Source organism: Vibrio sp. AK197, assembly GCF_053903115.1.
Window position 1 is genome coordinate 921,343 of sequence record NZ_CP096430.1, and the last position, 57,671, is coordinate 979,013.

Consider the following 57,671-nt stretch of genomic DNA (forward strand, 5'->3'; position numbering starts at 1 on the left):
GAGCAAAATAAACGTAACTGCACCAATCGATAGCGCAATCCAGGTGATCAGTTTGAGTAATGCTTGGCTGCCTTTCGTCACTTCTTCAACGAAGGTTCCGCCAAGCAGTTTCCAGTTCCATCCTGGTACTTCAGCATAAATCAGGTACTTTTCACCAATATGACCCTGGTATTCATATGGATAACGAATCAAGCCACTTGGTTGTTCAAAGATAGAAGCGAACGGCTTATTCCCATCATGGTCTGGAACGTCTATGATCGAAGGGCCACTTTCTTTATGGGTCGGGTGAAGCAAATAGTGGCCGAGATTGTCTTTTTCGTTATCAACGATGATCGTATAACCACTATCGCCCCACTGAATTTCAGCGAGGGATTTGAACAGATCTTGAGTCGCCTTGTTCACGGATAAACCGATAAACGAGATAGCAAAGATCTCACCACGCGCATTTTTAATCGGGGCATAGTAGGTAATATAACGTTTACCAAACAGTTTTACTTGTGCATGGTAAGGCTGCCCAGCGCTAAGGGTATTATAGCCAGGGTGCTGGTTATCTAAATAGGTCCCCACCACGCGCTCTCCCGATGGGTTCTTCAGTGAGGTTGAGATACGCATAAAACGATCACCTTGACGAGCAAACAAGGTGGCAACAGCGCCAGTGTCACGCGTAAATTGGTCAACAATTTGAGTGCTGCCGATAAGGCTAGTGCCACCTTTGGTTAGGTCTGGAATCTCATGGCCGTGGAAAAAGCGTGAGTCATTACTTTCTTGAAGGCCTGACAGGTAGCTATGGCGGAACGTCGATTCGAGCTCATTGGCGTTATTCAGGTAGGCATCGTATTGGCCTGAAATCGCTTTGGCTAATGCATTGACCTTAGACTGGTGCTCTATAAAGGTGGAGTCAAGCAACTGCTGAGAAGCGCTTCGGTAGACGAGTGTGGCGATGCAAGTAAATGCAACAAGTAAACACAAGGTGATAACGAGCTTAAGTTGAAATCCTACGCTCTGATTTTTATATCTATTCATCATCTTTAGTCCTAGACGGCAGAGTTTATGCACTGTTATGCACTTTATTTATGTTTGAAGTTGCCGATGGTACAAAGATTTATAAATAGGAAACTTGATTCGTGTTAACGAAAGGGTGAATTTAAAATTTAACTATTGGCTTAATTGGTCGGCCGCACCCCAAACAGAAGCTGAAGTTTGAAGTGCGGTGTAAACTCAAGCAGTGATAGGCGTAATGGTCGTGATAAGCTGATGGCTTTCACCAGCAGCGACGAGTTGTCCGCTTTCTAAGCTAGGGCTAAATACGGTGGACTCAACACATAGCATCGTCTGGTAACCGTTGTCATTCATATCGGCCATAGCAGAAGCGCCTTCTTTCCAAGGGTTCCACATCACAGCAGCATTATGGCCTTGGTTTTCAACTTTCAACGTACGCTCATAGCCTTTATCTTCAACATGTATTGCAGCGCTCGGCTGAGTATAGATTCGGTCAATGGCATGGCTAAGTACAAGTTCAGAGTCGCCTTGGCAGGTTTTGCCATCTTGCAATTTATCGATGTAGTTTGGCCCCATTCCTGACGTTGTCACTGAGGTAATATCAGACACATTAAGATAAGTGTGCAGCGCTGCGGAGAATGGCCATGCGACTTCACTCGGGTTGTGCATATCTAGAGTGATCTTGAGTTGGTCACCCACTTCGACATATAGCTTGAGCTCAAATTGGTGTGGCCAGATATCTCGAGTCTGCTGTGAATCGTTTAAGCCCAGGCAAACGACGACACCATTTTCATTTTCTCGGTGCTCGATGAGTTGCCATTCGCTGGTACGAGCAAAACCATGAGAAGGGGAGGCAAGACCACCAAACCATGGCCAGCAGACGGGCACTCCGCCGCGAATAGCGGCTTTGCCGTCAAGGATTGCTGCCTCGCTCATCCAAATGACGTCAGGTTGGTCGCTTGGTTGGTAAGACATAACATGACCACCATGCAGAGCGATTGCCGCACGAGCTTTGCCACTGATGATACGGACTATCTTAAGTGCATCTTTTTCAATAATCGATACCGTATCGGAAAGTACCGATAGGGCAGGGAGAGAATATAAATCCATGATTGTCTCCTAGGCGGAGGTCCTAGGCACCGCCTTGCAACGCGGCAAAGCTTGTGTGTGTTCGGACCGTAATCCAAATGAATTCCAGTTATCCACGCGTGGGTTATATTGGAATACAAAAAAGGCGACTCGAGAGCCGCCTTTTACAAAAATCTTCGCTAAAAGCTTACATTATTTAGAGATGTGAGCAACTAGGTCTAGAACTTTGTTTGAGTAACCGATTTCGTTGTCGTACCAAGATACAACTTTAACGAATTTGTCAGTTAGTGCGATACCTGCTTTAGCATCAAATACTGAAGTGCAAGTTTCGCCGATGAAGTCTTGAGAAACAACTGCGTCTTCAGTGTAACCTAGAACGCCTTTTAGTTCGCCTTCAGAAGCTTCTTTCATTGCTTTACAGATGTCTTCGTAAGAAGCGCCGTTTACTAGGTTAACAGTTAGGTCAACAACAGAAACGTTAGCAGTTGGTACGCGGAAAGCCATACCAGTTAGTTTGCCGTTTACTTCTGGAAGTACAACGCCTACCGCTTTAGCAGCACCAGTTGAAGATGGGATGATGTTTTGAGAAGCACCACGACCACCACGCCAGTCTTTTGCAGAAGGACCATCTACAGTTTTTTGAGTTGCCGTAGTTGCGTGAACTGTTGTCATAAGACCAGATTCGATACCGAACTTGTCGTTAAGAACTTTAGCGATAGGTGCAAGACAGTTAGTAGTACAAGAAGCGTTAGAAACGATATCTTGGCCAGCGTAAGTGTCGAAGTTTACACCGTTAACGAACATTGGAGTTGCGTCTTTAGAAGGACCAGTAAGAACAACTTTCTTCGCACCTGCAGTGATGTGTTTACGTGCAGTTTCGTCAGTTAGGAAGATACCAGTTGCTTCAGCAACAACGTCAACACCGATTGCGTCCCATTTAAGGTCTTCAGGGTTGCGCTCTGCAGTAACACGTACAGTTTTACCGTTAACGATTAGGTTACCACCTTCAACTTCAACAGTACCGTTGAAACGGCCGTGAGTTGAATCGTACTTAAGCATGTACGCCATGTAATCTACGTCGATAAGGTCGTTGATACCTACAACTTCGATGTCGTTACGTTCTTGTGCTGCACGGAATACGAAACGGCCGATACGGCCAAAACCGTTAATACCTACTTTGATAGTCATTATAGTTGCTCCACAACTTAATTTCTGATTAAAGATAACTGGTAGTAAAATTACAGAACCCAGCAAAAATCTGCAACAGATAATCAGACTTAACTTGTTTAAAGTCAAAAAAAAGCGACGCTTTCTTTCACAATTGTTAGCAGTTGGTTATCTTTTGAGCTTAATGCGAGATAAACTGTACGCCAGTCTAAATAAGGGGCAGGTTGGCGTTACCCAACCAGGCAAAATCCACCCACCCTGTTATGGGGTGAAAGTATGTGCTACAAAGGGTAAGCTTAGCAAGTTTTTCCCTAAAAAAGTGAATATAAAAAGTGAGAATGAGGAGAATGTCCGCTGTGGAACATGACGAAAATAAAGTCGTAAAGTCAGACGCAGAGTGGCGTGAGCAGTTATCTGAAGAACAATATCGCGTGTGTCGTGAGCATGGTACAGAAGCGCCCTATAGTGGTACGTTGTTGCACAATAAAGAAACAGGTGTGTATTCATGCACTTGTTGTCATACGCCACTTTTCTCATCAAACGATAAATACGATTCAGGATGTGGTTGGCCGAGTTTTGACCAGCCGATTAACCCAGAAGCGATTCACTACCTAGAAGATCGAAGTCACGGAATGGTCAGAACTGAGATCCGATGCGCAGTTTGTGATAGCCACCTAGGTCACGTTTTTCCTGATGGTCCGCCAACAACCGGAGAACGGTTTTGTGTTAACTCAGTGTCGTTAACTTTCAACAATCCAACAAAAAACGGCGAATAATTCGCCGCTTGTTGTTTGTTCCTTTCATTCGTAGGTATGAGTTTAATACGGAACTAAACTACGCCTAAAGCGCCCGGATTTCAGGGCGCTTTCTACTTCTGCCGCCATATCATCAAGTTGATCATATTTTGCATCATTGAAGCCGTACAGTAGTTGGAGTTGGCGCTTGGGCACGAGGGGGACATCGTATTCACTTGCGACTTGCGTCCAGATATAGGCGGCTTCTTTGTTTTGAACATGATAATAGATGCTAGCCAGTGATTTCACTGCTTCGACGTTGACGTTATCGCCAGTGGAAAGTTCAAGAGAGCGGTTGAGCAGTTCAATGGTCTTTTGCTTGTCACGGTTGGTGTAATACGTGGCTAACGCGTATTGCATTTCAGCCGTATCAAGCTCTGGAGAACCTTCCATTTGTAGGAATGCACGTCTGGCGTGTTCGTCACCAAGTTGGCTCCACAAAAAGTACAATGTTTGAGGCTGCTGTGAACTGCGCAGCTCCATTACGATGCGTTCTTGTTCATTGCCGGAGTGAACGAGAGCATTGAAACGTTTTTGGCGTAACTCTGTTTGGTCAATGGTTTGGATTTGCGAGGCCAGTTCGAGGCACTTTCGGTATTCCATTAAGAATTTGTACTCATCGATTTTATTGGCTTCGCTTGGGTTTTTCATCACTTCAAAACGATGCCAAATGAGGTCGGTTCTTGGAATGCGGCATTGACCATCATTCATATTCAGTTTCTCGCAGCGCAGTGCCGGGTTATCGGTGCACAACTGCTCTGTATTCTTTCTACCTTCAAAACATCCGCCGAGCGCCAGAGCTGATGCGGCGATTAACACGATTTTTATATAGTTCATAATGAATGCTTGTGATCAGTTACACTTATTTTCTGGGCCAACCTTGACTCACTTCTTCAGCTGGTTATGTTTGAGCCAAAGTCAAAAGCAAGGAAACCATCATGGATGTTGAGCAGCTAATTAACTCCATTACTCCGGAAGTTTATGAGCGTTTAGTTTACGCTGTAGAAACAGGCACATGGCCTGAGGGTACTCCACTTTCCCAACAGCAGCGAGATTCCTGTATGCAAGCTGTGATGTTGTATCAATCTAAGCATAATTCACAAGCTCAACATATGACAATTGGCCAAGGTGGCGATGTTGTTTTTAAGTCTAAAGCCGAATTAAAAAAACAGTTCCAATCGGATCAAGGCGACATCATGCGGGTGAATCCTAATCTCGATTCGTAACTTTTGAGTGAAAAACAAAAAAACCAGCCCTATGGCTGGTTTTTTTTAACCGAATAGCAGAACAATCTCTGTAGGAATTTACTGTGAAAAATCGCGTTTTTACGGTTTCTTTGATGAGTTATAGGCTCATTTCACCGCGTAAGACTTGCTGCATCTGATCTTTAATCTGTTCATAGCTCAAGTTTTGGCTCAGCAAATAATGCAGTTTGGCTAACGCCGCCTCATGAGTCATGTCATAACCGCTAATCACCCCCGCTTCAGCGAGTGCACATCCGGTGGCGTAACCGCCCATGTTGACTTTACCCGCCAAACATTGAGTCAAATTGACCACGATGACGCCACGCTCAGACGCTTCTTTAAGGTGGCCGAGCAATTCAGGGTTCTGTGGTGCGTTACCAACCCCAAAGGTGAGTAAAATCATGGCATTGACGGGTTGTCGTAATGTATTTCGAATCACTTCGTGCGAAATGCCTGGATACATAGTGATGACACCAATGGGCTGCGGTGTAATGGTATGGACTTTAAAGTCACCCTGCGGCTTTTTATCTACTTCGATGTCTTTACTAACTTGAATATGAATTCCGGCTTCAAGCAAAGGCGACAAATTGGGTGAGGTGAACGCATTAAAACCGTCAGCATGAGATTTAGTACTGCGGTTGCCACGCATCAATTTATTATTGAAGAACAATGTGACTTCATTGATTGGGTAATTCGCAGCAATATGTAAAGCATTCAATAGATTGGCTTGACCATCTGACCGAAGTTCAGCAAGAGGGATCTGTGAACCCGTCACAATTACCGGCTTGCCGAGATTTTCCAGCATGAAAGACAATGCAGAAGCGGTATAGGCCATGGTATCGGTGCCGTGCAAAATCACGAAGCCATCATATTTGTCATAGTTGGCTCGAATGTCGTCAGCAATTTGCTGCCAATCCGCAGGCGTCATATCGGATGAGTCAATCAGGGGGTCATACTCATGGATGGTATAATCGGGCATCTCTTCGCGATGAAATTCGGGCATGCCCGCCAGTTGTTTGTCCATAAAGCCAGCAACGGGAATATAGCCGTTATTCGACTTTTGCATGCCAATAGTGCCGCCAGTGTAGGCGATATAAATATGTTTTTTTGCCATTGCTGCGAGTCATATTTGTTAGGGGGAACAGAAGCGGCGATTATAACTGATTCTTAGCCAAGAAAAAGGGGCAGCGTTGATTACGCTACCCCATATCATACCAGTTTGGATAATTCGCGTTGAACTACTCAACCTGACAAGGCAAACAAAACGCGTACTGTCCCTTAGGGTCGTTAAATTGAGCCAATAAACTTGAGTCTGCGACCAATTGCTTGGCTGCGGGTTGCCAAGCCCCTGGTAGCATTGACGTCATATCGATACCTAGGGCCGCGTTGGTTTCAGAGAAGAAGTCTTTAAAGAACTGTTCTGCGGGTGTTAGAGGCTCTTCTACCCAATACAGGTTGTAATCATCAAGCGAGGCTAGTTGTGCGGCAGCATCGATAGCGTCATCGAAGTCACCGATTTGATCAACTAAGCCATATTGCATGGCATCTTGGCCTGTCCATACTCGGCCTTGCGCGACACTATCGACTTTTTCAAGTGACATATCACGGTTCTGGCCGACCAAGCTGATAAAACGGTTGTAACCGTGTTCTATCGCTAACTGGATAGCTTGAGATGCGCCTTCGGTTAACCCTTGAGTGACACCAACGTTTGAAAATGGTGTGGTGCCGACGCCGTCAGTATAAATGCCCAGTTTATTCAGTCCTTTTTCAAATGTAGTAATCACACTAAAGATACCAATCGAACCGGTTAACGTTGTCGGCTGAGCGATGATTTTGTCTGCGCCCATTGAAATCCAGTACCCACCTGATGCCGCAAGGCTCGACATGGAGACAACTACCGGTTTTCCAGCGGCTTTTATTGCCTCAATTTCATTGCGAATGATTTCTGAGGCAAAGGCGCTACCACCTGGGCTATCAACTCGCAAGACGACAGCTTTGACTTTGTCGTCAGTGCGAGCTTGACGCAACAAGGAAGACAATGTGTCGCCACCAATGCGACCGCGAGGCTGTTCGCCGTCCATGATGGCACCACTTGCGACAACAACGGCCACATCATCTTCGCTCGAATCAAAGCTTGGATGCATTCGCGACTGATACTTGTAATAGCTGACAGCGTTATAACTGTCTTGCCCATCACTACCAAACGCTTCGATCATCGCTTGGCGCACCTCTTGACGGGTGGCTAATTGGTCAACCAGCCCCAATTGCTTCGACAAGGCGCCGACATCACCTTTGACCGATTTAAGCTGCTCCAGAAACTCGTCCATGCTCGGATTTAATACTTGGCTATCGATTTGACGATTGGTGGCCACATCATCGACATAGGCACTCCACATTTGACCAACCCAGCGAGAGGCTGATTGCTTTGCTGGCTCCGACATATCATCGCGGATAAAAGGTTCAATGGCCGATTTATAGGTACCAACTCGGAAGATGTGAGTACTAACATCAAGCTTTTCGAGCAGAGTTTTATAGTATAGGGAATAGGCTTTGTAGCCTTTGAGCATCACTGCGCCATCAGGGGCGAGGAAGATTTTGTCTGCGTAACTCGCCAAATAGTACTGACTTTGGTTATAAAAGTCGCCAGCGGCAAAGACAGGTTTTCCACTGGCTTTAAACTCATTAATCGCTTTAGCAATGTAACGCAGTTTGGTTAAGTTCGTTTCGGGCATATCCTGTAGCGATAAGACGAGACCGGTAATGGTTTTGTCATCTTTGGCTTGGCGAATGGTATTGACGACATCAAATAAGACATTCTCTTTTGGCATTTCTTGCCCAAATAGCGAGCCAGTTACTGAATCGAGCGGATTGACATAAGTAGATTGTTCAACAATAGGGCCAGATAAATTAAGCACTAACGCAGAAGAGGTGGTTGGAACCGCTGGGGTTGGGGATTCAGCAGAGGTATACAGGAAGTAAATCGCTGCAATGCTCGCAAGGAAAATCAGGTTTATTAAAGTAATACGTATAAATGAGATGACTTTCCAAATGCCCTTGAAAATCAGGCCAATTATTTTGAATATTTTTTTCATTCTATCTCCGCTGTAACCATTCCGGTACGCTGTCTTATAAATGGAGCTAAGACCAACTAATCGATGATATCCTACTTAAACAAGTATATTCGAACAATAGGGAGTTGATCGCTGTTACAGAAATGTAAACACTTGTTTGATTTTTGTTTAACCCGGCAATATTCTGGTCAGACCATAAATATAAAAATAGCGATGTCTGCCATGTACCCAAATCTACTTCAGCCTTTAGACCTCGGCTTTACCCAATTGAAAAACCGCGTTCTGATGGGCTCTATGCACACTGGTTTAGAAGAAGACAAAGCAGGTCTTCACAAGCTTGCCGCCTTTTATCAAGAACGAGTTAAAGGTGGTGTTGGCTTGATCGTTACCGGTGGGTTCTCGCCTAATCTGCGTGGACGATTACACCCATTTAGCGCCGAATTTAGTAAGCCTAAGCATGCACAAGCGCATCAAGTTGTGACTGATGCGGTTCATGAGCATGGGGGGAAAATCGCGTTACAACTTTTGCACGCAGGTCGCTATGCGATGCATCCGTTTTCACAAAGTGCATCCGCCATTAAGGCACCGATCGCCCGTTTTGCTCCTAGTGAAATGAGTGTGAGACAAATCAAAAGCACGATTTCTGATTTCGCAACCAGTGCAAAATTGGCGCAAAGTGCTGGTTATGATGGTGTTGAAGTGATGGGCTCTGAAGGGTACTTAATCAACCAGTTTATCTGTAAGCGAACCAACGTGCGTTATGATGAGTGGGGTGGCGAGTACCAAAATCGCATTCGTTTTCCGCTTGAAATTGTCAAAGCCATCCGAGCTGAGGTGGGTAAGCAGTTCATCATTATTTTTCGGTTATCCATGCTGGATCTGGTGGAAGAAGGTAGCAGTTTTCAAGAGGTGGTTGAGTTAGCCAAGGCATTAGAAAAGGCAGGAGTGACCATCATCAATACGGGGATAGGTTGGCACGAAGCACGTATCCCGACCATTGCAACCCAAGTTCCGCGTGGGGCGTTTAGTTGGGTTACCGAACAAGTCAAACCGCATGTGAATGTTCCTATTGTGACCTGCAACCGTATCAATACACCGGAGGACGCAGAACGTATCTTGGCTTCTGGCCAAGCAGACATGGTTTCCATGGCGCGCCCGTTACTGGCTGATCCTCATTTCGTGTTAAAAGCAGAACAGCAGCAGCCGAAGCTGATTAATACTTGTATTGGCTGTAATCAAGCGTGTTTAGATAACGTGTTTAAAGGTCAGCGCGCCACTTGTATGGTGAACCCGTACGCATGTTACGAAACTGAGCTAACTCTTGAAGCGGCAAGCCAGTCACAGGTTGTCGCTGTCGTTGGTGCGGGACCTGCTGGTCTAGCTTGTGCGACCACATTAGCTGAGCGCGGTTATCAAGTTGATTTATTTGATCGGGCAGATAGGATTGGCGGCCAATTTCGTTTAGCAATGCAAATTCCGGGTAAAGAAGAGTTTCGTGAGACGATTCGTTATTTTGCTAATCGCATCGAGCAAACCGGTGTACGTTTGCATCTCGACACGGAAGTGAATGCTGACATGTTGCGTGATTATGACCACATCGTCATGGCAACAGGCGTGACACCTCGTGAGATTCAAATCGACGGGCTTGAAAACTCACCCAAAGTGATTGATTACCAAACCTTAATCAAGGAGAAAACCCCCGTCGGCGACAAAATTGCGATCATTGGCGCTGGTGGAATTGGCGTGGATGTTGCCAGTATGATCACCGAACCCAACGAGCATCAACTCGATGATTGGTTGTATGAGTGGGGAATAGATAAAACGCTCACTCATCCAGGCGGTTTGTATCCATACCCAGATGAAGCCAGTGATAAGCAAGTATGGTTACTACAACGTCGCAAAGGGCGTGTGGGGAAAGGGCCAGGTAAAACCACAGGCTGGATTCATAAGCGCACGTTAGAAAAGCGGGGTGTGCATCTATTGGGAGGTGTGGAGTATCAAAAAATCGACCAGCACGGATTGCACCTTGTTCAAAATGGTAAGGCTCAATGCTTAGACGTTGACACTATAGTGATTTGTGCAGGGCAAGAGTCGGTGCGCAGTTTTGAACATCGCTGGGATGAATTTGGCGAGAAGCTACACGTGATTGGCGGTGCGGATTACGCTGGTGAGCTTGACGCAGTGCGTGCTATACGTCAAGGCGTGGAACTTGCGTTGAATTTGTAATTAAAAAGGCCGCTACCTTTCAGGCGCGGCCTTTCTTTTGTCTCATGATGTCAGATTACAAAATAACGGTTTTGTTGCCTGAAACGAATACATGATCATCAACAACCTTGCTTAACGCTTTGCTTAACACACTTTTTTCTACATCTCGTCCGGCTTGAGCCATGTCAGAGGCACTAAAGTTATGGTCCACAGGGATGACGTCTTGCTTAATGATTGGGCCTTCATCGAGATCGTTGGTCACGAAGTGAGCAGTCGCGCCGATGATTTTTACACCGCGATCGTAAGCTTGCTGATACGGTCTCGCACCGATGAAAGCGGGTAAGAAACTGTGGTGAATATTAATGATTTTGTGGGGATATTGACCAACGAAATCAGCGGTGAGAACACGCATGTATTTTGCGAGCACCAAATAGTCAGCTTGATATTGGTTGATGACATCCAGCATTTTTGCTTCATGTTCTTGGCGGTTTAAGCCTTCATGAGACACAAAGTGGTAGGGAATATCAAAACGTTCGGTTAACTGGCGTAAATTATCGTAATTACCAACTACCGCCGCTACGTCTACATCTAAGCTGCCATCGTATGTCTTCATCAAAATATCGCCAAGGCAATGGGCTTCCTTGGTGACTAAGATAACAATTTTTTTGCGAGCTGAGTCTACCAAGCGGCGTGTGGTGCAGGCTGGAAGCGCGTCATCAAGATCGGCGAGAAAGGCGTGATCATTGAATTCACCCTCCAGCTCAGTGCGCATAAAAAACTGGCCAGTCGGGTTGTCTACGAACTCATTGTTATGAATGATGTTGAGTTTGTGTTGGTAACAGATGCTGGTAATTTTTGAAATCAATCCTGGGGCGTCTGTGCAATGAGTGAGTAGTGTTTTCTTTTCCATGGATACGATACTTCCGTGCGCGGTTCTTATTATAAGCTTGGGCTGTATAAGGGTTATTTAGAGTAGCCTTAACAATTAAACTAATATTGCTAAGGTTTCAAGACATAATCACAGGTAATCGTTTGCCTGCTTGGTTGTGAGGCAGTCATCCGTTGTTAGATGAGTATGATAGCGTATGTTATCGGGTCAAGTTATCGGGTCATGGTTGACAATTGGCATCGCGACTTGTGGCTAAACCTGACATAATTGCCGCTCTGTTTTTCATGGTTTGAGTTTGATGATCGAAAAAGTATTCTCTGCGCAGGGGGCATTGGGTAACGCCATTCCGGGCTTTCAGCCTCGCCAAGCGCAAGTTGATATGGCAACCGCCGTCGCTGACGCTATTAAAAACCAAGGCCAAGTTGTGGTAGAAGCGGGGACGGGTACAGGCAAAACGTTTGCGTATCTGGTGCCGGCTTTACTCAGTGGAAAAAAAGTCATCATCAGTACTGGCTCGAAAAACCTTCAAGAGCAGCTTTATCATCGTGATCTTCCTCTGATGACTGACGCTTTAGGTTTTCATGGAAAAGTCTCGCTATTAAAGGGGCGGTCCAATTATCTGTGTCTGGACCGTCTCAGTCGTCAGATGGTTGAGAGTCATAATAACAGTGCAGACCCTACGTTACTCAGCCAGTTAGTCAAAGTTCGCGCTTGGACTTCCGAAACCAAAACTGGCGATTTGGGCGAATGTGATGCGATAGCCGAAGACAGCCCGATCATCCCAACCATAACCTCAACCAATGATAATTGCTTAGGAAAAGAGTGTCCGAGTTACACCGATTGCTATGTACTCAAAGCTCGTAAAAAGGCGATGGACGCGGAAGTGGTGGTGGTCAACCACCATCTGTTTTTAGCAGATTTGGCGATCAAGGAAACCGGGTTTGGTGAGCTAATTCCCGAAGCAGATGTGTTCATTTTTGATGAAGCTCATCAGTTACCTGATATTGCGAGTCAATACTTCGGACAATCGGTTTCAAGTCGGCAAATTCAAGAATTGGCCAAAGACATCGAGATCAGCTACCGCACCGAAGCCAAGGACATGCGTCAGCTGCAAAAGATTGCTGAGAAGTTGGTACAGTCGGCCATGGATTTACGCATTATTCTTGGTGATACCGGTTTTCGAGGCAATTGGCGTGATGCGATAGCTTCCCCAACGATTGCTCGGGAGATGGAGCGGCTAACTGAAGCCTTGGATTTTGCCATTGATGTGCTCAAATTAGCGCTAGGTCGTAGCCAACTACTTGATGCGGCTTTTGAACGGGCCAATTTGATTAAGTCGCGGATTGATCGAGTTTGCGATGTCTCCATCACTGGGTATTCGTATTGGTTTGATACGACACCGCGTCACTTTAGCTTACACATTACGCCGCTATCGGTATCGGATAAATTCCACGAGCAAATGGAGATCAAGCAAGGCGCTTGGATATTTACCTCAGCAACCTTAGCGGTCAATGATGACTTTGGGCATTTCACTTCGCGTTTGGGCATTAAACCTGCGAGTCAAATGTCTCTGCCAAGCCCATTTGATTATCAAAACCAAGCTCGGTTGTGTGTCCCACGTTACCTACCTGAACCGAATAGTCAGGGGCTTGCAGACAAATTAGTGCGTATGTTGGCGCCAATTATTGAGCAAAACCAAGGGCGCTGCTTCTTTTTGTGTACGTCACACAGTATGATGCGCGACCTTGGTGAGCGTTTTCGAGAGCAGCTAACTATTCCAGTGTTAATGCAAGGTGAAACCAGCAAACAAAAGACCCTGTCTGAATTTATGGAATTGGGTAATGCGCTGCTGGTGGCAACGGGTGCATTTTGGGAAGGCATCGATGTTAGAGGTGACGCGCTGAGCTGTGTTATTATCGATAAATTGCCCTTTACCGCACCGGATGACCCGCTGCTTAAAGCTCGTATTGAAGATTGTCGTCTGCGTGGCGGTGATCCGTTTGCCCAAGTGCAGCTTCCGGATGCAGTCATCACATTGAAGCAAGGCGTAGGACGCCTAATTCGAGATAAAAAGGATTCTGGCGCATTGATTATTTGCGATAACCGATTGGTCACTCGTGAATACGGAGGCATTTTTCTCGCGAGTTTGCCGCCGATTCCGCGAACTCGAGACTTAGAGAACATTAAACAGTTCTTACATACAATTTCACAACCATCAACACAAGAATATTGAGAGTGGCATGAGCGTAAAAATCCTAGCCTTAGATACATCAACAGAGAACTGTTCAGTTGCGCTGTTGATTGATGATCGTATTTATAGTCGTAGTGAGGTTGCTCCTCGAGACCATACAAAAAAAGTATTACCTATGGTCGATGAAGTGCTTAAAGAAGCCGATATCCAACTTAATGATCTTGACGCTTTGGCTTTTGGTCGCGGTCCTGGCAGTTTTACCGGTGTCCGCATTGGTATCGGTATTGCACAAGGTTTAGCGTTTGGTGCCGACTTACCCATGATTGGCGTTTCAACGCTTAAAGCGATGGCGCAAGCCTGCTACCGCGTTTCTGGAGCGACGGATGTCGTGAGCGCGATTGATGCGCGAATGGGTGAGGTATATTGGGGGCGATTTGCTCGTCAAGCGGATGGTCATTGGCAAGAGGTTGACGGCGAAGCCGTGGTTGCCCCGCAAACATTAGTTGACGCAAGCAGTAGTGATGACAAAAACTGGGTCAGCGCGGGTACAGGTTGGCAGACCTATGCCAACGAATTGGCTGCACTCCCGTATACCGTTACTGCGGGAGAGATTGAGTTTCCCGATGCGCAAGATATTGTGCAATTGGCTAAACTTGAATGGGAACAAGGTCATACTGTTTCTGTCGAAGAGTCCAGCCCGGTTTATCTTCGTGATAATGTGACATGGAAAAAATTGCCTGGGCGTGAGTAATTTCCAGCTGAGGTGAGCAATGGGCGTTAATGCGATACTTGGAGTGATATGGTTTCTTTAAATGGATTACCACCGGCGGCGATACCGGGTTCAAATAAAGCCCAGAAATCCACGAATAAGCGTAAATCGCCTGCAAAGACGCCTATTGGTGAACCGAGTAAAGTTGCGAACGCCGTTGCGAACACGATTCGTCATGTGCAAGAGAGCGACATCCACCGAGCTCAAGTCGAATATGATCTGCCAGAAGGCAGTGGTCGCAGAGCGATGGAAAAGTACATGGATGTGATGAATCAAGCACGCCGGGAGGAACTTACTCAACTTCTCGGCGTCGATATCTATATCTAGATAAATTTTAGAGAGGCGATATGTCGATTCGTGGTATTAGTCGTTATCTGTTGATGATGAGCTCTCTGTTGATGATTTCAGCTTGCGCATCGTTACCCCAAGAGCTTGAAACTCAAAACCCTGCGGTTGTCACTGATTTCCAAACCTGGCAAGCCAACCCGAATGACCAACAAGAAGTTCGTCTTGGTGGCGTCATTGCAAACATTTCTAACCTTAGTGATAAGACACGCCTTGAAATCGTCAATATGCCAATAGGAAACGCGGGTAAGCCTATGCTCAGCCATGAACCCAAAGGGCGTTTTGTGGCTTACGTTCAAGGGTTTCTCGATCCGGTTACCTACAGCGAAGGGCGTTTAATTACGGTACTGGGTGATTCTGCGGGAACGGAGGAGGGGAGTGTTGATAAATACCAGCATCAGTTTCCTGTTGTGAATGCACGCGCTTATCATTTATGGCGGGTTGAGGAACGCGTCATTATTAATGACATCGACCCTTTCTATCCTTGCTATGGCTTTAATTGCCGTGTTTGGCGTCATCCCATTTCCGGGAACAGTGGTCGAGTGATACAAGAAGTCAAATAAATGCTCGTCGAAAAGCAATACTCTATCGCTTCTGGTCAACTGGCGACGATAGAGTTTGGTGATTGTCAGTCAGCTGAAGTCTCGGTGGTTTTTTTGCACGGCTGGTTGGACAACGCGGCAAGCTTTTTCTCTGTAATGGAGGCGTTGTCAGCGCAGAGTGCCTCAATTTATGGGTGTGCCGTGGATTTCCCCGGGCATGGTCTATCTAGCCCCAAAACCCCCCATTCCTATTACCCTTTTCACGACTATATCGACGATATTTTCCAACTTCTGTCCAAAATATCGCCAAATAAGCTGATTTTAGTCGGTCATTCTCTTGGTGCTTTAGTAGCAAGTTGCTATAGTGCCGCCTTTCCTGACCAAGTTGCGGGTTTGGTGCAAATTGAAGGCGCAGGACCACTGTCTGAATCTGCGGAGCATGGTGTGACGCGATTACGGCAAGGTGTGATGAGTCGTCAACGGCTACGACGGAAACCAGTACGCTATTTTTCATCGTTAGAGCACATGATTGAACGTCGTGCGCAAATTAATGATCTGCCCAAGCCGCTTATTGAACCGATTGTCGCTCGAGGCGCTCTGCAGGAAGAATCAGGTTGGCGTTGGCGCCACGATATTGCACTGCAAGCGGACTCTTTGTATCGCATGTCCGATGCGCAGGCGGCCGAAATTAATTCGGCCATCTCCTGCCCAAATTTAATTATTCTCGGCGATCAAGGCTATCCGCATCTGAGAAAAAAAGCTCAGGCGAAGGAATGTTTTGGTGAAGTGATGACGGTCAAAGGTGGCCATCATTGCCATTTACAGCAGCCATTTAGAGTTTCTAGTCTAATCTTTGGCTTGGTTAACAAAATTTAAACAAGTGTTTGAGTGTTTCGTGCTCATGCACTCGGGCTATGGTGTAATTAGCCTGTTAATAATAAGCGCGCAAAGCGCAATATGGCGAACCCTTTGCCTATGACGAGGAGTATTACTGTGGAGAAACCTTGGTTATCACGTTATCCAAGTGACGTACCTGAAATGATCGATCCCGATCAGTACCCATCTTTAGTCGAGATGTTTGAACAGTCGGTACATAAGTTTGCTGACCAGCCGGCGTTCATCAATATGGGCACGGTAATGACTTATCGTAAGCTAGAAGAGCGCAGCCGCGCTTTTGCCGCCTATCTGCAGAATGAACTTAAACTTAAAAAGGGTGATCGTGTTGCCCTGATGATGCCGAATTTACTTCAATACCCTGTGGCGCTATTTGGGGTATTGCGTGCAGGCTTGATTGCCGTCAATGTTAACCCGCTTTACACACCGCGTGAGCTCGAGCACCAACTTAATGACGCCAGTGCAACCGCGATCGTCATTGTTTCAAATTTTGCCAATACACTTGAGCAAATTGTCGAAAATACGCAAGTTAAACATGTTGTATTAACGAGTCTTGGGCAAATGCTGCCGCGGGCGAAAGGTACGGTGGTCGACTTTGTCGTCAAATACATTAAAGGCATGGTCCCTAAATATGATTTGCCTGGGGCTATTTCAATGCGAAAAGCGATTCGCAAAGGGCGCAGGCTACAATATGTGAAGCCCTTTATGTCGGGTGAAGACATTGCCTTTTTGCAATACACCGGAGGCACGACTGGCGTAGCGAAAGGCGCTATTCTCACTCACCGCAATATGATTGCTAACGTGCTCCAAGCGAAAGGTGCATACGGGCCGGTGCTCTCTGAGGGACGTGAAATGGTGGTTACTGCGCTGCCGCTGTATCATGTGTTTGCATTGACCGTAAACTGCTTGCTGTTTATTGAAATGGGCGCTCGCAACTTATTGATTACCAACCCTCGTGATATTCCTGGGTTTGTCAAAGAGCTACAAAATAACGACTTCACCGCAATCACTGGGGTGAACACATTGTTCAATGCTCTCGTCCATAATGAAGATTTCCATGAGTTAGATTTCAGTAATCTCAAACTGTCAGTCGGTGGGGGGATGGCTGTGCAACGTGGTGTTGCTGAACAATGGAAAAAGGTGACGGGCATTCATCTATTGGAAGGCTATGGTCTAACCGAGTGTGCGCCTTTAGTGACTGGCAACCCGTATGATTTAACCGATTATACAGGAGCGATTGGCTTGCCTGTGCCTTCTACCGAGGTTCGTATTGTCGATGACGAAGGTCAGGTGTTACCGAATAGCGAAATCGGGGAGCTTCAAGTTCGAGGACCACAAGTGATGCAGGGGTATTGGCAGCGTCCCGAAGCGACGCGTGAAGTTATCGATCACGATGGCTGGCTGTCAACCGGTGACATCGTTAAGTTTGATGATCAAGGTCTATTGCATATCGTTGACCGCAAGAAAGACATGATTTTAGTCTCAGGGTTTAATGTTTATCCTAATGAAATCGAAGACGTTGTAGCGCTACATGGTAAAGTTCTGGAAGTGGCTGCCATTGGCCAGCCGCACGATGTTTCAGGTGAAGTGGTCAAAATTTACGTGGTGAAACGCGACCCAAGTTTGACGAAAGATGAGATCATTACTCACTGTCGTCAACACTTAACGGGTTACAAAGTACCTAAACTTATCGAATTTAAAGAAGAACTGCCCAAAACTAATGTGGGTAAAATCTTGCGCCGTGTATTGCGTGAAGAAAACGATGAGAAACTTAAACAGGCAAGTTGAAGCACGAGAAAGCCTGATTGAATAGTGTTAAGATGCCGACATAACTCGTCGGCATCTTTGTTTTTGCTGACTCAGAAACAGAGAGAGATAAGTGAACTATCAAATTATTACTCAAGAGTCCGACCTGCAACGCGTATGCCACGCGGCGCGTGGTAAAAATGCCATCGCTCTGGATACCGAGTTTGTACGCACACGTACTTTTTATCCGCAACTCGGCCTGATTCAGCTCTATGATGGCGAAAATGTGTCGTTGATCGATCCTTTAGAGATTGCCGACATGTCACCCTTTGTTGAACTACTTGAAGACACGAATGTGATCAAAGTACTGCATGCATGCGGTGAAGATTTGGAAGTGTTTAAACACAGTTTCAGCGCAGTTCCTAAGCCCATGCTCGACACGCAAATTATGGCGGCATTTCTTGGTCAAGGGTTATCAACGGGGTTTGCCAGTTTAGTGAACAGTTATCTTGATATTGAATTAGATAAAAGTGAGTCACGAACGGATTGGCTTGCTCGTCCACTAAGTGTAAAACAGCTTGAGTACGCAGCAGCGGATGTTTATTACTTGCTACCCATCTTTGGGTTTTTGTTCAAACAGGTGAGTGAGGCGGGTTGGTTAGAGGCGTCAATGCAAGAAAGCCAGCGCATGATTGATAAACGCGATGTTCAGCCTGAGCCAGAAAAAGCGTATCTTGATATAAAAGGGGCTTGGCAGTTAAAACCGAAACAACTTGCTGTGCTTAAGCCATTAGCGGAATGGCGTTATCGAGAAGCGGTGCGCCGTGATTTGGCGTTGAACTTTGTATTTCGTGAGAATGAGCTACTGACCATTGCTCGCCATGGATTGCAAACAAAACAGGCCATGGAGCAAGAGGGGTTAGATGGACGAGCCATTAACCGCCATAGTGCGAAACTCATCAGTCTGGTTAAGCAGGCGAAACAAACACCTGAATCAGACTACCCAGAGAAGATAGAGCGTTTAATGGACCTGCCAGGCTATAAGCAGATGATGGCTAAGCTCAAAGAGCAAGTGGTTGCAGTTTCGAAAGAGACAGGATTAGCCACAGAGTTTTTGGCGTCGAAAAAGCAATTGAATCAATTTATTCAGTGGAGCTGGAAGCTTGACCAAAACACTCAACAGATGCCGGACGTGATGCAAGGCTGGCGGGCATCATTGCTTGGCCCTAAACTGATGAGTTGCATTGCTTAGTTATTGAAACCAATAAAAAAGGCTTCCCAGTGGAAGCCTTTTTTTTGCACTAAACGTTATTTAGCCAGCAAGAATATCGGTTGCCACTTTGTAGCTTGGATCTTCTTTTACGTTAATTTCAACTAAGCTACCTGCTTTATCGAGTAACGCACGGCAATCTTGGCTTAGGTGACGAAGATGAAGTGTTTTACCTAGTGCGGTATAACGCTCAGCCAAGGTCTCAATCGCTTCGATGGCCGAGTGATCAGCAACACGTGAGTTTGCGAAATCCACGATCACATCTTGTGGATCGTTTTGAGCATCAAACAGCTCCAAGAAGTTAGCGGCAGAGCCAAAGAAAATTGGGCCGTTAATCTTGTAGACTTTGCTACCTTCTTCATCCAAATTGCTGCTCGCATAAATATGTTTTGCATGTTCCCAAGCAAACATCAGGGCGGAGACAATCACGCCGACGGCGACCGCAATCGCGAGATCCGTCATGACGGTAACCACGGTCACTAACACAATGACGAAAAAGTCTTGCTTTGGTACGCGGCGTGCCAGTTTAAAGGTGGCCCATTCAAAGGTACCAATCACCACCATGAACATTACGCCAACGAGTGCCGCGAGTGGAATCATTTCAATCAGCGCTGAAGCAAATAAGATGAATACCAGCAGCATCACGGCTGCCACAACACCTGATAAGCGTCCACGACCACCAGAGTTCACGTTGATCATAGACTGGCCAATCATCGCACAGCCACCCATGGCACCAAACATTGAACAGGTGACGTTTGCTAAACCTTGGCCAACACATTCACGGTTCGATTGACCACGAGTGTTCGTCATTTCATCCAACACCGTCAACGTTAACAGAGACTCAATCAAACCGATCGCAGCGAGAATCACAGCATAAGGCAGCACGATTTGCAGTGTTTCCCAGCTAAAAGGAACGTCAGGCATAGCAAATGTCGGCAAGGTACCCGCAAGGGTTGCGTTCATATCACCTGACATTGTACGCAGGAAATCGACCACCGTACGCGTTTCCAGATTAAGACCTTGAACTAATAGGGTGACGAAGACAATAGCAACCAAGGAGGATGGCACCGCAGTGGTTAGCTTGGGTAAAAAGTGAATAATCGCCATGGTCAGCGCAACTAAACCAAGCATTAGCATCATTTGATCTTGTGGTAGCCATGCCAATGTGCCATCTAAAGTTGGTACTTTAAACTGACCGAGTTGGGCTAGGAAAATCACAATGGCTAAGCCATTTACAAAGCCTATCATCACAGGATGTGGCACCATGCGAATAAATTTACCGAGCTTGAATAGACCGGCGGTGATTTGCAGTAAACCAGCGAGCAAAATCGTTGCAAACAGGTATTGGATCCCATGTTCTGCGACCAAGCTAACCATCACAACGGCCATTGCGCCAGTTGCACCAGAAATCATGCCTGGACGTCCACCAAAAATAGCGGTCACCAAACCAACGATAAATGCTGCGTAAAGCCCCACCATAGGGTCGACGCCAGCAACAAAAGCAAAAGCAACGGCCTCAGGAACCAGCGCAAGCGCGACAGTCAGACCTGAAAGCACGTCGTTTTTGACTGAATGTTTAGAAAATTGAGGGAATTCAAACATAGGTGTTTAGTATCAGCCTTATAAGTAAAAAGGGTCTGAATAGGAGTTTGGACCATTACCGAAAAATGTTGTACCCACTTGTGCTATTTAGTGCAAAAACGCGATAACAACAAAAGGATAGAAGGGGACGGTAATTTAAAAACTCACTCTCAGAGCGAGAGGCGGATGCTACAGAAAAGTGTGATTGAGTTCAATGTTGAACTAAATTTCATCAGCTTTTTGTGAGCAAAGTGTTACTAGAGAATAAAAAAACAGCCCCCGAAGGAGCTGCTTTTAATCCGAGACTGTTTAGTCGCTGGTTTTGGCCATCACCGCGCCTGCTTGGCTAGTCGCAAACTGACTGCCTGCGCCACGAGAGGCATAGCGCTCTGAACGGAACTCGGCGGCAACAATTGTAATCTCTTTGAGTTCATTGTTGCCTGGTGCTTTGGCCATTGGTGCAGCAGCGTGCCCCTTGAAGGCTGGTTTGCTTACTACCGCAGGTTCAGGCTGATTGCTCGCGACCACGTCCTCTTGCTTCGATTCTGTTGTCTCGACCACGTCCGCTTGAGTTTCAATCGCTTGTACGATTGGCGCTGGTTCACCATCTGCTAATAAAGCAGGCTCAGCTTCCTGACCTTGAGGTTCTGCCTGTTCAGCAACACTCACTTCAGCTGGAATCGGAGTATCGTTAACCTGAACTTCTGTCGTTACCGGCTCTTTAGACACCACTTGTTGTTGAGCCGTGTCCAATGTTTGTGGCTCAGTCACCGGTGCTTCAATCACTTTTTGGCTTGGGATAATCACTTTACCCATCGCCATTTCTGGACAAGCAACACCACCAACCACGGTTACGGGTGTTTCGTTTTGCGACGCTTTCTTCTCAGGCTTTTTCGCTAGGTCGTAACGCGGCATCACTTTACCCATTGCCATTTCTGGAGAGGCAACACCGCCTTTACGCAGACGGAAAGGATTTGGACGGCGGTCGCGACCACGACGACGACGTTGACCACTTGCTCGTAAATGGCGAGGGGAGCGGCGGTTGCGACGTTGTTTGCTTGTTTCTTGGGTAGCCTCTTCTGTCGCTTGCTCAGTCGTTTGAGCTTGTTCAACAACGGCTTCAGCTTGAACTTCCTGCTGAGCTGCTTGCTCTTGGCTCTGTATACGCACTTGTTTGGTCAGTTTACGCTGTTGACGGCGTTCTTTGACTTTAACGGTTTTCTCTTCCGCTTTTGCTGGCTTATCTGCAGCTTTCGGTTTGTCTTTAACCTGAGCTTCAGCCGCAAGTTTTAGACCTTCCTCAGCTACTTTGCTCGCTTTTGCATCATCATTGCGTTTGTTGCGACGATCTTGCTGTTTCTTGCGATTTTGCGGTTTATTGCTGTTGGCTTTCTCCGCAACATTTTTCTCATCTTGAGCGTTTTCATTACGTGCTTTTTGCGGCTTATCACGATTGTTATCGCGCTTGCTGTTGTCACGGTTATTACGACGCTGTTGATTATTGTTGCGACGATTGCGGTTGTTATTGCGGTTGTTGCGATTTTGACTGTCTGTTGATTTCTCTTCAGTTGTCGTTTCTTTGCTGACTTCCGCTTTCTCTGCTTCAGCAGGATCCGCAAACATTTTTCCAAGTGCTTTAAATAAGCGGCCAAACAATCCTGGCTTGGTCTCGGTTGCTTGTGTTTGTTCTGCTGCAGGCGTGCTTGCTTCTGCTTTGACTGGTGCAGACGGCGCTGGTGCCGACTGTGCTGGCGCAGCAAAGCCTTTTAAAACGGGTTCTTCAAGACGCTTTGGACGACCTTCGTTGTCTGAGCTGTCTTTACCTTCGACCTCTTTCATTTCCTCAATACGTTGTGGTAGGAGGTAAGAAAGGAGATCAAACTCTTCGCCCTCACGAATACGGATCACATCGAAATGTGGTGTTTCCATATCGGAATTTGGAACGACTGTAATCTTCACATCTTGAATACGTTCGATGTGATTAACCGAGCGGCGTTTCTCATTGAGCAGGTATGAGGCAATGGGCACCGGCACAACCGCTAAAACTTGAGCTGTGTTGTCTTTCAGCGCTTCTTCTTCGATGAGACGTAAAACTGACAGCGCAAGTGATTCGTTGTCACGAACAACCCCAGTGCCTGTACAACGAGGACAAATATGATGGCTTGCTTCTGCCAATGATGGACTTAAGCGTTGGCGAGACATTTCGAGCAGGCCAAAGCGAGAAATTCGCCCAATTTGAACGCGAGCACGGTCTAAACGAACGGCTTCACGTAAGCGGTTTTCGACTTCACGTTGATGGCGTACTGGTGTCATATCGATAAAGTCGATCACAACCAAGCCACCTAGGTCACGTAGACGTAATTGGCGTGCAATTTCATCTGCTGCTTCAAGGTTGGTATTAAGGGCTGTTTCCTCGATGTCCCCGCCTTTTGTTGCACGTGCCGAGTTGATATCGATTGATGTCAATGCTTCGGTTGGGTCGATAACAATCGAACCACCAGAAGGCAGACGCACTTCGCGTTGGAAAGCGGATTCAATTTGACTTTCAATTTGATAATGACTGAACAGTGGGACTTCACCATCGTACTTTTTGACTCGATTAACAAAGTCAGGGCGAACTAAGCTGATGTGCTCAAGTGCGCGCTCATAGATGGTATTACTGTCGATAAGAATCTCACCGATATCGCGACGCAAGTAGTCACGAATAGCTCGCACGATGACATTGCTTTCTTGGTGAATCAGGAATGGCGCCGGATTTGAGTCGGCAGCTTCTTTGATCGCACCCCAGTGGTTAAGCAGAACGTTTAAATCCCACTCAAGCTCTTCAGCACTCTTACCCACGCCCGCAGTACGAACGATTAAGCCCATACCTTGTGGCAATTCTAGTGTGCTTAGTGCTGCTTTAAGTTGAGTGCGTTCATCACCTTCGATACGGCGTGAAATGCCGCCCGCACGAGGATTGTTTGGCATAAGGACTAAGTAACTGCCCGCTAAAGAGATGAACGTCGTTAGTGCAGCGCCTTTGCTGCCACGTTCTTCTTTTTCAACTTGAACAATGACTTCTTGACCTTCGCTCAACACCTCTTTGATGCTAGGACGACCTTGATATGTATAACCTTGAGGGAAGTATTCACGGGCAATTTCTTTAAGAGGAAGGAAACCGTGTCTTTCTGCGCCGTAATCGACAAATGCCGCTTCTAGACTTGGTTCAATGCGAGTGATACGTCCTTTGTAAATATTCGCTTTCTTTGATTCGTGACCAGGGCTTTCGATATCTAGATCGAAAAGCTTTTGGCCGTCGACCAAAGCAACACGCAACTCTTCTTTTTGAGTTGCGTTTATCAACATTCTTTTCATTTAAAATCTCGTTATATTTCTTCGTTTTATGTTTTTGCTGCTTGTGTCGCGTTCACGGTGCCAGATCCCATGGCTTTATCGGTACAGCCTCCCGGCTGGAGGGATGCTCTTGGGGCACTTCAGTCTTCACAAGCGTAACGTTTGCTTGTGAACCGCAATCGGCGGAAAATACTCTTAATCATGAATACGCGATGAGTAGGGCAACAAACAACCAACAACTGAAATGTCTTACGCCATATGCGGCATTCAAAGTTATCAGTAAAAATACTCATTATTTTGCTCAAAAACGCTTCACTTTTTATTAAATGCAAGTAAAGCATCCATTGCAGGTGTGAACTATAGCAGTACCCGTTACAGTCAGCAATCTGCATTGTTCTCTATCTTAAAAAAAAGTCAATTTCATGTTTTTTAAGTTTCTGTTTTAAAATTAATTTTAGTGGAAAATTCGAGTTTTAAATCTAAGTTGGTGAAAATGTGTTCGTATTAATTGTCAGTTCACATCAAACTGAGAAAACAACAGCCCTTAAAACGATAAAATGTGAAATCACGCAGCGGTGGATGGTAGAATAGCGTCATGAGTGAAATTAGAACCCAAGTCCAGTTCGTCGATATTGACGCTGATATGGCTGGCCAGCGAGTTGACAACTTTTTGCGCAACCAGTTGAAAAGTATACCCAAGAGCATGATTTATCGAATCTTGCGCAAGGGGGAAGTGCGGGTGAATAAAAAGCGCGTCAAGGCAGAATATAAGCTTCAGTCTGGTGACGTGGTAAGAATTCCCCCGGTAACCGTAACCGAAAAATCCCAAGAGGACGTCGCGCCGAGCACAAAGCTGAACAAGGTGGCGGAACTTGAGAGTAAAATCATTTATGAAGATGAGCATTTATTGATTTTAAATAAACCGTCGGGCACTGCGGTGCATGGCGGAAGTGGTTTAAAATTTGGCGCTATTGAAGCCCTAAGAGCTCTAAGGCCTGAGGCTCGCTTCTTGGAACTGGTACATCGTATTGATCGGGATACTTCAGGTATTTTGTTGGTCGCTAAAAAACGCTCCGCGCTGCGTCACTTACAAGCACAATTTCGTGATAAGACGGTCAATAAATACTACTTCGCTTTGGTGATGGGGAAGTGGAAGCCGAGTTGCAAAGTGATTAATGCACCGCTGCTGAAAAACGAAGTGAACAGTATTGTTCGAGTGAACCCCAAAGGTAAGCCTTCTGAAACTCGGTTTAAGATTCTTGAGTCATTTGAGCAAGCGACATTTATCCAAGCAAGTCCTATTACTGGGCGGACACACCAAATTCGTGTACACACTCAGTATGCCGGGCATCCGATTGCTTGGGATGATCGTTATGGTGATAGACGCTTTGATGCTTACACCGGAAAAGTAGGACTTGATCGGCTATTTCTTCACGCGGCGAATATTCGATTTGTTCACCCTAAGAGTGAACAATCGATGGAAATTAATGCGCCTATGGAGCCGAAACTTGAGCAAGTGCTCGCTGGTTTGAGAGATGCTTAAACTAGGTTGTCGGTGGTGAGTACCTCGACGCCTTGCTTTTCCAAAAGATGGATTAAATCGATCAAAGGTAAGCCAATCAAGGTGTTGGGGTCTTTACCCTCTAAGCGTTCAAATAAGGCAATGCCGAGTCCTTCACTTTTAAAGCTGCCTGCACAATAAAATGGCTGTTCTTTGTCAACATAATGTTCAATAGCTTGCTGACTGAGGGTTTTGAAGTGTACAACAAACGTGTCTAGGCAAACGTCGGTTTCACCTGTTGTGGTGTTGTGCAGCGCGAGGCCAGTGTAGAAAGTGATGGATTGACCACTTTGCTCTGAGAGCTGTTTTATTGCGTTCTCGCGCGTCAACGGTTTACCGATAATTTGACCATTAATGACACACACTTGATCACTGCCAATGACTAAGCAGCCTGTTGGTTGCTGACAAGACTGAGCTTTGGTTTGTGCCAAACGCATCACCAGTTGTTGTGGTGTTTCATTCATCAATGGCGTTTCATCGCAATCGGGCTTAGCGCAACTAAAAGGCAGCGTTAATTTCTCTAGTAAGCTTTTACGAAATGGCGATGTTGAGGCTAAAACAAGTTGGTATTGAGGCATTTTTAGTTACAATCGTCTTAAATTTGGCTAAGCATAAACGATCACTTTTTGATTACGCCAGACATGGTTGGCAAAAGGAAAAAAACTCTAAGTTTTTCACCTTTTTCTTTGACTCAAATAGAATTGGAAGATAGAATTCGCGCCCTATGCAAAAGGTAAAAATACCGCGAACGGTTGATCCCGGCCGCGCTGCGCAAAAGCGACTTGATTATGATGGTATCATTCAAGCTAGCTTGCTGAAGCGCTTACAGGACTCGGTCGAAGGCGTTAAACGCGACGCTCAAGTGCAATTGTCATTTGGGTTAGATGAACAGCAGCTCGTTGTTATCTCTGGTAAAGCTAACATCGAAGTTGATTTAGAGTGTCAACGCTGTAATGAAACTTTCGCACATGAGTGCGACGTCCAATTTACTTACACACCAAATAAAGGTGCAAAGAGTGAAGAGGAAGCCCCGGAAGAGTACGATTTGGTAGATCTGAACGAGTACGGTGAAGTGGATTTAATACAGTTGATTGAAGACGAGTTCATTCTAAACTTACCCCAAATCCCAATGCATGATGAAGCGGATTGTAGCGTTGATTCAGATAATATGGTGTTTGGCGAACTTCCTGAAGAAGTTGTAGAAGAGAAGCCAAATCCATTTGATGTTTTAAAAAGCTTGAAGAAGTAATTTTTTAAGTTCTTACATAGGAGTAGGGTCCATGGCCGTACAAAAAAACCGTAAAACCCGTTCTAAGCGTGGTATGCGTCGTTCACACGATGCGTTAACTACAGCAGCTCTATCTGTTGATGCAACGTCAGGTGAAACTCACCTACGTCACAACGTGACTGCTGAAGGTTACTACCGCGGCAAGAAGGTTATCAACAAGTAAGGTTGACCTTTGCAAAATATAACCGTTGCACTTGATGCAATGGGCGGGGATTTCGGTCCTCGCGTTACAGTGCCTGCCGCCGTGCAGGCACTGTCGCATTTCCCAGAGCTCAAAGTGAACCTCATAGGTGATCGGAACTCGATCACATCTCAATTGTCCTACCTTGGTCATCAGCCGAATGCTCGTTTGAGTATTACCCACACTGACCGAGTGATTTCAAATACAGAAAAACCTTCCCTCGCGTTAAGAAATAGTGCTGGTAGTTCAATGGGGACCGCCATTGAATTGGTCGCCGATGGCAAAGCGGATGCTTGTGTCAGTGGTGGAAATACGGGCGCTTTAATGGCACTGTCACGTTTCCGACTAAAATTACTTCCAGGTATTGAACGTCCTGCTTTGGTTTCGGCATTGCCGACCGCCAGTGGCAAAAAAACATGGATGCTAGATCTTGGGGCCAATGTCTCAAGTGATTCAGATTCTTTGTTTCAATTTGCTGTGATGGGCAGTGCTTTAGTGGAAGAATTGATCGGCAGGGCACCGCGAGTCGCCATTTTAAATATTGGCGCAGAAGAGATAAAAGGTAACGATCTTGTGAAGCGCTGTGCAGAGATGCTAAGCCAAACACACGAAGTGAACTTTATCGGGTATATAGAGGGGAATCAGTTACTTCACGATGCTGCTGACGTTGTCGTGTGCGACGGTTTTGTTGGTAATGTCTGCTTAAAGACCTGTGAAGGGACTGCCCAACTATTTATCGAAAAGTTGAAAGAGAGGATGATGGCCTCGTCGATAAAGGGCTGGATTGCAAGAAAATTGTTTTCTGGGTTATTTAATGAACTAAAAACACTGAACCCCGACCAGTATAACGGCGCAAGTTTGCTAGGATTGCGCGGCATCGTCATAAAAAGCCACGGAAGTGCTGATGTAGAGGCTATCGTCAATGCTATTGGCGAAGCCATACACGAGGTCAAACGACAAGTACCCAGCCGTATAAGCGATCGTTTGGAAGCGGTTTTACTCGAGAGGCATTATTAGTCTTCATGTATAGCAAAATTTTAGGTACTGGCAGCTACCTGCCATCTCAAGTGCGTACGAATGCAGACTTAGAGAAAATGGTAGATACGAGCGATGAGTGGATCGTAACCCGCACTGGTATCAAAGAGCGTCGTATTGCTGCTGAAAACGAAACAGTGGCGGATATGGGCGCTTTAGCGGCTGAAAATGCGATTGAAATGGCCGGTATCAATAAAGAAGACATCGACCTCATCATTGTTGCTACGACCAGTAGCAGCCACTCATTTCCTTCTTCCGCATGTCAAGTTCAAGCCAAACTTGACATCAAAGGCTGTCCCGCATTCGATTTAGCAGCAGCGTGCTCTGGTTTCATTTACGGTTTATCCGTCGCTGACCAACACATAAAATCGGGGATGTGCAAACACGTACTTGTCATTGGTTCAGATTCTTTATCAAAAACTTGTGACCCGACAGATCGCTCTACTATCATCTTGTTCGGTGATGGCGCAGGTGCGGTTGTCTTAGGCCCAAGTGAAGAACCCGGCATTTTGTCGACCCACGTGTATGCAGATGGTCGATTTGGCGAACTTTTAAGTCTGGAGCAACCAGCACGCGGCGAACACGCGGATCAATGGCTGCACATGGCCGGTAATGAAGTGTTTAAAGTCGCGGTGACACAATTGTCTAAGCTGGTGAAAGACACGTTAGATGCCAACGGTATGCATAAGTCTGAACTGGATTGGCTGGTACCCCACCAAGCTAATTATCGTATTATTTCCGCGACAGCGAAGAAATTGTCGATGTCTCTAGACCAAGTTGTTATTACGCTTGATAAGCATGGTAATACGTCTGCAGCCACCGTTCCAACGGCGTTGGATGAAGCGGTTCGCGATGGTCGAATTAAGCGCGGACAGACACTATTGCTTGAAGCATTTGGTGGCGGCTTCACTTGGGGCTCGGCACTGGTTAAGTTCTAAGCTGTCTAAAGAATTCATAACTTAAGATGCACAACGAGGTGCATCTTATTCTTTCTGACTTTGTCTAAAGGAAAAACACATGAGCAAGTTTGCTATCGTATTTCCCGGTCAAGGTTCTCAAGCAGTAGGTATGCTTGCTGAACTTGGCGAACAGTATGATGTAGTGAAACAAACCTTCGCAGAAGCGTCTGATGCATTAGGTTATGATCTATGGGCTTTGGTTCAAAATGGCCCAGCAGAAGATCTTAATCAGACATTCCGCACTCAGCCAGCATTGCTCGCATCTTCGGTGGCGATCTGGCGCGTATGGCAATCATTAGGGCTAGCACAACCCGAGAACCTAGCAGGTCATAGCCTAGGTGAGTATTCAGCTCTGGTATGTGCGGGTGTGATTGACTTTAAACAAGCGATTAAACTGGTTGAACTTCGTGGTCAACTGATGCAAGAAGCCGTACCTGCGGGGACGGGCGCTATGTACGCAATTATTGGTCTTGCTGATGATGCGATCGTCAAAGCATGTGAAGAAGCTGCGCAAGGCGATGTTGTGTCTCCGGTTAACTTTAACTCTCCGGGTCAAGTTGTGATTGCTGGCAGCAAAGATGCGGTTGAACGCGCGGGTGCGTTATGTAAAGAAGCGGGTGCAAAACGAGCACTTCCGCTACCTGTTTCTGTGCCTTCGCATTGTGCCTTGATGAAACCTGCTGCGGATAAACTTGCTGTTGCGCTAGATGATATTGAATTCAATACGCCTGCGCTTCCTGTGATCAACAACGTCGATGTGGCGGCAGAAACGGATCCTGCAAAAATTAAAGATGCGCTTGTTCGTCAACTTTACAATCCAGTACGCTGGACAGAGAGCGTTGAGAAAATGGGCGAGCAAGGTGTCGAGTCGTTGCTTGAATTCGGCCCAGGTAAAGTACTGACCGGTTTAACCAAGCGTATCGTGAAAACATTAAGCGGTGCAGCTGTAAACGACGTGGCTTCTTTAGAAGCGGCGAAGTAAAGAAAGGAAAACAAGATAATGATGAACCTAGAAGGCAAAGTTGCTTTAGTCACTGGTGCTAGTCGTGGTATCGGTCGTTCGATCGCTGAGTTGCTGGTTGAACGTGGTGCAACGGTTATTGGTACAGCAACCTCTGAAAACGGTGCCAATGCAATCAGTGAATATCTTGGTAGCAACGGTAAAGGCCTTGCCTTAAACGTGACTGAGATCGATTCTGTGGAATCAGTGTTGAAAACTATCAACGATGAGTTTGGTTCAATCGACATTCTCGTGAATAATGCAGGTATCACTCGCGATAACCTATTGATGCGAATGAAAGACGATGAATGGACAGACATCATAGACACGAATTTGACGTCTATCTTCCGTTTATCAAAAGCCGTATTACGCGGCATGATGAAAAAACGTAGCGGTCGCATTATCAATGTTGGTTCTGTGGTCGGTACTATGGGGAACGCGGGTCAAACTAACTACGCTGCGGCGAAAGCGGGTGTAATTGGTTTTACTAAGTCAATGGCACGAGAAGTTGCTTCTCGTGGGGTAACTGTCAACACTGTTGCTCCTGGCTTTATCGAGACAGACATGACGAAAGCGTTGAACGACGAGCAGCGTGCTGCTACGTTGTCTCAAGTCCCTGCGGGTCGTTTAGGCGATCCTCGCGAAATCGCATCAGCTGTTGCGTTTTTAGCATCACCAGAGGCGGCATACATCACTGGTGAAACTCTGCATGTCAATGGCGGCATGTACATGGTTTAGTGCTCAACGTTACCGCAGAGGGCTTAGTTTTTTCACATTGGCAAAATATCGCCTATAGTGTGAGAGTAAAAAACAACTTCTGCGCAACATTTGTGCATGATTTAAGTCAAAAATGTATTGAATTTCGGTAAAAATCGCGAAATTGTGGTTTGACCAGCAAGGACCCCCTTGCAACTTTCAATAGTTCGAATAAACTACGGAAACATCGCATTGAGCGAAATCTGTAAAGGAAAAGAAAATGAGCAACATCGAAGAACGCGTAAAGAAAATCATTGTTGAACAGCTAGGTGTAGACGAAGCAGAAGTTAAAAACGAAGCTTCATTTGTTGATGATCTAGGTGCTGATTCTCTAGACACTGTTGAACTAGTAATGGCTCTAGAAGAAGAATTCGACACTGAGATTCCAGACGAAGAAGCTGAGAAAATCACTACTGTTCAAGCTGCAATTGATTACGTAAACAGCGCTCAGTAATCTCTCTCCCAGGCGGCCTTCTGGCCGCCTGTGTTTTATCTTCTCTACCTCTCATAAAACAACTTCAATTCCGGAGAATAGAATCGTGTCCAAGCGTCGTGTTGTTGTCACTGGCATGGGTATGTTGTCACCGGTAGGCAACACTGTAGAATCATCTTGGAAAGCCCTGCTAGCTGGTCAAAGTGGTATCGTGAATATCGATCATTTTGACACTACTAATTTTTCAACTCGCTTTGCAGGTTTAGTCAAAGACTTTAACTGCGAAGAGTACATGTCTAAAAAAGACGCCCGCAAGATGGATTTGTTTATCCAATACGGTATTGCGGCGGGTCTTCAAGCTCTTGATGACTCTGGCTTAGAAGTGACTGAAGAAAATGCAGCCCGCATCGGTGTTGCAATTGGTTCAGGCATTGGTGGCTTAGATCTTATCGAAAACGGTCACAAGGCATTAGTCGAGAAGGGTCCACGTAAAGTCAGCCCATTTTTCGTACCTTCAACCATCGTAAACATGGTTGCTGGTAATCTCTCTATTATGCGTGGACTTCGCGGTCCAAACATTGCTATCTCTACTGCGTGTACCACGGGTCTTCATAACATTGGTCATGCAGCGCGAATGATCGCTTACGGCGATTGTGAAGCGATGGTAGCTGGCGGTGCTGAAAAAGCATCAACGCCTCTTGGTATGGCAGGATTTGGCGCAGCGAAAGCACTATCGACTCGTAACGATGAGCCAACCAAAGCCTCTCGCCCTTGGGATAAAGACCGTGATGGTTTTGTGCTTGGTGATGGCGCTGGCGTTATCGTATTAGAAGAATACGAACATGCGAAAGCGCGTGGTGCGAAAATTTACGCTGAATTGGTTGGTTTTGGTATGTCAGGTGATGCTTATCATATGACGTCTCCAAGTGAAGACGGTTCAGGTGGAGCACTAGCGATGGAAGCGGCGATGCGTGATGCGGGCCTTTCTGGCGAACAGATCGGTTATGTCAATGCGCATGGTACATCAACGCCAGCAGGAGATGTGGCGGAAATCAAAGGCATCAAACGTGCTCTTGGTGAAGCTGGTTCGAAGCAGGTATTGGTGTCTTCAACAAAATCAATGACGGGCCACCTATTGGGTGCGGCAGGTTCTGTTGAATCGATCATCACGATTATGTCTCTGGTTGATCAAGTGGTTCCACCAACCATCAACTTAGATAACCCAGAAGAAGGGTTAGAGATTGACTTAGTGCCAAATCAAGCACGTAAGGTAGAAGGCATGGAGTACGCTCTATGTAACTCTTTCGGCTTTGGCGGCACCAACGGTTCATTGATCTTTAAAAAGATTTAACCGGGTCATCGAGTTTGTATGTTAAAAACGGCTTAGTGCTTCACTGCATTGAGCCGTTTTTTTATCGAAAGGAGTCAGTAGTGTTTTGGGTTAATGGTGTTGAAAGCGATTTAGTGGCGAGAACTGACCGTTCATTTCAATACGGTGATGGGTGCTTTACCACAATTCTGATGCGTGATGGCAAGCCTGAGTTTTGGCAGCATCATGTGGAACGCATGGATCGCAGCCTCAATCAATTATCGATTCCCTCACCAAACTGGACTCAAGTGGCCGATTGGGTTCGTATGGCAGCAATGCCTGAATCTGTCGCAGGGATCAAAATTCATATTAGTCGAGGTGAGGGTGGAAGAGGCTATAGCCCTACTCAAGTTCACTCTCCTAGTGTTACAATCAGCGCTTTTGCATTTCCGGATCATTATAAAGTATTACGTCATCAGGGTATGCATCTTGGCGTTTGTCGCCAGCGACTTGGGCTCAACCCAATGCTTGCTGGGCTAAAACACAATAATCGCTTGGAACAGGTTCTTCTCAAGGGAGAAATTGACCAGCAAGGGCTTGTGGACGGCGTTGCTCTCGATATAGAAGGGTATGTGGTTGAAACCACGATGGCCAACTTGTTTTGGCGCCACGCGGATAAATGGTTCACCCCAGCTTTGGATTTTGCCGGTGTTGCTGGTGTAATGAGGCGTAATGTGCTCGATCAATTGAGAGCAGAACAACAATGCGTGGAACAGGGCCGATACCCACTCTCTCACCTTGAGCAAAGTGATGAGATCTTTATGACGAATGCGATCTTAGGTATTGCCCCCGTGCTTTCTTTGGGAGAGATACACTATACCGCCGGAAATCAAACTAGACGTCTTCAGGAGCATTTTAAGTCGTGCTAAAAAAGCTATTTATAATTGGGTTGGCTACTCTCATTCTAGTCATTGGCGCTTATGTTTACGTTACCCAAAAAGTAACGCAATACGTTTCACAGCCTGTTCAAGTTCAACAGCCACAACTGTTTACTGTAAAGCAAGGAACGAGCTTAAATTTGGTGCTCAATCAACTTGAAAATAGTCAACTTATTGAGCATCAGTTTTACGCCAAGCTGTTACGCTTTCAATATCCGCAGCTAACCGCAATTAAAGCGGGTACTTATCAGTTAAAGCCTAGTATGGATCTTCAGCAGGCACTTGAACTGTTTATTTCAGGAAAAGAGCATCAGTTCGCGATCACCTTTGTTGAAGGTAGCCAGTTTAAAGAATGGCAACAGGGGCTAGAGTCTGCGGAGCATCTAAAACACGTGACGGATGGCATGTCTCAGCAAGAGATAGCCAAGGCGCTCGGCATCGAGCACGGGAATCTTGAAGGTTTATTTTTAGCCGAAACGTATCACTACACCGTTGGAACATCGGATCTGGATATTCTTAAACGTGCGCACCAAAAATTGCAAACTATCTTAGATAGTTCTTGGCAGAGCAAGCAACAGGATTTACCGTTAGAATCGCCATACGAGGCATTGATTCTCGCATCAATCATTGAAAAAGAAACGGCGATTGAATCTGAGCGCCACCGTGTTGCCTCCGTGTTTATTAATCGTTTGAAACGTAGAATGCGCTTGCAAACAGACCCAACGGTGATTTACGGGATGGGCGATAAATACACAGGCAATATTCGAAAAAAAGATTTACGGACACCGACGCCATATAACACCTATGTGATTTCTGGTTTACCGCCGACGCCAATTGCGATGCCAGGAAAAGCATCAATAGAAGCTGCGTTGAACCCAGAGCAGAGCGACTATCTGTATTTTGTCGCTAGCGGTAATGGAGGGCATGTTTTTTCCAAAACACTGACCCAGCACAACCGAGCAGTTCGTGCTTATCTGAAAGTATTAAGAAGTCAAAAATGAAATCAGCAAAGTTTATCGTTGTAGAAGGCTTAGAAGGCGCAGGCAAAAGCACTGCGATTGAAGCTATCGTAGCAACCCTAAAACAACACAAGATTGAAAATATCACTAATACCCGTGAACCTGGCGGCACCGTGCTGGCTGAAAAGATGCGTGCATTAGTGAAAGAAGAGCATGCCGGAGAAGCATTGCAGGATATGAGCGAGTTGCTACTGATGTATGCAGCGCGCGTGCAATTGGTCGAAACAGTGATTAAGCCAGCGCTGGCAAGTGGAACTTGGGTAGTGGGAGATCGCCACGATATGTCATCTCAAGCCTATCAGGGGGGCGGTCGGCAGATTTCACCACAAACCATGCAAGCACTTAAAAACACCATTCTCGGTGAGTTTAAGCCTGACTTTACATTGTATCTCGATATTGACCCTCGTATTGGGCTTGAGCGAGCGCGTGGACGCGGAGAACTCGATCGTATCGAGAAAATGGATATCAGCTTTTTTGAACGTACTCGAACACGTTATTTGGAGCTTGCAGAGCAAGATAGCAGTGTTGTCGTAGTGAATGCTGGGTTGTCGATTGGCGAAGTGACAGAGCAGATTCACAACGCGTTGAACAATTGGTTGGAGCAACTCTAACATGGAGATGTGGTACCCTTGGCTCGATCCTGTTTGGCATCAGTGGCAAAAAAACTTGGAGTCTGGACGTTTTTCCAATGCCAGTTTATTGATCGCAGAATCCGGTATGGGCGCAGAGTGGGTCATCGAGCGCGTCAGCCAAGCGTTGATGTGCAGCAACTATAATTCCGAGCCATGCGGGTTTTGCCACAGTTGCCAATTGATGAAGTCCAATACTCATCCAGATTTTCATCGTATCGAGCCAGAAAAAGAAGGGAAATCAATTTCTGTCGACCAAATTCGCCAATGTAACCGCTTTGCTCAAGAGTCATCGCAACTTTCCGGGACTCGGGTGATCGTCATTTCTCCCGCCGACGCGATGAATGAATCGGCGGCCAACGCATTACTAAAAACCTTAGAAACGCCCAGCGAGCATTGTGTGTTCTTACTGTTGGCACATCAGTCACAGCGTTTATTGCCAACAATCATCAGTCGATGTCAACAATGGCATATTGCGCCTCCTTCTGCCAATGAGCTCGGAGGATGGTTATCAGCAACATTAGGGCATACGGTTGGCGAACATGTGCCGCATATTAATGGCTTATCCCCGTTAAAAACTCGGCAATTTATCGAGCAAAAACGCGAGAGTGAGTATCAGGCAATCTGCGCAATGCTGATAAATCTAGTGGCAGGAGATTCTTCACAACTCATTGAATTGGCGAAAAAAATTTCCTCTGAGGGGACAGAAAGCTTAGCATGGCTTTGGTACTTATTAGTCGACGCGCAAAAAGTCCTGTTTTCTATTCATGAAGCGCATTGTTCACCGCAAGCTTCTGAATTGGCAAATCAAGCCTCTTATGATCTGCTCTATACTCAAAGCAAAGCACTAGAAGCGTTGATAAAACAACTCAATATACATACAGGGCTGAATAAGGAGCTGATGATTATCAATTGGTTAACAAAATTTGAAGGGGAAGCATGTTTGTAGATTCACACTGCCATCTTGATAAGCTCGACTATCAAGATATCCATAATGATATAGCCGATGTCGTGGCGAAAGCGAAAGCGGCGAATGTCACGGAACTTTTATCTGTGGGCGTGACGTTAGATAGTTTTCCCAGCATGTTGGCGATGATCGAGCCATTTGATAACATTTATGCCTCGTGTGGCGTGCATCCTCTTGATGTTAAAAGTGATTTTGCGCTTGATACACTGCATCAGTATGCCAAACATCCACGCGTGGTGGCAATTGGTGAGACGGGGTTAGATTATCATTACGAACCAGAAACAGCTGATTTACAGAAGCTACGTTTTCAGCAACAAGTGGAACTCGCCGTCGAGCTTAATAAGCCATTGATCATTCACACACGAAATGCGCGTCAGGATACGTTGGATATCCTCAAGCAAGGTGGCGCAGAGAAGTGTGGCGGGGTTATTCACTGTTTTACCGAGGATCTTGCCTTTGCTAAGGCTGCGATGGAGCTTGGTTTTTATATTTCTATATCTGGCATCGTCACGTTTAAGCAGGCGACGGAGCTAAAAGATGTGGTGAAATCTCTGCCGTTAGATCGCTTACTCATTGAAACGGATTCACCCTATTTGGCACCGGTGCCTCATCGTGGAAAACAGAATCAACCGGCCTATGTTGTCGAGGTTGCTGCTTATATTGCTCAGTTGAAATCGGTTTCTATGAATGAAGTTGCTGAAAAGACGACACAAAACTTCAGAAATCTTTTTTTACGGTAAAAAATAAATTAAGCACAAAAAGGAGACAATTCGTCTCCTTTTTTTAATTTCCATGAACTTAAGCACATTGTTTGTTCAAGTGGTAGGGCGGTTTTGGTATCAGTGGCTAAAATTAGCACAAATGATAATTTTGTTAAAAAAATAACAAAGTCGTCTATTTTGTTTACCCATCGAAATTAATCGATGAAGATAAAAAATCTTTTAAAAACAATAGACTGTATTGTTGAAATCCATTTCACAATCGCTGAGGGACTGTGATCTGTCACTTAGTTTGAAACTTATTTTTCTAAGTCGCTAGAAAGTTTGTCGAGCATCAAGATATATTTAGAGCCGGAAAATATACTCTTACAAGTAGTTACATTTTCTGTGGGTGCTAACCTAAAGGCCATGGGGGTGTGCCGTTAGTTACCCATACAATTCTAATAACTTTATCAGGAGCATAAATCTATGAAAGGTTTCTTTAGTAAACTTTCACAATCTATCATGCTACCGATAGCTCTGTTGCCAGCTGCCGGTATTATGCTAGGTATCGGGGGTAGTTTTACTAACCCCGCAATGATCGAAGCGTACAATGTTGGTGTGCTACAAGATGGTACAGCGCTAAATAGCTTCCTACAAATTATGACTGCCGCTGGTGGTATCGTATTCGCTAACCTTCCTGTTATGTTCGCATTGGCGATTGCAGTTGGTTTTGCTCGTGCGGAAAAAGGTGCTGCTGCTCTGGCTGCGCTAATTTCTTACCTAGTAATGAACGTTGCGATTGCTAAGACACTGGTTGTTGGTGGCATGATTGATGCCGATACAAACACTGTTGTGCTCATGGGCAGCCACTACTCAGGTATCCTGTCTTCTGCTCTAGGTATCGATAACACACTAAGTATGGGTGTATTTGGTGGCCTAATTGCTGGTGCAATCACTGTTATCCTTCACAACAAATACCATGATGCAAAACTACCTGACTACCTAGGTTTCTTTGGTGGTTCTCGTTTCGTTCCAATCATCAGCGCATTTGCAGCATTGTTCTACGGCATCGTTCTAACCTTTATCTGGCCTTTCTTTGGTGCTGCATTTGGCGCAATCGGTATGGCTCTAGGTGAACTACGTGCTTCTGGCCTAGGCTACATTGCTTCATTTATTTTTGGTATTATTGAACGTTCATTGATTCCTGTAGGTCTTCACCACGTGTTCTACTTGCCACTATGGCAAACAGAGATCGGTGGTACTGCTGAGATCGCAGGTGAAGTTGTGAAAGGAACTCAAAACATCTTCTTCGCTTCTCTAGCGACAGGTGATTTCTCACAATTTACTGCAACTAACTTTATGACTGGTAAGTTCCCATTCATGATGTTCGGTCTACCAGCTGCCGCTTACGCAATGTACTCTCTAGCTGACACTGAAAACAAAAAAGCCGCTGGTGGTCTATTGTTCTCAGTTGCGCTAACTGCGTTCCTAACCGGTATCACTGAACCAATTGAGTTCACCTTCCTATTCTTGTCTCCAGCACTTTACTACGCACTACACGTGCCTCTAGCAGGTCTATCATTCTTGCTGATGGACGTACTGGGTGTAAAAGTGGGTATGACATTCAGTGGCGGCTTCATCGACTTTAGCTTGTTTGGTGTGCTACCAGGTGTGACCGGTGCAAATAACCACTGGTACTTTATCCCACTTGTTGGTATCGCATACGCATTTATTTACTTCTTCCTATTCCGTTGGTACATCCTGAAATTTGATGTTAAGACTCCAGGTCGTAAAGGCAGTGCTGTAGCGGTTGTATCTAAACAAGATTACCGTAATGCTAAATCTGGTTCAGCGGGTGGTGATGACTCTAAAGCCGTTGCTATGATCGAAGCACTCGGTGGCGAAGAGAACATCGTTGACGTTGACGCATGTATTACACGTCTACGTATCACTGTAAAAGACGGTAACCTAGTTAAGGACAACGATTACTGGACTCAAGAGCTAGGTGCTCGTGGTCTTGTGAAAGTGGGTGACACTGGTATCCAAGCTATCTACGGTGCTGAAGCTGCAGGCTACAAAGCTCAGATTAACTCTAAACTTGGTAAGTAATGAGTATCGGAGAAAAATTTAAACGTACAGGAGCATTTGTTATCGACTTATCGATAGCCAAAATGTTTACCCAAGTGCTGGTCGGCGCCGTGATGGCTATCATGAGCGTCGGCGTTAAAAGTGGGGGCTTAGTTGAATCCCTCAATTTAAACGACCCAGCGGCGCTGCCATTACTTTTAGCGCTATACGTTTTTATTTTGATGCTCTTTATTGGCATTTATGTTGGTTATCATTGGGTGTGTTATCGATTCCTTAGCAACTCTTTAGCGCGTTATTTCTTACGTTTAAAAGTCGTGGCTCTAGAAGACGAAACCCAACCCGTAACGATCAATACCTATTTAACACGAGAGTTCTACAAAATTTGTTTGAGCATTTGTACTTTAGGTATTTATCCCGCGTATAGCGCAGCGCAGTACTACACATTTTCTCGTTTGCCATACCATGACAAGAAAATGCAAGCGACAGTAACGCTAAACTAAACGCTCGAGAAACCAGCACTAAATGAATAAAAGCCGACGTAATAATACGTCGGCTTTTTTATGTCTGGTGATTTCATGATGTTTTTATCGGTTACTTACATAAGACTGACATTAATCGCGTCAATGAGTTTTAGAGTTTAGTGGTTTCGATTATTGAGTAATAAAAAAGGTAAGGAGCAAAATGAGAAGTTTAAAAAGTGCAGGGATTTTATTCGCATGCTTTAGTTCATTCTCTGTGGCGACCCAAGCGCAGACTCAAGATTCATCACTTGCTGTGGGCCTCGCTGTAGATCAGCAGCTAAGCGCGGTTGTAGAGCTCAATAGAACCATGCGGTTCATTGTGGGTAATGACGGTGTCGCTTTTGACTATCTCTTCGCTCAAGGCGATTTAGACACTCAATACCCACTGACCTGGTATGTGGGTGGTGGTGCTTGGGCTGAATGGGATGATGACTTCGGTGCTCGTCTTCCTATCGGCATCAACTGGAGCTTACCGCATAACTGGGAAGTGTACGGTCAAGTGCAGCCTGAGTTGGACCTACATAGTGATGTCGAACTGCAAATTGGCGCTGCTGCGGGTATCAAGTATCGCTTCTAATTTTCTTTTCACTATTTTTTATTCAAATAAAAAGCCGACCTTTAAGGTCGGCTTTTTGCTAGGTAATGATAAGCCTTGTATTACTTTTTCATTGCACGGCGAATACAAACTGCAGCGCCGCCCCAAGTAATACCAAGTCCGATAATCATCATAATGATTGCGCTTGTTGTCATCGTTAGTACTCCTTACGACTCGTTACATTGACTAGAACACTACCGACGAACAAGATAGCGATGATGGCCCAACCGAGGGTAAGGTCATAGCCACCGTAGCCTTCAGTAAGCAGAGTATGGACTTTAGTCGATAGAATCACAGCAAGAATGATTGGTGTTACCACAAGAAGGCATACATCAAACCAGTAGCTCACACGAAAGTCTGAAATCGCGTTTACGTATTCACGGACTTCAGGGATTTTACGCAGTAGCCATGCCATAAGTAGAATTTCAATCAATCCGCCAGCCACGATGCCAATGTTATTTGCAAAGTGGTCAACAAGGTCGAGCAGCAATAATCCGCCGTTAGTGGCAAACGCCATGGAAATAACAAAGCCAACACCAATCACGATATTCGCGGCTTTCTTACGGCTCCACTTTGTCTTATCGATGACTGCCGATGTGACCGCTTCCATAATAGAAATATGGGAGCTCAAACCCGCAACGACAAGTGCAAAGAAGAACAGTGGACCAAGGATGTACGGCGCAGGTAGCAAGTTGATTGCTGCAGGTAGCGTAACGAAGGCCAAGCCAACACCAGCAGAAACGACGTCTGTCAGTTCTTTACCTTGTTCTTGAGCCATATAACCCAAGACAGAGAAGATCATAATGCCTGAAAGGATAGAGAAACCACAGTTTAGCAACACGGTCATAAATGCGTTGTTGGTGATGTCTGATTTCTCTGGCAAGTAGCTTGAGTATGCGAGCATGATGGCAAAGCCAATACTCAGGGTGAAGAAAATTTGCCCATAAGCTGCAGCCCACACTTTAACGTCCCAGATTTTGCTGAAATCAGGTTCGAACATGTAGTTGACGCCATCCAATGCTCCTGGCAAAAAGGCCATGCGTGCAATCAGCAGGATTACCATAACAAATAGCACAGGCATCATGACTTTTGAGGCACGCTCAATGCCTGCTTTTACACCACCAACGATCGCAAGATAGGTGATCGCCCAAGCAATCAACATGGTGCCGGCAATTTTCCATTGAATGTCACCAAGGTTGGTTGGTGAGTTATCACCGAGTTTTAAATACTCGCTAAAGAAGAATCCGTTAGTATCGGTTCCCCAATCTTGAGTAAATGACATCGAAAAATACGAAATTGCCCAGCCGATAACAGCAACATAGTAGACGGCAATAATCGCAGCAATGCCAACCTGGAACCAGCCAAGCCATTCAAATTTTTGGTGGATTCGACTAAGAGTTTTTGGTGCTGAGCCACGGTACTTTTGGCCCATGCTAAACTCAAGAATCATAAAAGGTATGCCGGCTGTGATCATGGCAAATAGATAAGGGATGAAGAACGCTCCGCCCCCATTTTCATAGGCCATATATGGGAAACGCCAAATGTTTCCTAAACCAATTGCAGATCCTACGGCAGCTAGGATAAATCCAGCACGGGATCCCCATTGTTCTCGCTTCATTGTTAACTCCTTACAACTCCCTGAGGTATGAAGCTTCTTTAATCATCGTGACCTTTAATGCTCGCTAAGATCCATCAATTTCTTAGCTTAGCTAGATAGCACCCAAGTGCTATATCTTCTAATTAATGAGCAGTATGTGGTTTATTATTTTGATTGATTAATGAAAACTCAGAATTTTATTCTTAATTGTGCAATGTGTGTCTGCGAATACTGAAATATTCAGCTACGCATAAGCGGGAAGACTACCGATTAATCACTTTGAAAGCAATAGAATCTAAAATGGATAACATCATGACTTTGAAGGGTAGTGTGTTGATTTTTAGCCGTCATATGGATAATTGAACTGATATTTTTGATGTTTGTAGTTTATGGTTTTATCTATTCTTTTATTACTAGAGATATATTTATTAGATAAAAGTAAGAGACAAACACTGATTAATCTCTGCATACTAGTATATTGAAATGTAAAGTTGTTTATTTTTCAAACATTTCATTCTGTAAAATGACAGGCGGATTATTAGTTCTTTCGTTTCATACTAGGTGCTTGAAGTTCATTATTTATCCTCATAATCTGTGATGATTACTCCAGACTTATACGGGTAATCAAAGTATAAATTGAACAATGTTTTCGAGTCTGTTATTACTTTGTTACATCTGATTGGAGGTATTTATGCAAAATAATCTAAAGTTTGCTTTAGCAATCGTCGCCGTTGCCTATCTGGTTATTTTTGGTTTTGGTTTAACTGCCATCGGCTCCTAAGCATGGTGGTAGCAAAATGAACAATAGTGGTGTTATTACTCACACTGCTACCACGTTAGATATCGACAAATTTCAAAAATACACTGGTGGAAAAAATGCTTTAGTCGCTCAAGGTGGCGGCCAGCGTGGTATTTTTACTGCCGGTGTGCTGGATGCTTTTCTTCTTTCTAACTTTGACCCCTTTGACGAGTTTTATGGCACTTCCGCTGGTGCTCTTAACCTCTGTGCATTTCTTTGTCGTCAAAGTGGGTTAGCTCGCTCTTTTATCACTGAATTGACCACTGACCCTCAGTTTTTTCATCTGTTCAGTTATATCCGTCGAAAGCAGTACCTCGATTTAGATTGGGCCTTGAATAAGATTTGTGAGTATCCCTATAAACTCGATATTGATATGGGACGCCGTGTACTTGGAAAGCGTCGTGCAATGGCGGCTGTGACGGACAGTGCGACAATGCTTGATGCGTATTTGCCGATGCTCGGTGACAATTGGTTTAAAGCATTAATTGCATCTTGTGCTATTCCTCGCTTGTATCATCAACCGGTGGAGGTTGACGGTAAGCTGTATGTGGATGGCGGCGTTTCAGCGTCGATTCCCGTTCAAGAGGCTTGGCGACAAAACGCCCGTTTAATCGTTGCGATACGTACTGAAAGTGAAACGCTGGGGCAAGAGAAGCAACTTGCTTCATTAGAAACGACCGAAGTCGAGCGTTTTCGAGAACTTGAATGGTTTAGAGAATCCTTTTCTTCTATTCAAGGGCATTGGCAGCAGCGCTTTAGTAAGTGGAAATCAGATTGGAATAACTTTTTCTTTCAGCAAATTGAGCGTTCAAAAGAGCAGAAGAAGAGCCAAGGTTTGATTGAACCTATGAATGGTGGCCGATGGTTATTTGGCGCTGATGATATCTATCGAATGAGCCATCTACTTGGCGATAAGTTTGATGCCGGGCTCGCAGATATGTTGATGGTTCATTATCAAACCTATTCGCTTACTGAAGAATTTTTACGTGAGCCACCAGACGATTGTTTTATCGTGCAAATTCGCCCAGCAGAGCCACTAAAATCAACGTCACTGTTGAGTAAGCCTGATGATTTAATCCATGATTATGAATTAGGCTTAAACGCGGGATACCAATTTGTGGATACGTATTTAAGTGTGAAATCATAATCTCAGTCCATGTCAAAAAAGGCCACTTATGTGGCCTTTTTTATCGTCAGAACTAAATGTCACTACCGCCTCCAACCGGTAAAATACGCATGCAATTGGTACTACCTTCGACATCCATGATATCGCCTTGGGTGATGATCACCATATCGCCATATTGCAGCAGCTTCAGCTTCTCTAAGGTATTTATCGCCGCATTAGCGACTTCAATACCATTTTCGTTTTTACTATCGAAGAAAATAGGCGTCACGCCACGATATAGAGCGCAGCGATTGAGCGCCGTGTCATTCTTGGAGAGTGCGAAAATCGGTAAAAATGAATTCAAGCGCGAGGTCATTACTGCTGTGCGTCCTGATTCGGTGAGGTTGATGATCGCCTTTATGCCTTCCATGTGGTTTGCGGCATAAATGGTGGCCATCGAGGTTGTCTCTTCTGCGGTCGCAAATATGGTATTAATACGATAGGTCTGTTGATCATACTCCATGGTTTTTTCTGCGCCGACACATACGTCGGCCATGTAACGCACGGTCTCAACGGGGTATTTACCCGCGGCAGTTTCTCCAGAGAGCATAACGGCGTCAGTGCCATCGAGTACGGCGTTTGCCACGTCCATTACTTCAGCGCGAGTAGGCATCGGATTTTCCATCATGGATTCCATCATTTGCGTCGCCGTGATAACGATGCGGTTGAGCTCTTTTGAACGACGGATAAGCTTTTTCTGGACACCAATTAATTCTGGGTCGCCAATTTCAACCCCTAAGTCACCACGTGCCACCATGATCGCATCAGACGCGCGAATGATATCGTCGATATTTTCTTGATTGGCGACGGTTTCGGCTCGTTCAACTTTAGCGACCAATTTGGTGTCGAGCCCGGCGTCTCGTGCTAATCGACGAGCATAGAGCATGTCAGCGCCATTACGAGGAAATGAGACGGCAAGATATTCGACTTTGAGCTCGGCAGCGAGCAGAATATCGCTTTTGTCTTTTTCTGTTAACGCATCCGCTGAAAGGCCGCCGCCTTTCTTGTTGATGCCTTTGTTGTTTGACAGATACCCGCCAACCATCACATGGGTATGAACTTTACATCCGTCGACTTGAGTGACTTTAAGCTGCACTCGTCCATCATCAAGCAGTAAGATGTCGCCTGCACTCACGTCATTGGGCAAGTTTTTATAATCAAGGCCAACCGCTTCTTGGTGTCCATCTCCGGGAGGTAATTCGCTATCTAGCGTAAATTTGTCGCCAACGCCCAGAAGGATTTTGCCATCGCAAAAGGTTGAGATGCGAATTTTCGGGCCTTGAAGATCGCCAAGAATAGCGACATGAGTGCCAAGGCGCGCTGCGATGTTTCTGACTTGAATAACGCGCTGTCGGTGGTCATCGGCGCTGCCGTGAGAGAAGTTCATTCTCACTACATTGGCGCCGGCGACAATCATCGACTCCAATATCCCTTCGCCGTCTGTTGAGGGGCCAAGGGTTGTGACTATCTTGGTTTTTCTTAAAGCAGAAATCATAGCAAGATCCTTGTTAGAAATGTTTAGTAAGTATATGCACTCAGGATGAAATTGCTGCAGCCTAACGTATAAACTTCAGAGCCGTATCAAGAAAAATGGAATTCTATTTCAATATTACTATCTTGTTGTTTTTTGCCGAGATTTGACGTAACGCTCAATACTGAATATTTATGCGTGATGCTTGTCACGGCAATTTATCAAATCGCTTCACAATTAGTTCGCAAAGTAAAAAAATTGCTGAGTGTCGTTTTTTGGAGTGTAGTATGTACATGGCTCAACCTGGTCATATTGACCATATAAAGCAGGTCAACGCTGGCCGTGTATATAAATTGATCGATCAAAAAGGACCGATATCTCGCATTGACTTGTCAAAGCTGAGTGAACTTGCGCCAGCCAGTATTACCAAAATCACTCGCGAACTCATCGACGCTCACCTCATCCATGAAACCAGTGTTCAAGAAGCGTTAACTCGTGGTCGTCCGGCCGTTGGTCTAAAGGTGAATAACGAGGGCTGGCAGTTTCTTTCCATGCGTCTTGGTCGTGGTTACCTGACTCTTGCTTTGCATGAGCTGGGGGGCGATGTGCTGATCGACACCAAAATCGATATTCACGAAATTGATCAAGAAGATGTGCTTGCTCGATTACTGCATGAGATTGACGAGTTTTTCCAAACTTACGCCGATCAGCTTGATCGCGTTACCAGTATTGCCATCACGTTACCGGGGTTGGTTAACTCAGAGCAGGGCGTCGTGCTGCAGATGCCACACTATAACGTGCATAATCTCGCACTCGGGGCCGAAATTTTTCAAGCAACAGGCTTGCCTGTATTTATCGCCAACGACACTCGAGCGTGGGCGTTAGCGGAAAAGTTATTTGGTCACTCACAAGACAACGATAATTCGATCCTGATTTCGATTCACCATGGTTTGGGCGCGGGGATTGTGCTTGATGGTCGCGTGTTGCAAGGTCGGCACGGAAATATTGGCGAGCTTGGTCATATCCAAATCGATCCTAACGGAAAGCCCTGCCATTGCGGCAACCGTGGCTGTTTAGAAACCGTGGCCAGTTCTCAGGCGATTCGCGATGAAGTGAGCGAACGGATTGCAAATGGTGAAAGTTCGATTTTGGCCGAGGTTGAAGAGATTTCGGTCGAAGATATTTGTGACGCGGCGATCAATGGCGATCCGCTTGCCATTGATGTGATAGAGAAACTTGGTCACTATTTAGGTTCGGCAATCGCCATTGTGATTAACCTATTTAATCCTGAAAAAATTCTGATTGGCGGTGTGATTAACCAAGCCAAAAATATTCTCTATCCGGCAATTCAGCGCTGTATTGAGACGCAGAGTCTCCCGGTTTACCACCAAGATCTTGAGCTGGTAGAATCGCGATTTTATAAGCAGGCAACCATGACGGGGGCGGCGTTAATTAAACAGGCGCTCTATGATGGTCAACTGTTGATGAAAGTCATTGAAGGCTAGTAAAGCGCTTCATCTCTTGTGTTTTCTCTCCTTATTTATCTTTTTCAAGTTATAATCATAAAACTAAACCAATTGTGTAATACTGTGCCTAAAAGTTAATCCTTTTGGTTGTCTGCCGATAAAGAGGCGGGCAGAGTAGATAGCCTAGCGTTATTTCTACTGGTATTGCCTAGCGTTTGTCTCGCGATAATAAGGTGCACGCACTTGATTATCGGTTTTAGTTCCACCATGAAGAGTTGAGAAGTTTATGTCCGGAGTCTTAAATACGGTTGACCAAAGAACCAACCTAGTGGGTGAGAACCGACTGGAGCTGTTGTTATTTGGTTTGAACAGTCGGCAATTATTTGCGATTAACGTGTTTAAGGTCAGAGAGGTGATTAAAGTTCCTCCAATGACCAAATTGCCAGGCTCACATCATCACATATGTGGTGTGGCTTCTTTGCGTGGTCAATCTGTGCCTGTCATTGATTTGCGTGGCGCGATTGGTTTTCCGCCTTCACGTCTAGAAAATCAGGAACACAATCTGATTATCACCGAGTATAACCGCACTGTGCAGGGCTTTTTGGTTGGACAGGTACGCAATATCGTCAATACCGCGTGGACAGAAATTCAGCCGCCGCCGAAAACCGCTGGTCGTGCAAACTATCTCACGGCGATCACTCAGGTCAAAGAGGGTGATAAGAAAGAGATTGTTGAGATCATTGATGTCGAAAAAGTGCTGGCTGAAATCGTTCATTACGATGTGTCGATTTCAAAAGAAGTGCTGGATGAACAGTTACTTGATGAAATGCACGGGCGAAAAGTCTTAATTGTGGATGACTCTTCAACAGCACGTGGTCAAGTTCGAGGTACTCTCTCTCAGCTTGGTTTAGAGATTATTGAATGTCGTGATGGGTTAGAAGCACTGACACTGTTAAAAACTTGGTGTGACCAAGGAAAAGATGTCAACAAAGAGCTACTGCAAGTGATCACCGATGCGGAAATGCCAGAAATGGACGGCTACAAATTGACGCACGAAATTCGCAATGATGCTCGGATGAAGGATCTGCATATTACTCTTAATACATCCCTTAGCGGCAGCTTCAACGAAGCCATGGTGAAAAAAGTGGGTTGTGACCGGTTTATTTCCAAATTCCAGCCAGATTTGCTGGTGGAGGTCGCTCAAGAGCGTTTACGTCAGGTGTTAGGTAAAGCGTAATCGTTGAGGTTATGATCGTTAAAAGCCAGCATATTGCTGGCTTTTTTGGTTTCTGGACGGGTTAATGAAAGTCTCGAGAGCGGGCTTGTAATCCCTGCAGTTTATCCGTTAAATCGATAAGTCGCCCAGCGATAATATGAATCACATCCCCTTCTTTTTCTAGAATGCCTTTGACCATTAACACTTTTGCGGTCAGAAAGGCGTGCTTTTGCGCTCTGGCCGTCGCACTCCATACCACCACATTGATGTTGCCTGTATCATCTTCTAAGGTCAGAAATGTCACACCTGCTGCGCTGCCTGGTGATTGGCGCCCTGTTACAACGCCAACAATGGTCACTAAGCTGCGGTGGGGCTTCTCGCCCAATGCTTGCTGACGAGTAAAAGGGCTGAGCATGCCAGCTTGGTCAAGCAGCGTAATCGGATGAAACTCCAGAGAGAGGCCTGTCGCTGCGTAATCCTCAATTAAATTATGCATGGCTGAAGGTTGATGAGCTAAAACAGGGATTTCTTCATGTTGCTTTTGAAAAAGAGGCAGCTCATTGAGCGAGTCCATCATCGCCCAACGAGTTTGAAATCGGTTGTGAGTTAGAGCACGCATGGCGTTGGCTGAAGCTAGTTTCTCTAACTCCTGACGACTGAGGCCTATGTTTTTTAACTGATTAATCGACTGAAAGCCCGGCTGAGGTCTCGCCTTTAATAGCCGGTTGGCGGCATCAAACGAGAATCCTTTGACAAGCCGTAGCCCAAGACGGATTGCCCAGAGGTTGTGATGCTGTACGACGTGATGATCATAACCGGAATGATTAACACAGACGTCAAGAACCGTCAGTCCGTGGCGTTTTGCGTCTTGGAGAAGCTGTGAGGCACTGTAGAATCCCATGGGCAAGCTGTTGAGCAGCGACGTATAAAAAGCATGAGGATAGTGGTATTTCAGCCATGCTGAACAATAAGCGAGTACGGCAAAAGACGCCGAGTGACTTTCAGGGAAACCATACTCACCAAATCCACAAATTTGATCATACAAGCGTTCAGCAAAGGCTTGTTCGTAGCCGCGTGCTTTCATGCCATCAATCAGTTTGTGTTTGAATTTTCCTAATTGCCCGGTTTTTTTCCATGACGCCATTGCGCGGCGTAGTTGATCAGCCTCGCCGCCGCTAAACCCGGCGGCAACCATGGCAAGCTTGATCACTTGCTCCTGAAAAATCGGGACCCCCATTGTACGGCCTAACACCGCTTCGACTTCTGGAGATGGATAGGTTTCTTGTTCCTCACCACTACGCCGTTTTAAGAATGGATGCACCATATCCCCTTGAATTGGACCTGGGCGGACAATGGCTATTTGAATCACCAAATCATAATATTTGGCAGGTCTCAACCTTGGCAGCATGCTCATTTGTGCCCGTGACTCAATCTGAAAAACGCCAACCGTATCGGCGTTTTGAATCATTTGATAGACCTCTTGATCGTCTTGTAGGCGTGTAATATCTGCAATCGACAAACGGCGTTGGTGATGATGTTCAATGATCTCAAAGCATTTACGTATCGCCGTCAGCATGCCGAGCGCTAAGACATCGACTTTTAATAGTCCTAGGCTTTCAAGATCGTCTTTATCCCATTGAATCACAGTGCGATCGACCATGGCAGCGTTCTCTACCGGAACCAGTTCATACAGCGGGCCAGAAGAGATGACAAAACCTCCAACATGTTGAGAAAGGTGGCGAGGAAAGCCCAATATTTCATTAACCAAAGTAATAAATTGTTGGCCTTTGAGTGAGTCAGGCTGTAGACCGAGTTCAACAATTTGTCCTTGCCAGCCGGAGCCTTTATCGCGGCGATTGACGTTTTTAATAAAGTAATCGAGCTGTGTTTCTTCAATGCCTAACGCTTTGCCCACATCACGAACTGCGCTTTTAAATCGATAAGAAATCACGGTAGCAGCGAGGGCTGCTCGTTCACGACCATATTTTTGATAAATATACTGAATGACTTCTTCGCGACGTTCATGCTCAAAGTCGACGTCAATATCTGGTGGTTCCGCTCGTTCGCGGCTAATAAACCGCTCAAACAAAACGGTAATTTGTCTGGGATCAACGGAGGTGATTTCTAGGCAGTAGCAAACAATTGAGTTCGCTGCAGAGCCTCGGCCCTGATAAAGGATTCCCTGCTGTTTCGCAAACATAACGATGTCGTGAATCGTGAGAAAATAAAATGCGTAATCGAGATCTTCAATCAGAGCCAGCTCGGCATGGATAGTTTCGTCGATATGAGCTGGTATCCCTTCGGGAAAGCGTAATTGCTTGCCTTGCTCGACGAGTGTGCGCAGATAACTCATCGGTGTTTCCCCTTTAGGTAATAGCTCACTTGGGTATTCATAGTGCAACTCTTTAAGGGAGAACTGGCAACGTTCGGCTATGCGCACACTTTCTGTTAACCATTGCCTTTCAAAAAGCGTTTTTAACTTCTTTTGACTACGCAGTGAGCGCTCAGTGTTGGAGAGAAGTTTAGAGCCTAACTGTTCGATGGCCTGCCCATGTTTAATGGCGGTTAAGGTATGCTGTAAAGGTAAACGAGTTGCGGTATGCATTAAGACACCGCCGCATGCGGTGATCGGTATACTCAGCTGTGTAGATAGCATCTTACAATGCTCGATATAGCGATGCTCGCCTGCGGTGAGGTGACGTTGAAGCCCTAGCCACAAGCGCTGTTTGTGGTGTTTTAGCAGCCATTCTCCCCAATAGTGATCTTGAGAATGGCCACATGGTAACCATAGGATCAGACTTTGTTTGAGGGACATAATATCCCATTCAGAAAGTTGGTAATGGCCTTTTTCTGAGCGGCGCCGAGCGTTGGTGATCATACGGCACAATTCGGCATAAGCGGCTTGGTTAGGGCATAGCATGATGAATTGACACTCTGGGTTGAGTTTAAAGTAGCTACCAATAATCAGTTGCGTGCTGAGATTGTGATCCTTGATAGCGCTATAAGCTCTAACCACTCCGGCGACCGAACATTCATCTGTAATTGCGAGAGAGTGATAACGTAAAAAGTCAGCTTGAAGAATCAGTTCTTCAGCGTGAGAGGCCCCGGTGAGAAACGAAAAGTTACTTTGACAAAACAGTTCAGCGTATTTCATACCGCACTCTTAACTAAATTGTCCATGAACAAACCACTGCTGTTGTGGTGTTCTGAATACCCATAGCCACTGACCTTGATCACTACGAGCAATAAAATAGTCTCGAGTGATTTCATCATTATCCCACCAACCTGTGAGCAGTCGCTCTGGGCCATGTATTAAGCGAACTTTGTTGTGTAATGGGCGTGGGGTGTCGTAGATAAAACAAGGACGCAAAGCGGTGTGTTTCTCTATTGATGGCATTTTTTGCGTCGGTTCACATAGCCGATGGGTATGCTCAGGGCGAGGATCATCGGTGTAGAGAACCTTTTGCACGCGTTGGCGTCCGAGTTTGGCTTGCAGAGCACTAATTAGCTCTAGGGATGTTTGCCGCCCTTGCTGACCTGCAAAAAGGTCGGTATCTAGGCTATCTCGCTCTGCTGCTCTCAGTACGCTAAGCGTAAGCTCTTGAACGGGGGCATCCAGTATGAGTGATTCCATCGTGAGTTGACACAGACGTAGCCAAGCACTGGCTAAGTAATCTCCGCTTGCAGACGTAAAGTAAACCTGGCTGGTGGTGTTATCCCGTTGGTGTAGCGTAAGTTGTAGCTCATAAGCGACTTGATCACGCAGTTTTAAAAAGGCTTCAAGTTGATGAAGTAGGCGTGATAAGGGCTTTTCTAACCATTGAATGTTTTCGATATCAAACAGTAAAATCAAATGGCGGCTAAAGGATTGCGGTGGGTGATAATACTCCACCGGGTGTTTAAATTGACCCAGAAGTCGACCGACATAATTAACTAAATCAATATCAAAACGTCTTGCCAGTTCGGGCATCGGTAGGGCAAGCAACTGTTGAATGGTTTCAATACCGATGCGTTGTAACGATTCTATGTGTTTCTCTGCCAGCTCTGATGCGATGAGTGGGTGCTGTTGAATCCAATGCAATAGCTGGCTTTTGTCATCCGTTATGTGGTTTTTATTCGATTTAGCCAGCATGATCGCCGCTAAAGGTGAAAATCCAGTCGAATATTGATAGCCAAGCTGTAAGTGCTGAAGGTGACGTTCAATGGTTTGCCAATAAGAGGTGAGCCCACCATAAAGAGATAACATATTGGTGACGTTCAGCAGCAGGCCTTGCGGCGGAAATAAACTGATATCGGATGTGACGTTATATAGCCACTGTGCGATTTCAAGCAATGCGTGTTCTTCGATCTCGGGGTCATAAGGGTGAACTTGCAACTCATGACAGATCGCGGCTGCGCTACCAAGGCCTGCGCCTGGTGTTAGCCCTTGTTGCTTCGCCGCTTGATTGATTTGCACTAAGCGATGGGTCTGTGGGTCAACAACGGCTAAAGGCGTTTGCTGGTGGTCGCAAAACAGTTTGTCTAACTGTAAGTTGGGAAAATGCAAATAGAGCCACAATGCCATAATTATCCCTGACGTTGAAAAGGAAAGGGGACAACAACAGATTGGCGCTCTTTTACCGCAAGATCAGGCCAATAACTCCGCATATCGATATCAAATTGACCATGTTGCCAGCCCCCTTTACGTTTGTTGATACGAACGCTGATCCCATACTCTGTCGGCGAGAGAGCCAAACTCAAATTAACCGGTAGTGAGAGTGAATGCGCTTGCTGATTGCGAAAAACAAATTGCAAACACTGCCCGGTTTCACTAGCAACTTGTAAGCGCCGGGCTTGGTGTATTTCTAACTGTTGAGGCCACAAGAAGAGGTGGCTGCACGCGCCACTTTTTGCACATTGCTCGGCGGCCCATAATGCATGTTGTTCAGTCTGTGGTTGTATGATCAGCAGTCGATCGGCATCGATGCCTTCTGCCGCGAGCTGTTGGGAGGACAACATACCCGGCGGTTGAATAAATACAATTAACCGTGATTGTTCGCATAATTGTGAGCGAATCTGTGGCAATAGTAGCCTCAGCTCGCCAATTCCGGAGATGGATTGAATCTCGACCACACCACAGGTAGGAAAGCCGCCGCTTAATTGGCTATCGAGAATGTCAAACCCCGTTGAGACAAATTGGTGTTCAACTGGCGTGTTTGAGCCCTGCCATAACCATTGTTTATGCTTTAAGTGTTCAACGAGTTCGTGCATAGTCAATACTCAAAAATACTGTATTTATATACAGTATAATCAATCGTAATCTCGTCGCAAGTGCTATCATCAGGGCTGAAATGAAAAACGCCTTACTCATTGAGCAAGGCGTTGATTTTTAAATAATTGGTTAGAGTTATTTTTTCGGCTGCGCATCAATGCACTGGCCATGCACGTTTTGACTCTCTGGTGCCATTAAATAGGTGTAAAGCGGAATGATATCTTCTGGTGTTTTCAAGCTGTTAGGGTCTTCGGCGGGAAAGGCTGAAGCACGCATACTGGTTCGTGTTCCACCTGGGTTGATGGCATTGACGCGAATCTCTGTGTCGCTTAGCTCATCTGCAAGCACCTGCATCATTCCTTCAGTGGCAAACTTAGAAATGGCATACGTTCCCCAAAAGGCACGGCCAACATGGCCCACGGTTGAAGAGGTGAAAACTAAACGACCTTGAGGGGACTGCTTAAGAAGCGGTAGGAGTGCTTGTGTCATGAGAAATTGTGCTTTGACGTTAATTTGCATTACGTCGTCATACACCTCTTCCTCAATCTGATCGAGAGGGCTTAATACCCCAAGAATGCTAGCGTTATGCAATACGCCATCTAAACGACCAAATTGACCTTCAATGGTATCGACCATATCAAGGTAATGTTGCTTGGTTGCCCCTTGCATATCGAGTGGAATAATGGCGGGTTGTGGATAGCCTGCGGCGATAATCTCGTCGTAGGTTTGTTCCAGCTTTTTGACGGTGCGGCCAAGCAAAATCACCGTTGCTCCATGTTTGGCATAATCTATCGCCGCTTGTTTTCCGATGCCCGCGCCTGCGCCGGTCACCAGAATAACTTTCTCTTTGAGGGCATCTGCAGAAACTGAATAATCCACGGTTTTCGTCCTTAATGTTATGTTCTACTTTAAGTCATCGTCACAAGATGGTTACAATACAGCAAATCGCATATGAGGGGATAACACATTGGAATTTTTGTTAGATTATGGCTTGTTTCTAGCCAAGATTGTGACTGTCGTAGTGGCACTGCTTGCGATTTTAGTTATCGTGAAAGCAGTCGGTGGGCGTCACAGCGCAGCCAAAGGCGAACTAGAAGTCACCAATTTGACAGAGCAACATAAACACACTGTTGAGCATATGGAGCATCATTTGCACGACGATGCGTTTATTAAAGCGCGCCATAAGGCGGAGAAGAAAGACGAGAAGAATAAAAATAAACAGCGTGGTAAGCAGATTAAAAAAGCCGCCAAAGAAGGGGAGCTTGATACCGGACGTGACCCACATCTGTTTGTCTTAGATTTTAAAGGCAGTATTGACGCTAAAGAAGTCGCGTCATTGCGTGAAGAGGTCACGGCGATTTTGGCGGTAGCTCGTGATGGGGATGAAGTCTTACTGCGTTTAGAGTCCGGCGGCGGTATGGTTCATGGCTATGGTTTAGCGTCTTCACAGCTTGATCGCTTAAAAAATGCAGGCTTACCATTGACGATTTCTGTGGATAAAGTCGCAGCAAGCGGTGGTTACATGATGGCGTGTATTGCCGATAAAATTGTCTCTGCACCGTTTGCGATTGTGGGATCAATTGGCGTGATTGCTCAGTTGCCAAACTTCCACAAGCTTTTGAAAAAGCATGATATTGAATTTGAGCAACTGACTGCGGGTGAGTTTAAACGCACTTTAACCATGTTTGGTGAAAATACCGACAAAGCGCGTGATAAATTCAAACAAGAACTGGAAGAAACGCACGGCCTGTTCAAAGACTTTATTCGGGAACACCGTCCTCAACTTGAGCTTGATAACGTGGCTACGGGTGAACACTGGTTTGGTACACAAGCGAAAGCGCTCGGTTTGGTCGACGAAATTAAAACCTCTGATGATTTGGTGGTTGAAGCGTGTAAAGAGAAAACCGTATTAGCGATTCATTACGCTGAGAAGAAAACGCTGAAAAATAAGCTTGCTGGTGTTGCGGGTGAAGCAGCAGATAGCGTGCTATTGAAGCTCATTAGCCGTGGTCAGCGTCCCATCGTGTAAGTTTGGATGAGCAAAAATGCCTGAGTGTACTCAGGCATTTTTTTTATCTGCAGATTGTCGACAGACAATGGACTCGCCATAACCGAGTAATAAACCAGAAATCGTGCCTGCAAGGTGTGATTCGATCGCCACCCGCGCGCCAATCATTGCACTCGTGGTTTCAGAAGCGCCGACAAATTGCTCCCATAAAATTTTTCCCACTAGGCCCGCGACCAATAACCAACTGCTTTGACGACCATGAAGGGCTTCCTTGAGCGCGCCATAAGCAAACAAGCCATGTAACGCTCCTGATAAGCCCACATACAAGGTCATATCGCTGGCAAAGTTACCGATACCAACGGCAATCGAGCAGACTGCGAGTGTCAACAGAAGCGATTTGCTCGACGGAGAGAAAATCGAACTGATGATCCATAAACCGGCGAGATTCATCCCTAGATGGGTATAATTGGTGTGGGTGAAGTTTCCTGTTAGTATCCGCCACCATTGGCCATCGATAATGGCGCTTCTATCCCATACACTTAAACTGTGCATAGGCTCGAATTGCAGGCCTAAGCACAGTAAACTGATGACGAATAACAGCAGGTAAAGATTCACAGTATGTCTCGATATTGTTCTGAATGTGGTAAATCACGCAAAGCGTGTATTTGTCCGTGGATAGAAAGCCTATCATCGAATGTGGAATTGGTCATCCTTCAACATACCAGTGAACAGCACCGGCCAATGGGTACAGCGCGAATTTTGTCGCTGTCTTTATCATCATGTCGTTGCTGGGTGGGCGAGGATTTCTCTCAACATACGGCGTTAAATGCTTTACTTCGAGAACCGGATGTTGACCACTATGTGCTCTATCCGGCGCCCGACTCTGTCAGTATTGAAGCGCTGCCTTCAACGCAATTTACTAGGCGGCGCCAACGAGTGATTCTCCTTGATGGTACTTGGAAAAAAGCCTACAAAATGTGGCAATTAGCGACCAATTTGCATTCGCTCCCAAGCATACATTTACCTGAGCATTTACAAGGTGAGTACCGTATTCGTAAAGCGCCGAACGAGAATAGCCTCTCCACTGTTGAGGCGGGATATCACCTGCTCTCACTGCTCGAGCCTCAGCGAAATTTTTCGCCGTTATTAACCCCTTTCCGCAAGATGATAGATTTTCAGATTGCTCACATGCCCGATGGGGTATATCAAAACAACTACCTAAAGCAATAGAGTTGTGAGCCTGTGCCACGTTATTCTCTCGTTATCCGCGTTTTGTTTTCGAGCAGACTATAATCAAATCAAACACATGGCTTGCGATTTTTAATACTAGATGGCTATAATGTGCACTGTCGGTTTCGCCGACGCTTCGTATAACCCCATTAATATGGTTTGGGGGTCTCTACCTGGAGCCGTAAATTCCAGATTACGAAGAGTTAAGTGCACAGCGCTTTTCTCTTTGTATGTTTGTTACTTTTTGCGGTAGAGAAAAGCGCTTGTCCAATATCATTCATGGAGAGGAGACAAGCGTGAATCACACTTCTTTTATTCAGCAACTTCCGAAAGTTGAACTTCACCTTCATATTGAAGGCTCTCTAGAGCCAGAAATGATGTTTGAACTGGCTCAACGTAATCACATCGCGTTACCTTATGATTCACCACAAGCGGTGAAAGAGGCGTATCAATTCCATAATCTACAATCGTTTTTGGATATCTATTATCAAGGCGCCAATGTATTAATTCATGAGCAAGATTTTTATGATCTAACGTGGGCGTATTTACTGCGCTGCCAGCAAGATAATGTCATTCATACCGAAATCTTTTTTGACCCGCAAACCCACACCGAACGGGGTATCGCTTTTGACACGGTTGTGAATGGTATCTACAAAGCACTGCAGGACGGTGAGAAGCAACTGGGGATCAGTAGTCAACTTATTATGTGTTTCTTACGTCATTTGGATGAAGACAGTGCGTTTGCAACACTTGAATTAGCGTTGCCACATAAAGATAAAATTGTTGGTGTCGGTTTGGATTCTTCTGAGCTAGGTCATCCGCCAGAGAAGTTTCAGCGCGTATTTGAAAAAGCATTAGCGGAAGGTTTCTTAACTGTGGCTCATGCTGGTGAAGAAGGGCCTGTGTCGAATATTTATAACAGCTTATCTTTGTTGAAAACCACACGTATTGACCATGGCGTACGTTGCGTTGATGACCCACAACTGGTGCAGCAGTTAGCCGAGCAACGCATTCCACTGACGGTTTGTCCATTGTCTAATCTTAAGCTTAAGGTGTTTGAAACCATGGATGAGCACAATATTGTTGAGCTCTTGCGCCAAGGTTTATGTGTCACCATCAATTCAGACGACCCATCGTATTTCGGCGGCTATATGACGGATAACTTTCTTGCTGTCGCCAATGCTCATAGCATGACGAAACAAGAGTTAGCGCAGTTTACCCTCAATGCGATTGAAGCCAGTTTTGTGGATGAAACACATAAGCAGCGTATGGTTGATAAGGTCAATGCCGTATTGACGGCTGCGAGCTAAAGGTCAGTTAGATAAAAAACGGAGCCATTGGGCTCCGTTTTTTATG

52 protein-coding genes and 1 riboswitch (1 of these 53 running past the window's edge) are annotated in these 57,671 nt (G+C 45.6%); of the genes, 34 read left to right on the plus strand and 18 right to left on the minus strand.

Translation table 11 applies throughout. From position 1 onward, the window contains the following. From M1D72_RS11540 to gap, 3 genes are all read right to left on the minus strand, one after another. Positions 1–1,026: the 5' portion of a methyl-accepting chemotaxis protein gene (locus tag M1D72_RS11540; protein ID WP_456296960.1), read on the minus strand. It extends 1,011 nt beyond the left edge of the window; only the first 1,026 of its 2,037 coding nucleotides appear in the window; its start codon is at positions 1,024–1,026; its stop codon lies off the left edge, out of view. Positions 1,027–1,218: 192 nt separating this feature from the next. Beyond that, on the minus strand, positions 1,219–2,109 hold the full coding sequence (locus M1D72_RS11545) for a D-hexose-6-phosphate mutarotase (RefSeq protein WP_456296961.1): 891 nt from the start codon (positions 2,107–2,109) through the stop codon (positions 1,219–1,221). Between the two features lie 171 nt (positions 2,110–2,280). Next, positions 2,281–3,276, minus strand: a complete 996-nt coding sequence (gene gap, locus M1D72_RS11550) for a type I glyceraldehyde-3-phosphate dehydrogenase (RefSeq protein ID WP_390190867.1) — start codon at positions 3,274–3,276, stop codon at positions 2,281–2,283. A 326-nt stretch (positions 3,277–3,602) separates the two neighbouring features. On the opposite strand from gap, the gene msrB reads away from it, so the two are divergent. Beyond that, complete coding sequence (gene msrB / locus M1D72_RS11555) at positions 3,603–4,031, plus strand: peptide-methionine (R)-S-oxide reductase MsrB (RefSeq protein ID WP_390190865.1); 429 nt, start codon at positions 3,603–3,605, stop codon at positions 4,029–4,031. 42 nt (positions 4,032–4,073) lie between these two features. Here msrB and M1D72_RS11560 read toward each other — a convergent pair whose 3' ends face one another. Next, positions 4,074–4,886 carry a DUF2989 domain-containing protein gene (locus tag M1D72_RS11560; RefSeq protein WP_456296962.1) on the minus strand — a complete coding sequence of 271 codons (813 nt, stop codon included), beginning with the start codon at positions 4,884–4,886 and terminating at the stop codon, positions 4,074–4,076. A 101-nt stretch (positions 4,887–4,987) separates the two neighbouring features. Between M1D72_RS11560 and M1D72_RS11565 the strand changes: the two genes are divergently transcribed. Then, positions 4,988–5,275 (plus strand): YeaC family protein, encoded by a 288-nt coding sequence (locus tag M1D72_RS11565; protein ID WP_456296963.1) that lies wholly within the window; start codon positions 4,988–4,990, stop codon positions 5,273–5,275. Between the two features lie 118 nt (positions 5,276–5,393). Here the strand turns inward: M1D72_RS11565 and ansA are convergent, their stop codons facing one another. After that, the gene (gene ansA, locus M1D72_RS11570; protein WP_390190859.1) at positions 5,394–6,407 is read right to left on the minus strand and encodes an asparaginase; all 1,014 of its coding nucleotides are present in this window, start codon (positions 6,405–6,407) and stop codon (positions 5,394–5,396) included. 124 nt (positions 6,408–6,531) lie between these two features. After that, positions 6,532–8,385 carry a signal peptide peptidase SppA gene (gene sppA / locus M1D72_RS11575; RefSeq protein ID WP_456296964.1) on the minus strand — a complete coding sequence of 618 codons (1,854 nt, stop codon included), beginning with the start codon at positions 8,383–8,385 and terminating at the stop codon, positions 6,532–6,534. A 201-nt stretch (positions 8,386–8,586) separates the two neighbouring features. On the opposite strand from sppA, the gene M1D72_RS11580 reads away from it, so the two are divergent. Then, complete coding sequence (locus tag M1D72_RS11580) at positions 8,587–10,590, plus strand: oxidoreductase (RefSeq protein WP_456296965.1); 2,004 nt, start codon at positions 8,587–8,589, stop codon at positions 10,588–10,590. Positions 10,591–10,645: 55 nt separating this feature from the next. Here M1D72_RS11580 and purU read toward each other — a convergent pair whose 3' ends face one another. After that, complete coding sequence (gene purU / locus M1D72_RS11585) at positions 10,646–11,479, minus strand: formyltetrahydrofolate deformylase (RefSeq protein ID WP_390190853.1); 834 nt, start codon at positions 11,477–11,479, stop codon at positions 10,646–10,648. Positions 11,480–11,756: 277 nt separating this feature from the next. On the opposite strand from purU, the gene M1D72_RS11590 reads away from it, so the two are divergent. The 7 genes from M1D72_RS11590 (at position 11,757) to rnd (ending at position 19,197) form a co-directional block, all read left to right on the plus strand. Next, positions 11,757–13,691, plus strand: coding sequence for an ATP-dependent DNA helicase (locus M1D72_RS11590; protein ID WP_390190852.1), 1,935 nt, complete (start codon positions 11,757–11,759; stop codon positions 13,689–13,691). Between the two features lie 7 nt (positions 13,692–13,698). Next, a complete protein-coding gene (tsaB, locus tag M1D72_RS11595) occupies positions 13,699–14,400 on the plus strand; it encodes a tRNA (adenosine(37)-N6)-threonylcarbamoyltransferase complex dimerization subunit type 1 TsaB (RefSeq protein ID WP_456296966.1) in 702 nt (233 codons plus the stop codon). A 48-nt stretch (positions 14,401–14,448) separates the two neighbouring features. Continuing rightward, on the plus strand, positions 14,449–14,745 hold the full coding sequence (locus M1D72_RS11600; RefSeq protein ID WP_390190847.1) for a chromosome partitioning protein ParA: 297 nt from the start codon (positions 14,449–14,451) through the stop codon (positions 14,743–14,745). Positions 14,746–14,765: 20 nt separating this feature from the next. Then, the gene (locus M1D72_RS11605; protein ID WP_456296967.1) at positions 14,766–15,326 is read left to right on the plus strand and encodes a Slp family lipoprotein; all 561 of its coding nucleotides are present in this window, start codon (positions 14,766–14,768) and stop codon (positions 15,324–15,326) included. Beyond that, positions 15,327–16,181 (plus strand): alpha/beta hydrolase, encoded by an 855-nt coding sequence (locus M1D72_RS11610; RefSeq protein WP_390190843.1) that lies wholly within the window; start codon positions 15,327–15,329, stop codon positions 16,179–16,181. A 117-nt stretch (positions 16,182–16,298) separates the two neighbouring features. Continuing rightward, positions 16,299–17,987, plus strand: coding sequence for a long-chain-fatty-acid--CoA ligase FadD (fadD, locus tag M1D72_RS11615; protein WP_456296968.1), 1,689 nt, complete (start codon positions 16,299–16,301; stop codon positions 17,985–17,987). A gap of 91 nt (positions 17,988–18,078) precedes the next feature. Then, complete coding sequence (rnd, locus tag M1D72_RS11620) at positions 18,079–19,197, plus strand: ribonuclease D (protein ID WP_390190839.1); 1,119 nt, start codon at positions 18,079–18,081, stop codon at positions 19,195–19,197. Positions 19,198–19,257: 60 nt separating this feature from the next. Here the strand turns inward: rnd and M1D72_RS11625 are convergent, their stop codons facing one another. Both M1D72_RS11625 and rne read right to left on the minus strand, forming a co-directional pair. Continuing rightward, on the minus strand, positions 19,258–20,817 hold the full coding sequence (locus tag M1D72_RS11625) for a SulP family inorganic anion transporter (RefSeq protein ID WP_390190838.1): 1,560 nt from the start codon (positions 20,815–20,817) through the stop codon (positions 19,258–19,260). 288 nt (positions 20,818–21,105) lie between these two features. Continuing rightward, positions 21,106–24,153: a ribonuclease E gene (gene rne / locus M1D72_RS11630; RefSeq protein ID WP_456296969.1), complete on the minus strand. Its 3,048-nt coding sequence runs from the start codon at positions 24,151–24,153 to the stop codon at positions 21,106–21,108. A gap of 574 nt (positions 24,154–24,727) precedes the next feature. On the opposite strand from rne, the gene rluC reads away from it, so the two are divergent. Further along, the gene (gene rluC, locus M1D72_RS11635) at positions 24,728–25,675 is read left to right on the plus strand and encodes a 23S rRNA pseudouridine(955/2504/2580) synthase RluC (RefSeq protein WP_456296970.1); all 948 of its coding nucleotides are present in this window, start codon (positions 24,728–24,730) and stop codon (positions 25,673–25,675) included. Here the strand turns inward: rluC and M1D72_RS11640 are convergent. Then, positions 25,672–26,271 (minus strand): Maf family protein, encoded by a 600-nt coding sequence (locus tag M1D72_RS11640; RefSeq protein ID WP_390190834.1) that lies wholly within the window; start codon positions 26,269–26,271, stop codon positions 25,672–25,674. The two genes, rluC and M1D72_RS11640, sit on opposite strands and share 4 nt — an antisense overlap. Before the next feature lie 146 nt (positions 26,272–26,417). On the opposite strand from M1D72_RS11640, the gene yceD reads away from it, so the two are divergent. The 16 genes from yceD (at position 26,418) to M1D72_RS11720 (ending at position 40,094) form a co-directional block, all read left to right on the plus strand. Further along, complete coding sequence (gene yceD / locus M1D72_RS11645) at positions 26,418–26,942, plus strand: 23S rRNA accumulation protein YceD (RefSeq protein ID WP_390190833.1); 525 nt, start codon at positions 26,418–26,420, stop codon at positions 26,940–26,942. Positions 26,943–26,973: 31 nt separating this feature from the next. Then, a complete protein-coding gene (rpmF, locus tag M1D72_RS11650; RefSeq protein ID WP_014232495.1) occupies positions 26,974–27,144 on the plus strand; it encodes a 50S ribosomal protein L32 in 171 nt (56 codons plus the stop codon). 9 nt (positions 27,145–27,153) lie between these two features. Beyond that, positions 27,154–28,179 carry a phosphate acyltransferase PlsX gene (plsX, locus tag M1D72_RS11655; RefSeq protein WP_390190830.1) on the plus strand — a complete coding sequence of 342 codons (1,026 nt, stop codon included), beginning with the start codon at positions 27,154–27,156 and terminating at the stop codon, positions 28,177–28,179. Positions 28,180–28,184: 5 nt separating this feature from the next. Continuing rightward, positions 28,185–29,135, plus strand: a complete 951-nt coding sequence (locus M1D72_RS11660) for a beta-ketoacyl-ACP synthase III (RefSeq protein WP_390190828.1) — start codon at positions 28,185–28,187, stop codon at positions 29,133–29,135. Positions 29,136–29,214: 79 nt separating this feature from the next. After that, entirely contained in the window at positions 29,215–30,138 is a 924-nt protein-coding gene (fabD, locus tag M1D72_RS11665; protein ID WP_456296971.1) for an ACP S-malonyltransferase, read from the plus strand. Positions 30,139–30,159: 21 nt separating this feature from the next. Then, positions 30,160–30,894, plus strand: coding sequence for a 3-oxoacyl-ACP reductase FabG (gene fabG, locus M1D72_RS11670; protein ID WP_390191878.1), 735 nt, complete (start codon positions 30,160–30,162; stop codon positions 30,892–30,894). Between the two features lie 238 nt (positions 30,895–31,132). Further along, positions 31,133–31,366 carry an acyl carrier protein gene (gene acpP / locus M1D72_RS11675; RefSeq protein ID WP_004406112.1) on the plus strand — a complete coding sequence of 78 codons (234 nt, stop codon included), beginning with the start codon at positions 31,133–31,135 and terminating at the stop codon, positions 31,364–31,366. Between the two features lie 85 nt (positions 31,367–31,451). Further along, positions 31,452–32,696 carry a beta-ketoacyl-ACP synthase II gene (gene fabF / locus M1D72_RS11680; RefSeq protein WP_456296972.1) on the plus strand — a complete coding sequence of 415 codons (1,245 nt, stop codon included), beginning with the start codon at positions 31,452–31,454 and terminating at the stop codon, positions 32,694–32,696. An 80-nt stretch (positions 32,697–32,776) separates the two neighbouring features. Continuing rightward, positions 32,777–33,583, plus strand: coding sequence for an aminodeoxychorismate lyase (pabC, locus tag M1D72_RS11685; protein ID WP_456296973.1), 807 nt, complete (start codon positions 32,777–32,779; stop codon positions 33,581–33,583). Continuing rightward, positions 33,577–34,593: an endolytic transglycosylase MltG gene (gene mltG, locus M1D72_RS11690; protein ID WP_456296974.1), complete on the plus strand. Its 1,017-nt coding sequence runs from the start codon at positions 33,577–33,579 to the stop codon at positions 34,591–34,593. The genes pabC and mltG overlap by 7 nt, the downstream gene beginning before the upstream one ends. Further along, on the plus strand, positions 34,590–35,222 hold the full coding sequence (gene tmk / locus M1D72_RS11695; protein WP_390190820.1) for a dTMP kinase: 633 nt from the start codon (positions 34,590–34,592) through the stop codon (positions 35,220–35,222). Before mltG ends, tmk begins: the two co-directional genes overlap by 4 nt. Before the next feature lies 1 nt (position 35,223). Next, on the plus strand, positions 35,224–36,189 hold the full coding sequence (gene holB / locus M1D72_RS11700; protein WP_456296975.1) for a DNA polymerase III subunit delta': 966 nt from the start codon (positions 35,224–35,226) through the stop codon (positions 36,187–36,189). Next, the gene (locus M1D72_RS11705; protein WP_390190813.1) at positions 36,180–36,947 is read left to right on the plus strand and encodes a TatD family hydrolase; all 768 of its coding nucleotides are present in this window, start codon (positions 36,180–36,182) and stop codon (positions 36,945–36,947) included. Before holB ends, M1D72_RS11705 begins: the two co-directional genes overlap by 10 nt. Before the next feature lie 447 nt (positions 36,948–37,394). Further along, positions 37,395–39,017, plus strand: coding sequence for a PTS transporter subunit EIIC (locus tag M1D72_RS11710; RefSeq protein WP_390190811.1), 1,623 nt, complete (start codon positions 37,395–37,397; stop codon positions 39,015–39,017). Beyond that, a complete protein-coding gene (locus M1D72_RS11715; protein ID WP_456296976.1) occupies positions 39,017–39,496 on the plus strand; it encodes an RDD family protein in 480 nt (159 codons plus the stop codon). Before M1D72_RS11710 ends, M1D72_RS11715 begins: the two co-directional genes overlap by 1 nt. A gap of 181 nt (positions 39,497–39,677) precedes the next feature. Beyond that, the gene (locus M1D72_RS11720; protein WP_390190807.1) at positions 39,678–40,094 is read left to right on the plus strand and encodes a hypothetical protein; all 417 of its coding nucleotides are present in this window, start codon (positions 39,678–39,680) and stop codon (positions 40,092–40,094) included. A gap of 80 nt (positions 40,095–40,174) precedes the next feature. On the opposite strand, the gene M1D72_RS11725 is transcribed toward M1D72_RS11720, so the two are convergent. Together M1D72_RS11725 and M1D72_RS11730 are read right to left on the minus strand one after the other, a co-directional pair. Then, a complete protein-coding gene (locus M1D72_RS11725; RefSeq protein WP_390190804.1) occupies positions 40,175–40,267 on the minus strand; it encodes a MetS family NSS transporter small subunit in 93 nt (30 codons plus the stop codon). A gap of 2 nt (positions 40,268–40,269) precedes the next feature. Then, complete coding sequence (locus M1D72_RS11730; RefSeq protein WP_390190802.1) at positions 40,270–41,730, minus strand: sodium-dependent transporter; 1,461 nt, start codon at positions 41,728–41,730, stop codon at positions 40,270–40,272. A gap of 670 nt (positions 41,731–42,400) precedes the next feature. On the opposite strand from M1D72_RS11730, the gene cydH reads away from it, so the two are divergent. Beyond that, positions 42,401–42,490, plus strand: coding sequence for a cytochrome bd-I oxidase subunit CydH (gene cydH, locus M1D72_RS11735; RefSeq protein WP_390190800.1), 90 nt, complete (start codon positions 42,401–42,403; stop codon positions 42,488–42,490). Positions 42,491–42,506: 16 nt separating this feature from the next. Beyond that, on the plus strand, positions 42,507–43,655 hold the full coding sequence (locus M1D72_RS11740) for a patatin-like phospholipase family protein (RefSeq protein ID WP_456296977.1): 1,149 nt from the start codon (positions 42,507–42,509) through the stop codon (positions 43,653–43,655). Positions 43,656–43,707: 52 nt separating this feature from the next. Here the strand turns inward: M1D72_RS11740 and pyk are convergent, their stop codons facing one another. Beyond that, complete coding sequence (pyk, locus tag M1D72_RS11745) at positions 43,708–45,168, minus strand: pyruvate kinase (protein ID WP_456296978.1); 1,461 nt, start codon at positions 45,166–45,168, stop codon at positions 43,708–43,710. 263 nt (positions 45,169–45,431) lie between these two features. On the opposite strand from pyk, the gene mlc reads away from it, so the two are divergent. Continuing rightward, positions 45,432–46,649 carry a sugar metabolism global transcriptional regulator Mlc gene (mlc, locus tag M1D72_RS11750; RefSeq protein ID WP_390190795.1) on the plus strand — a complete coding sequence of 406 codons (1,218 nt, stop codon included), beginning with the start codon at positions 45,432–45,434 and terminating at the stop codon, positions 46,647–46,649. Positions 46,650–46,896: 247 nt separating this feature from the next. Further along, positions 46,897–47,847, plus strand: a complete 951-nt coding sequence (locus tag M1D72_RS11755; RefSeq protein ID WP_390190794.1) for a chemotaxis protein CheV — start codon at positions 46,897–46,899, stop codon at positions 47,845–47,847. A gap of 61 nt (positions 47,848–47,908) precedes the next feature. On the opposite strand, the gene M1D72_RS11760 is transcribed toward M1D72_RS11755, so the two are convergent. The 4 genes from M1D72_RS11760 to M1D72_RS11775 form a co-directional block, all read right to left on the minus strand. Next, positions 47,909–50,980, minus strand: a complete 3,072-nt coding sequence (locus tag M1D72_RS11760; RefSeq protein ID WP_456296979.1) for an error-prone DNA polymerase — start codon at positions 50,978–50,980, stop codon at positions 47,909–47,911. A 9-nt stretch (positions 50,981–50,989) separates the two neighbouring features. Beyond that, the gene (locus M1D72_RS11765) at positions 50,990–52,390 is read right to left on the minus strand and encodes a Y-family DNA polymerase (RefSeq protein ID WP_456296980.1); all 1,401 of its coding nucleotides are present in this window, start codon (positions 52,388–52,390) and stop codon (positions 50,990–50,992) included. Positions 52,391–52,392: 2 nt separating this feature from the next. Beyond that, a complete protein-coding gene (gene imuA / locus M1D72_RS11770) occupies positions 52,393–53,076 on the minus strand; it encodes a translesion DNA synthesis-associated protein ImuA (RefSeq protein ID WP_390190789.1) in 684 nt (227 codons plus the stop codon). Between the two features lie 136 nt (positions 53,077–53,212). Continuing rightward, a complete protein-coding gene (locus tag M1D72_RS11775) occupies positions 53,213–53,956 on the minus strand; it encodes a YciK family oxidoreductase (protein ID WP_390190787.1) in 744 nt (247 codons plus the stop codon). An 88-nt stretch (positions 53,957–54,044) separates the two neighbouring features. On the opposite strand from M1D72_RS11775, the gene sohB reads away from it, so the two are divergent. Further along, positions 54,045–55,106: a protease SohB gene (gene sohB, locus M1D72_RS11780; protein WP_456296981.1), complete on the plus strand. Its 1,062-nt coding sequence runs from the start codon at positions 54,045–54,047 to the stop codon at positions 55,104–55,106. Positions 55,107–55,136: 30 nt separating this feature from the next. Here sohB and rrtA read toward each other — a convergent pair whose 3' ends face one another. Further along, complete coding sequence (rrtA, locus tag M1D72_RS11785; RefSeq protein ID WP_456296982.1) at positions 55,137–55,700, minus strand: rhombosortase; 564 nt, start codon at positions 55,698–55,700, stop codon at positions 55,137–55,139. 3 nt (positions 55,701–55,703) lie between these two features. Between rrtA and M1D72_RS11790 the strand changes: the two genes are divergently transcribed. After that, positions 55,704–56,315 carry a tRNA-uridine aminocarboxypropyltransferase gene (locus tag M1D72_RS11790; RefSeq protein WP_456296983.1) on the plus strand — a complete coding sequence of 204 codons (612 nt, stop codon included), beginning with the start codon at positions 55,704–55,706 and terminating at the stop codon, positions 56,313–56,315. A gap of 116 nt (positions 56,316–56,431) precedes the next feature. Further along, positions 56,432–56,531: riboswitch (purine riboswitch) on the plus strand. 80 nt (positions 56,532–56,611) lie between these two features. Continuing rightward, a complete protein-coding gene (locus tag M1D72_RS11795; RefSeq protein ID WP_456296984.1) occupies positions 56,612–57,625 on the plus strand; it encodes an adenosine deaminase in 1,014 nt (337 codons plus the stop codon). Positions 57,626–57,671 lie beyond the last annotated feature (46 nt).

Coding starts and splice junctions, on each gene's coding strand:
- M1D72_RS11545 (WP_456296961.1), bottom strand. CDS start 2,109: ATGGATTTATATTCTCTCCCTGCCCTATCGGTACTTTCCGATACGGTA.
- gap (WP_390190867.1), bottom strand. CDS start 3,276: ATGACTATCAAAGTAGGTATTAACGGTTTTGGCCGTATCGGCCGTTTC.
- msrB (WP_390190865.1), top strand. CDS start 3,603: ATGTCCGCTGTGGAACATGACGAAAATAAAGTCGTAAAGTCAGACGCA.
- M1D72_RS11560 (WP_456296962.1), bottom strand. CDS start 4,886: ATGAACTATATAAAAATCGTGTTAATCGCCGCATCAGCTCTGGCGCTC.
- M1D72_RS11565 (WP_456296963.1), top strand. CDS start 4,988: ATGGATGTTGAGCAGCTAATTAACTCCATTACTCCGGAAGTTTATGAG.
- ansA (WP_390190859.1), bottom strand. CDS start 6,407: ATGGCAAAAAAACATATTTATATCGCCTACACTGGCGGCACTATTGGC.
- sppA (WP_456296964.1), bottom strand. CDS start 8,385: ATGAAAAAAATATTCAAAATAATTGGCCTGATTTTCAAGGGCATTTGG.
- M1D72_RS11580 (WP_456296965.1), top strand. CDS start 8,587: ATGTACCCAAATCTACTTCAGCCTTTAGACCTCGGCTTTACCCAATTG.
- purU (WP_390190853.1), bottom strand. CDS start 11,479: ATGGAAAAGAAAACACTACTCACTCATTGCACAGACGCCCCAGGATTG.
- M1D72_RS11590 (WP_390190852.1), top strand. CDS start 11,757: ATGATCGAAAAAGTATTCTCTGCGCAGGGGGCATTGGGTAACGCCATT.
- tsaB (WP_456296966.1), top strand. CDS start 13,699: ATGAGCGTAAAAATCCTAGCCTTAGATACATCAACAGAGAACTGTTCA.
- M1D72_RS11600 (WP_390190847.1), top strand. CDS start 14,449: ATGGTTTCTTTAAATGGATTACCACCGGCGGCGATACCGGGTTCAAAT.
- M1D72_RS11605 (WP_456296967.1), top strand. CDS start 14,766: ATGTCGATTCGTGGTATTAGTCGTTATCTGTTGATGATGAGCTCTCTG.
- M1D72_RS11610 (WP_390190843.1), top strand. CDS start 15,327: ATGCTCGTCGAAAAGCAATACTCTATCGCTTCTGGTCAACTGGCGACG.
- M1D72_RS11625 (WP_390190838.1), bottom strand. CDS start 20,817: ATGTTTGAATTCCCTCAATTTTCTAAACATTCAGTCAAAAACGACGTG.
- rne (WP_456296969.1), bottom strand. CDS start 24,153: ATGAAAAGAATGTTGATAAACGCAACTCAAAAAGAAGAGTTGCGTGTT.
- rluC (WP_456296970.1), top strand. CDS start 24,728: ATGAGTGAAATTAGAACCCAAGTCCAGTTCGTCGATATTGACGCTGAT.
- M1D72_RS11640 (WP_390190834.1), bottom strand. CDS start 26,271: ATGCCTCAATACCAACTTGTTTTAGCCTCAACATCGCCATTTCGTAAA.
- yceD (WP_390190833.1), top strand. CDS start 26,418: ATGCAAAAGGTAAAAATACCGCGAACGGTTGATCCCGGCCGCGCTGCG.
- rpmF (WP_014232495.1), top strand. CDS start 26,974: ATGGCCGTACAAAAAAACCGTAAAACCCGTTCTAAGCGTGGTATGCGT.
- M1D72_RS11660 (WP_390190828.1), top strand. CDS start 28,185: ATGTATAGCAAAATTTTAGGTACTGGCAGCTACCTGCCATCTCAAGTG.
- fabD (WP_456296971.1), top strand. CDS start 29,215: ATGAGCAAGTTTGCTATCGTATTTCCCGGTCAAGGTTCTCAAGCAGTA.
- fabG (WP_390191878.1), top strand. CDS start 30,160: ATGAACCTAGAAGGCAAAGTTGCTTTAGTCACTGGTGCTAGTCGTGGT.
- acpP (WP_004406112.1), top strand. CDS start 31,133: ATGAGCAACATCGAAGAACGCGTAAAGAAAATCATTGTTGAACAGCTA.
- tmk (WP_390190820.1), top strand. CDS start 34,590: ATGAAATCAGCAAAGTTTATCGTTGTAGAAGGCTTAGAAGGCGCAGGC.
- holB (WP_456296975.1), top strand. CDS start 35,224: ATGGAGATGTGGTACCCTTGGCTCGATCCTGTTTGGCATCAGTGGCAA.
- M1D72_RS11705 (WP_390190813.1), top strand. CDS start 36,180: ATGTTTGTAGATTCACACTGCCATCTTGATAAGCTCGACTATCAAGAT.
- M1D72_RS11710 (WP_390190811.1), top strand. CDS start 37,395: ATGAAAGGTTTCTTTAGTAAACTTTCACAATCTATCATGCTACCGATA.
- M1D72_RS11715 (WP_456296976.1), top strand. CDS start 39,017: ATGAGTATCGGAGAAAAATTTAAACGTACAGGAGCATTTGTTATCGAC.
- M1D72_RS11720 (WP_390190807.1), top strand. CDS start 39,678: ATGAGAAGTTTAAAAAGTGCAGGGATTTTATTCGCATGCTTTAGTTCA.
- M1D72_RS11725 (WP_390190804.1), bottom strand. CDS start 40,267: ATGACAACAAGCGCAATCATTATGATGATTATCGGACTTGGTATTACT.
- M1D72_RS11730 (WP_390190802.1), bottom strand. CDS start 41,730: ATGAAGCGAGAACAATGGGGATCCCGTGCTGGATTTATCCTAGCTGCC.
- cydH (WP_390190800.1), top strand. CDS start 42,401: ATGCAAAATAATCTAAAGTTTGCTTTAGCAATCGTCGCCGTTGCCTAT.
- M1D72_RS11740 (WP_456296977.1), top strand. CDS start 42,507: ATGAACAATAGTGGTGTTATTACTCACACTGCTACCACGTTAGATATC.
- pyk (WP_456296978.1), bottom strand. CDS start 45,168: ATGATTTCTGCTTTAAGAAAAACCAAGATAGTCACAACCCTTGGCCCC.
- mlc (WP_390190795.1), top strand. CDS start 45,432: ATGTACATGGCTCAACCTGGTCATATTGACCATATAAAGCAGGTCAAC.
- M1D72_RS11755 (WP_390190794.1), top strand. CDS start 46,897: ATGTCCGGAGTCTTAAATACGGTTGACCAAAGAACCAACCTAGTGGGT.
- M1D72_RS11760 (WP_456296979.1), bottom strand. CDS start 50,980: ATGAAATACGCTGAACTGTTTTGTCAAAGTAACTTTTCGTTTCTCACC.
- M1D72_RS11765 (WP_456296980.1), bottom strand. CDS start 52,390: ATGGCATTGTGGCTCTATTTGCATTTTCCCAACTTACAGTTAGACAAA.
- imuA (WP_390190789.1), bottom strand. CDS start 53,076: ATGCACGAACTCGTTGAACACTTAAAGCATAAACAATGGTTATGGCAG.
- M1D72_RS11790 (WP_456296983.1), top strand. CDS start 55,704: ATGTCTCGATATTGTTCTGAATGTGGTAAATCACGCAAAGCGTGTATT.